The sequence below is a fragment of the Cypionkella sp. TWP1-2-1b2 genome, assembly GCF_049896245.1.
Lineage (GTDB): Bacteria > Pseudomonadota > Alphaproteobacteria > Rhodobacterales > Rhodobacteraceae > Cypionkella.
This window is the reverse complement of the sequence record NZ_JAFCTX010000021.1, coordinates 1-56005: the sequence shown is the minus strand read 5'-3', so window position 1 is coordinate 56005 and position 56005 is coordinate 1. Positions and strand designations below refer to the sequence as shown.

55 protein-coding genes and 2 pseudogenes (1 of these 57 cut by a window edge) are annotated in these 56005 nt (G+C 61.1%); 29 read left to right on the top strand and 28 right to left on the bottom strand.

Annotated features, from left to right (window positions below; all coding sequences use genetic code 11):
- On the bottom strand, positions 1-300 hold the 5' end (the start) of the coding sequence (pncA, locus tag ACP7AP_RS14725) for a bifunctional nicotinamidase/pyrazinamidase (protein ID WP_426035050.1). Its footprint begins 309 nt before the window's first position; 300 of the gene's 609 nt are visible here — the first part of the coding sequence; the start codon lies at positions 298-300; its stop codon lies off the left edge, out of view.
- A gap of 114 nt (positions 301-414) precedes the next feature.
- On the opposite strand from pncA, the gene ACP7AP_RS14720 reads away from it, so the two are divergent.
- Entirely contained in the window at positions 415-1317 is a 903-nt protein-coding gene (locus ACP7AP_RS14720) for a rhodanese-related sulfurtransferase (protein ID WP_426035048.1), read from the top strand.
- 20 nt (positions 1318-1337) lie between these two features.
- Here the strand turns inward: ACP7AP_RS14720 and ACP7AP_RS14715 are convergent, their stop codons facing one another.
- Entirely contained in the window at positions 1338-2114 is a 777-nt protein-coding gene (locus ACP7AP_RS14715) for an IclR family transcriptional regulator (RefSeq protein WP_426035046.1), read from the bottom strand.
- Positions 2115-2198: 84 nt separating this feature from the next.
- Here ACP7AP_RS14715 and ACP7AP_RS14710 point away from each other — a divergent pair, with 84 nt between their 5' ends.
- From ACP7AP_RS14710 to ACP7AP_RS14680, 7 genes and pseudogenes are all read left to right on the top strand, one after another.
- Positions 2199-3116, top strand: a complete 918-nt coding sequence (locus ACP7AP_RS14710) for a 2-dehydro-3-deoxygalactonokinase (protein WP_426035044.1) — start codon at positions 2199-2201, stop codon at positions 3114-3116.
- Positions 3113-3718: a 2-dehydro-3-deoxy-6-phosphogalactonate aldolase gene (locus ACP7AP_RS14705; RefSeq protein WP_426035042.1), complete on the top strand. Its 606-nt coding sequence runs from the start codon at positions 3113-3115 to the stop codon at positions 3716-3718. The genes ACP7AP_RS14710 and ACP7AP_RS14705 overlap by 4 nt, the downstream gene beginning before the upstream one ends.
- A complete protein-coding gene (locus tag ACP7AP_RS14700; protein ID WP_426035040.1) occupies positions 3715-4566 on the top strand; it encodes an SMP-30/gluconolactonase/LRE family protein in 852 nt (283 codons plus the stop codon). The genes ACP7AP_RS14705 and ACP7AP_RS14700 overlap by 4 nt, the downstream gene beginning before the upstream one ends.
- Before the next feature lie 203 nt (positions 4567-4769).
- On the top strand, positions 4770-5015 hold the full coding sequence (locus tag ACP7AP_RS14695; RefSeq protein WP_426035038.1) for a hypothetical protein: 246 nt from the start codon (positions 4770-4772) through the stop codon (positions 5013-5015).
- Between the two features lie 27 nt (positions 5016-5042).
- A pseudogene (locus ACP7AP_RS14690) lies at positions 5043-5087 on the top strand (hypothetical protein); the annotation flags it as partial.
- A 35-nt stretch (positions 5088-5122) separates the two neighbouring features.
- Positions 5123-5620, top strand: coding sequence for a beta-galactosidase trimerization domain-containing protein (locus ACP7AP_RS14685; RefSeq protein ID WP_426035036.1), 498 nt, complete (start codon positions 5123-5125; stop codon positions 5618-5620).
- A gap of 75 nt (positions 5621-5695) precedes the next feature.
- Complete coding sequence (locus tag ACP7AP_RS14680) at positions 5696-5890, top strand: hypothetical protein (RefSeq protein ID WP_426035034.1); 195 nt, start codon at positions 5696-5698, stop codon at positions 5888-5890.
- A gap of 143 nt (positions 5891-6033) precedes the next feature.
- Here the strand turns inward: ACP7AP_RS14680 and ACP7AP_RS14675 are convergent, their stop codons facing one another.
- Complete coding sequence (locus tag ACP7AP_RS14675) at positions 6034-7638, bottom strand: alpha-glucosidase (RefSeq protein WP_426035032.1); 1605 nt, start codon at positions 7636-7638, stop codon at positions 6034-6036.
- A gap of 144 nt (positions 7639-7782) precedes the next feature.
- Here ACP7AP_RS14675 and ACP7AP_RS14670 point away from each other — a divergent pair, with 144 nt between their 5' ends.
- The 3 genes from ACP7AP_RS14670 to ACP7AP_RS14660 all read left to right on the top strand — a co-directional run bounded on the left by ACP7AP_RS14670 (position 7783) and on the right by ACP7AP_RS14660 (position 11344).
- A complete protein-coding gene (locus ACP7AP_RS14670; protein ID WP_426035030.1) occupies positions 7783-9030 on the top strand; it encodes an MFS transporter in 1248 nt (415 codons plus the stop codon).
- Positions 9031-9051: 21 nt separating this feature from the next.
- On the top strand, positions 9052-10221 hold the full coding sequence (locus tag ACP7AP_RS14665; RefSeq protein ID WP_426035028.1) for an MFS transporter: 1170 nt from the start codon (positions 9052-9054) through the stop codon (positions 10219-10221).
- 100 nt (positions 10222-10321) lie between these two features.
- The gene (locus ACP7AP_RS14660; protein ID WP_426035026.1) at positions 10322-11344 is read left to right on the top strand and encodes an aspartate-semialdehyde dehydrogenase; all 1023 of its coding nucleotides are present in this window, start codon (positions 10322-10324) and stop codon (positions 11342-11344) included.
- Between the two features lie 265 nt (positions 11345-11609).
- Here the strand turns inward: ACP7AP_RS14660 and ACP7AP_RS14655 are convergent, their stop codons facing one another.
- Positions 11610-13556, bottom strand: coding sequence for an FAD-dependent oxidoreductase (locus tag ACP7AP_RS14655; RefSeq protein ID WP_426035024.1), 1947 nt, complete (start codon positions 13554-13556; stop codon positions 11610-11612).
- A gap of 118 nt (positions 13557-13674) precedes the next feature.
- Here ACP7AP_RS14655 and ACP7AP_RS14650 point away from each other — a divergent pair, with 118 nt between their 5' ends.
- A complete protein-coding gene (locus tag ACP7AP_RS14650) occupies positions 13675-14247 on the top strand; it encodes a helix-turn-helix domain-containing protein (RefSeq protein ID WP_426035022.1) in 573 nt (190 codons plus the stop codon).
- On the opposite strand, the gene ACP7AP_RS14645 is transcribed toward ACP7AP_RS14650, so the two are convergent.
- The 3 genes from ACP7AP_RS14645 to ACP7AP_RS14635 all read right to left on the bottom strand — a co-directional run bounded on the left by ACP7AP_RS14645 (position 14228) and on the right by ACP7AP_RS14635 (position 17664).
- On the bottom strand, positions 14228-15463 hold the full coding sequence (locus ACP7AP_RS14645; RefSeq protein WP_426035020.1) for an ATP-grasp domain-containing protein: 1236 nt from the start codon (positions 15461-15463) through the stop codon (positions 14228-14230). The genes ACP7AP_RS14650 and ACP7AP_RS14645 overlap by 20 nt on opposite strands.
- A gap of 296 nt (positions 15464-15759) precedes the next feature.
- Positions 15760-16218: a tetratricopeptide repeat protein gene (locus ACP7AP_RS14640; protein ID WP_426035018.1), complete on the bottom strand. Its 459-nt coding sequence runs from the start codon at positions 16216-16218 to the stop codon at positions 15760-15762.
- Between the two features lie 93 nt (positions 16219-16311).
- Positions 16312-17664 (bottom strand): aspartate aminotransferase family protein, encoded by a 1353-nt coding sequence (locus ACP7AP_RS14635; RefSeq protein WP_426035016.1) that lies wholly within the window; start codon positions 17662-17664, stop codon positions 16312-16314.
- 130 nt (positions 17665-17794) lie between these two features.
- Between ACP7AP_RS14635 and ACP7AP_RS14630 the strand changes: the two genes are divergently transcribed.
- Positions 17795-19420: a DUF4139 domain-containing protein gene (locus tag ACP7AP_RS14630; RefSeq protein WP_426035014.1), complete on the top strand. Its 1626-nt coding sequence runs from the start codon at positions 17795-17797 to the stop codon at positions 19418-19420.
- Between the two features lie 241 nt (positions 19421-19661).
- Here ACP7AP_RS14630 and ACP7AP_RS14625 read toward each other — a convergent pair whose 3' ends face one another.
- A complete protein-coding gene (locus ACP7AP_RS14625; protein WP_426035012.1) occupies positions 19662-20417 on the bottom strand; it encodes an isocitrate lyase/PEP mutase family protein in 756 nt (251 codons plus the stop codon).
- A 327-nt stretch (positions 20418-20744) separates the two neighbouring features.
- A complete protein-coding gene (locus tag ACP7AP_RS14620) occupies positions 20745-21956 on the bottom strand; it encodes a winged helix-turn-helix domain-containing protein (RefSeq protein ID WP_426035010.1) in 1212 nt (403 codons plus the stop codon).
- A 177-nt stretch (positions 21957-22133) separates the two neighbouring features.
- On the opposite strand from ACP7AP_RS14620, the gene ACP7AP_RS14615 reads away from it, so the two are divergent.
- Both ACP7AP_RS14615 and gfa read left to right on the top strand, forming a co-directional pair.
- Entirely contained in the window at positions 22134-23369 is a 1236-nt protein-coding gene (locus ACP7AP_RS14615) for a cation:proton antiporter (protein WP_426035008.1), read from the top strand.
- 89 nt (positions 23370-23458) lie between these two features.
- A complete protein-coding gene (gfa, locus tag ACP7AP_RS14610; RefSeq protein ID WP_426035006.1) occupies positions 23459-24031 on the top strand; it encodes an S-(hydroxymethyl)glutathione synthase in 573 nt (190 codons plus the stop codon).
- Positions 24032-24242: 211 nt separating this feature from the next.
- Here the strand turns inward: gfa and ACP7AP_RS14605 are convergent, their stop codons facing one another.
- The 7 genes from ACP7AP_RS14605 to exbB all read right to left on the bottom strand — a co-directional run bounded on the left by ACP7AP_RS14605 (position 24243) and on the right by exbB (position 31899).
- On the bottom strand, positions 24243-27353 hold the full coding sequence (locus ACP7AP_RS14605) for an efflux RND transporter permease subunit (RefSeq protein ID WP_426035004.1): 3111 nt from the start codon (positions 27351-27353) through the stop codon (positions 24243-24245).
- Between the two features lie 3 nt (positions 27354-27356).
- Positions 27357-28592 carry an efflux RND transporter periplasmic adaptor subunit gene (locus tag ACP7AP_RS14600; RefSeq protein WP_426035002.1) on the bottom strand — a complete coding sequence of 412 codons (1236 nt, stop codon included), beginning with the start codon at positions 28590-28592 and terminating at the stop codon, positions 27357-27359.
- 192 nt (positions 28593-28784) lie between these two features.
- Positions 28785-29690 (bottom strand): sigma-70 family RNA polymerase sigma factor, encoded by a 906-nt coding sequence (locus ACP7AP_RS14595; RefSeq protein WP_426035000.1) that lies wholly within the window; start codon positions 29688-29690, stop codon positions 28785-28787.
- On the bottom strand, positions 29680-30144 hold the full coding sequence (locus tag ACP7AP_RS14590; protein WP_426034998.1) for a carboxymuconolactone decarboxylase family protein: 465 nt from the start codon (positions 30142-30144) through the stop codon (positions 29680-29682). Before ACP7AP_RS14590 ends, ACP7AP_RS14595 begins: the two co-directional genes overlap by 11 nt.
- A gap of 361 nt (positions 30145-30505) precedes the next feature.
- Entirely contained in the window at positions 30506-30724 is a 219-nt protein-coding gene (locus tag ACP7AP_RS14585; protein WP_426034996.1) for a hypothetical protein, read from the bottom strand.
- Positions 30721-31164 carry a TonB system transport protein ExbD gene (gene exbD, locus ACP7AP_RS14580; RefSeq protein ID WP_426034994.1) on the bottom strand — a complete coding sequence of 148 codons (444 nt, stop codon included), beginning with the start codon at positions 31162-31164 and terminating at the stop codon, positions 30721-30723. Before exbD ends, ACP7AP_RS14585 begins: the two co-directional genes overlap by 4 nt.
- A gap of 3 nt (positions 31165-31167) precedes the next feature.
- Positions 31168-31899 carry a tonB-system energizer ExbB gene (gene exbB / locus ACP7AP_RS14575; RefSeq protein ID WP_426034992.1) on the bottom strand — a complete coding sequence of 244 codons (732 nt, stop codon included), beginning with the start codon at positions 31897-31899 and terminating at the stop codon, positions 31168-31170.
- 32 nt (positions 31900-31931) lie between these two features.
- On the opposite strand from exbB, the gene ACP7AP_RS14570 reads away from it, so the two are divergent.
- From ACP7AP_RS14570 to ACP7AP_RS14530, 9 genes and pseudogenes are all read left to right on the top strand, one after another.
- Entirely contained in the window at positions 31932-32198 is a 267-nt protein-coding gene (locus tag ACP7AP_RS14570) for a helix-turn-helix domain-containing protein (RefSeq protein ID WP_426035080.1), read from the top strand.
- 131 nt (positions 32199-32329) lie between these two features.
- A complete protein-coding gene (locus tag ACP7AP_RS14565; protein ID WP_426034990.1) occupies positions 32330-34096 on the top strand; it encodes a TonB-dependent receptor domain-containing protein in 1767 nt (588 codons plus the stop codon).
- 119 nt (positions 34097-34215) lie between these two features.
- Positions 34216-34500 (top strand): annotated as a pseudogene (locus tag ACP7AP_RS14560) (TonB-dependent receptor domain-containing protein); the annotation flags it as partial.
- Positions 34501-34587: 87 nt separating this feature from the next.
- Complete coding sequence (locus ACP7AP_RS14555; protein WP_426034988.1) at positions 34588-36291, top strand: ABC transporter ATP-binding protein; 1704 nt, start codon at positions 34588-34590, stop codon at positions 36289-36291.
- On the top strand, positions 36288-37340 hold the full coding sequence (locus ACP7AP_RS14550) for a siderophore-interacting protein (protein WP_426034986.1): 1053 nt from the start codon (positions 36288-36290) through the stop codon (positions 37338-37340). The genes ACP7AP_RS14555 and ACP7AP_RS14550 overlap by 4 nt, the downstream gene beginning before the upstream one ends.
- Positions 37327-38094 carry an ABC transporter ATP-binding protein gene (locus ACP7AP_RS14545; protein WP_426034984.1) on the top strand — a complete coding sequence of 256 codons (768 nt, stop codon included), beginning with the start codon at positions 37327-37329 and terminating at the stop codon, positions 38092-38094. Before ACP7AP_RS14550 ends, ACP7AP_RS14545 begins: the two co-directional genes overlap by 14 nt.
- Before the next feature lie 9 nt (positions 38095-38103).
- Positions 38104-39033, top strand: a complete 930-nt coding sequence (locus tag ACP7AP_RS14540; RefSeq protein WP_426034982.1) for an ABC transporter substrate-binding protein — start codon at positions 38104-38106, stop codon at positions 39031-39033.
- Positions 39030-39404, top strand: coding sequence for an iron chelate uptake ABC transporter family permease subunit (locus ACP7AP_RS14535; RefSeq protein WP_426034980.1), 375 nt, complete (start codon positions 39030-39032; stop codon positions 39402-39404). Before ACP7AP_RS14540 ends, ACP7AP_RS14535 begins: the two co-directional genes overlap by 4 nt.
- A complete protein-coding gene (locus ACP7AP_RS14530; RefSeq protein WP_426034978.1) occupies positions 39392-40975 on the top strand; it encodes an iron ABC transporter permease in 1584 nt (527 codons plus the stop codon). Before ACP7AP_RS14535 ends, ACP7AP_RS14530 begins: the two co-directional genes overlap by 13 nt.
- Before the next feature lie 60 nt (positions 40976-41035).
- Here ACP7AP_RS14530 and cysN read toward each other — a convergent pair whose 3' ends face one another.
- Positions 41036-42961, bottom strand: coding sequence for a sulfate adenylyltransferase subunit CysN (gene cysN / locus ACP7AP_RS14525; RefSeq protein ID WP_426034976.1), 1926 nt, complete (start codon positions 42959-42961; stop codon positions 41036-41038).
- Complete coding sequence (gene cysD, locus ACP7AP_RS14520) at positions 42962-43909, bottom strand: sulfate adenylyltransferase subunit CysD (protein WP_426034974.1); 948 nt, start codon at positions 43907-43909, stop codon at positions 42962-42964.
- 488 nt (positions 43910-44397) lie between these two features.
- Here cysD and ACP7AP_RS14515 point away from each other — a divergent pair, with 488 nt between their 5' ends.
- Entirely contained in the window at positions 44398-44529 is a 132-nt protein-coding gene (locus ACP7AP_RS14515) for a hypothetical protein (RefSeq protein ID WP_426034972.1), read from the top strand.
- Here ACP7AP_RS14515 and ACP7AP_RS14510 read toward each other — a convergent pair.
- The 7 genes from ACP7AP_RS14510 to ACP7AP_RS14480 all read right to left on the bottom strand — a co-directional run bounded on the left by ACP7AP_RS14510 (position 44514) and on the right by ACP7AP_RS14480 (position 49921).
- Complete coding sequence (locus ACP7AP_RS14510; protein ID WP_426034970.1) at positions 44514-44969, bottom strand: hypothetical protein; 456 nt, start codon at positions 44967-44969, stop codon at positions 44514-44516. The two genes, ACP7AP_RS14515 and ACP7AP_RS14510, sit on opposite strands and share 16 nt — an antisense overlap.
- Before the next feature lie 86 nt (positions 44970-45055).
- The gene (locus ACP7AP_RS14505) at positions 45056-45727 is read right to left on the bottom strand and encodes a dienelactone hydrolase family protein (RefSeq protein WP_426034968.1); all 672 of its coding nucleotides are present in this window, start codon (positions 45725-45727) and stop codon (positions 45056-45058) included.
- A gap of 4 nt (positions 45728-45731) precedes the next feature.
- The gene (locus tag ACP7AP_RS14500; protein ID WP_426034966.1) at positions 45732-46775 is read right to left on the bottom strand and encodes a fatty acid desaturase; all 1044 of its coding nucleotides are present in this window, start codon (positions 46773-46775) and stop codon (positions 45732-45734) included.
- Positions 46776-46995: 220 nt separating this feature from the next.
- Positions 46996-48192: a 23S rRNA (adenine(2503)-C(2))-methyltransferase RlmN gene (gene rlmN, locus ACP7AP_RS14495; protein WP_426034964.1), complete on the bottom strand. Its 1197-nt coding sequence runs from the start codon at positions 48190-48192 to the stop codon at positions 46996-46998.
- A gap of 107 nt (positions 48193-48299) precedes the next feature.
- A complete protein-coding gene (locus tag ACP7AP_RS14490; RefSeq protein WP_426034962.1) occupies positions 48300-48782 on the bottom strand; it encodes a 6,7-dimethyl-8-ribityllumazine synthase in 483 nt (160 codons plus the stop codon).
- 134 nt (positions 48783-48916) lie between these two features.
- Complete coding sequence (locus tag ACP7AP_RS14485; protein WP_426034960.1) at positions 48917-49210, bottom strand: hypothetical protein; 294 nt, start codon at positions 49208-49210, stop codon at positions 48917-48919.
- Positions 49211-49399: 189 nt separating this feature from the next.
- Entirely contained in the window at positions 49400-49921 is a 522-nt protein-coding gene (locus ACP7AP_RS14480; RefSeq protein WP_426034958.1) for an invasion associated locus B family protein, read from the bottom strand.
- A gap of 193 nt (positions 49922-50114) precedes the next feature.
- Between ACP7AP_RS14480 and ACP7AP_RS14475 the strand changes: the two genes are divergently transcribed.
- On the top strand, positions 50115-51107 hold the full coding sequence (locus tag ACP7AP_RS14475) for an asparaginase (RefSeq protein ID WP_426034956.1): 993 nt from the start codon (positions 50115-50117) through the stop codon (positions 51105-51107).
- Between the two features lie 476 nt (positions 51108-51583).
- The gene (locus tag ACP7AP_RS14470) at positions 51584-51931 is read left to right on the top strand and encodes a DUF2794 domain-containing protein (protein ID WP_426034954.1); all 348 of its coding nucleotides are present in this window, start codon (positions 51584-51586) and stop codon (positions 51929-51931) included.
- A 116-nt stretch (positions 51932-52047) separates the two neighbouring features.
- On the opposite strand, the gene ACP7AP_RS14465 is transcribed toward ACP7AP_RS14470, so the two are convergent.
- From ACP7AP_RS14465 to ACP7AP_RS14455, 3 genes are all read right to left on the bottom strand, one after another.
- Entirely contained in the window at positions 52048-52866 is an 819-nt protein-coding gene (locus ACP7AP_RS14465) for an NlpC/P60 family protein (protein WP_426034952.1), read from the bottom strand.
- Position 52867: 1 nt separating this feature from the next.
- A complete protein-coding gene (locus ACP7AP_RS14460) occupies positions 52868-54244 on the bottom strand; it encodes a leucyl aminopeptidase family protein (protein ID WP_426034950.1) in 1377 nt (458 codons plus the stop codon).
- Positions 54245-54337: 93 nt separating this feature from the next.
- Complete coding sequence (locus tag ACP7AP_RS14455) at positions 54338-54730, bottom strand: hypothetical protein (RefSeq protein WP_426034948.1); 393 nt, start codon at positions 54728-54730, stop codon at positions 54338-54340.
- A gap of 146 nt (positions 54731-54876) precedes the next feature.
- Here ACP7AP_RS14455 and ACP7AP_RS14450 point away from each other — a divergent pair, with 146 nt between their 5' ends.
- Positions 54877-55524: a carbonic anhydrase gene (locus ACP7AP_RS14450; protein WP_426034946.1), complete on the top strand. Its 648-nt coding sequence runs from the start codon at positions 54877-54879 to the stop codon at positions 55522-55524.
- Positions 55525-55585: 61 nt separating this feature from the next.
- A partial coding sequence (locus tag ACP7AP_RS14445) for a DUF4279 domain-containing protein (protein ID WP_426034944.1) occupies positions 55586-56005 on the top strand: 420 nt, incomplete at its 3' end.

The following is a 56005-nucleotide window of genomic DNA, read 5'->3' as shown; positions in this document are numbered from 1 at the left end:
CTGCAAATCTGCATGAAATTCTGCCCCCGCAGAGCCCTGCACGCAATGCACCGGCCACAAAACTTGCGGGCCATAGGGCATCTGGATCAGCGAAAAAGCCTCCGCCCCCGGATGGTTGGCCGCGAAAGAGGAATGATCCGCCGGATGCCAATCTTGCGTCAGCACCACGCAGTCAAATTCCGCCATCAAAGCGTTCACTTGCGGGATAATAGCATCGCCGCCCGCCACCGCCAAAGCGCCACCGGGGCAGAAATCGTTCTGGATGTCGATCACGATCAGGGCTTCATCGGCGGCGCGCATCGGGATCTCCTGTTCCGGTTGCTCAAGGGGTAAGCGGCGGCTCTCGCCCGGTCAACCCAAAGCCGTCCGGCTAAAGATATTGCCCTGCGCCGTGCTTAGGCGTAAATCGCAGCCATGCTGACCGTTGCCGCGCTCTATCACTTCACCCGCTTCCCCGACCCCGCCGCTTTGCAGGGGCCGATACTGGATGTTTGCGTCGCAGAAGGGGTGAAGGGGTCACTTCTGATCGCGCAGGAAGGCATCAATGGCACCATCGCGGGGCCTGCGTCCGCGATCGCCGCCGTTCTCGCCCATCTGCGCAGCCTGCCGGGCTGTGCGGCGCTGGAACACAAGGAAAGCTACACCACCGAAATGCCGTTTGGCCGCATGAAGGTGAAGCTGAAGCGCGAGATTGTCACCATGGGCCAGCCAGATGTCGATCCGGTGGCGCGGGTGGGGTCTTATGTCTCGCCTCACGATTGGAACGCGCTGATCTCCTCGCCCGATGTGGCGCTGATTGATACCCGCAACGACTACGAGGTTGGCATCGGCAGCTTTCAGGGCGCGGTTGACCCTGACATCCGCACCTTCCGGGATTTCCCGAAATGGTGGGAAGACCACAAAGACGAATACCGTGGCAAGCGCGTTGCGATGTTCTGCACCGGTGGAATTCGCTGCGAGAAATCAACGAACTACCTGCTGGGGCAGGGAGTTGATGAGGTATTCCACCTGAAGGGTGGCATCCTGAAATACCTCGAAGACGTGCCCGCCGAGGCTTCGATGTGGAACGGCGAGTGCTATGTGTTTGATGGCCGCGTTTCGGTTGGGCATGGGCTGATCCCCGGCGATTACGACAGTTGCCACGCCTGCCGTTGCCCGATCAGCGCCGCCGACAAACAGCGCCCGGAATACGAGCGCGGGGCCCGCTGCCACCATTGCGCGGGCGAATATTCCGAAGCCGACCGCAACCGCTTCCGCGAACGTCAGCGCCAGTTCGATTTGGCCGCAGCGCGGGGCGAGAAGCACTTTTCAGACTAGCGCTGCGGGGCAGGAATTGCCTAACCGTGTTCGGGAAACCGCCAATTTTCCGCTTCGGCTGCAATCTCTGCCGCCGTCAGCTTCAACCGTCCGACATGCGCCTCCAACGCCCGCACACTGCTGCGCGTCGTGGTCGAGGTGACTGAAACCGCGCCGATCATCCGACCCGAGCGTGCCAGAATCGGGGCGGCCACGCAGATGATGCCCGCCTCATGCTCCTCCTTGTCATAAGCATAGCCGCGCGCCCGAATCGCCGCCAGTTCAGCCAGCAGCGCGGGGCTGTTCAAGGTTTGCGCGGTGAAACGGTGAAAGCTTTGCCGTGCCAAGGCGGCGGTCAGCGCGGCCTCGGGCATGAACGCCAGCATCGCCTTGCCGACTCCGGTGCAGTAGGCCGGCCCGACCTTGCCCGCCTGCGAAAACATCTCGACAGGCCGCGCCGCATTGCGTTTGTCGACATACAGCACCTGACCCTGATCCATCTGCGCCAGATGCACCGTCTCGCCGGTCACTCCCGCCAATTCATCCAACGCCCGCCGTGCCAACGGGGCCAGCGAGCTTTGTGCCCAAGCCCCATGCGCCAACCTGACCAGCCGCAGGCCCAGGCTATAGCTGCCACGGTCTTCATCATAGGCGAGCATGCCCTGATGCGTCAGGGTTTGCAGCAGGCGATACAGCGTCGCTTTTGGATAGCCGCCGCGCGCCAGCAGATCGCTGAACCGCACCGGGGCAAGCGCGGCCACCGTCTCCAGCACGTCCAGCGCCTTGCCGACCGTGCCATCTTGCTGATTATCGCGCATGATCCCTCGCAGGAATTGACAGGCCGTAGGGTAAATCGCATAATTCCCACTATGCAAGACTTAGTTTCAAATAATGGAACCACAATGACACCCGATTGGATCGCCCCCGACTGGATTGCTGTCGACTGGGGCACCTCAAACCTGCGGGCTTGGGCGATGGGGGCACAGGGCGTACTGGCTTCGGGCGGTTCAGACGAGGGCATGGGCAAACTGGCGCAGGCCGAGTTTGAACCTGCTCTGCTGCGGGTCATCGCGTCTTGGTTGGGCGCAGAGGCGACGCCGGTGATTGCCTGTGGCATGGTCGGCGCGCGGCAAGGCTGGATGGAAGCGCCCTATCGTCGGGTCCCTTGCGCTCCGGTGGCCTCGGGTGAGTTGATGGCGGTGCCGACCGATGATCCGCGCTTGCAGATGATGATCGCGCCCGGTCTGTCGCAGGCCAAGCCCGCCGATGTGATGCGTGGCGAAGAAACCCAAATCGCAGGGGCTTTGGCACTGCTGCCGGGGTTTGACGGCGTGTTCTGCCTGCCCGGCACCCATTCAAAATGGGTGCATGTCTCGGCGGGCGAGGTGGTATCATTCCAGACCTTCATGACCGGAGAAATGTTCGCGCTGCTGTCGCAACAGTCGGTGTTGCGGCATGGCATGGGCGGCGAGGGCAGCGATGAAGATGCCTTTACCCAAGGTCTGACCGACGCGATGCAGCGGCCCGAAAAGATTTCCGCACGCCTGTTCACATTGCGCGCCGAGGGACTGCTGAATGGTCTTTCGCCTGCTTCTGCCCGCTCGCGATTGTCGGGTCTGCTGATCGGATTGGAACTCGCCGCCGCCAAACCCTATTGGCTGGGTCAGCGCATTGCCCTGATCGGGGCCGAAGCGCTGTCCGCCCGCTACGCCTCTGCGCTGACGGCGCAAGGGGCTGCCTCCGAATCCCTAGATGCCACCGCCTGCACCCTCGCAGGCCTCGCCGCCGCGCGCGGTATTTTGCAGAAAGCCAAGCCATGACTCGCCCTCTGATCGCCATTCTGCGCGGAATCACCCCGGCCGAGGCCGTGCCTGTGGCCGAGGCGCTGATCGCCGCAGGCATCACCCGCATTGAGGTGCCGCTGAACTCGCCTAATCCGCTGGACTCGATTGCGGCGATGGTTAAAGCCTTCGAATCTCAAGCAGAAATCGGTGCGGGTACGGTGCTGAGCGTCAAGGATGTGGCCGCCGTCGCCGCTGCCGGAGGTCGTCTGATCGTCTCGCCCAACTGCAATCCAGATGTGATCCGTGCCAGCAAAGCCGCGGGCATGGCCAGTTGGCCGGGGGTGATGACGCCCACCGAATGTTTTGCGGCTTTGGCAGCAGGGGCGGATGGGCTAAAGATTTTTCCGGCCAATCTGATCGGCCCTGAAGGTCTGAAAGCCATCCGCGCCGTATTGCCGAAAACGTGCGAGGTCTACGCCGTGGGTGGGGCCGGAGCCTCGAACTTCGGCGAATGGATCAAAGCGGGGGCAAGCGGTTTTGGCATCGGCACGGCACTTTACACGCCGGGTCTGTCGATTGCCGAAGTTGCCGCAAAAGCCCGCGCGATTGTCAAAGCATACGATGAGGCCAGCGCATGATTTTCGATCCACGCCTCTGTGAACTTGGCGAAGGCCCGCTCTGGCACCCCATTCGTGAACAAATGTTCTGGTTTGATATCAACAACCAAAAACTGCTGTCGCAAGACCGCGACGGTCCGCGTGAATGGCGGTTTCCCGAGATCGTCTCAGCGGCTGGTTGGGTCTCAGAAGATGTTCTGCTGATCGCTGGAGAACGCGATCTGTTCCTGTTTGATCTGGAAACCGAGGAAGTTGAAACCCTCTGCTTACTAGAACAAGACAAGCCGAAAAACCGCCCCAACGATGGTCGCACCGATCCACAGGGCGGCTTCTGGATTGGCACGATGGCGAAGGATGAGGCGGTAGGTGCGGGCGCGATCTACCGCTATTATCGCGGCGAATTGCGCAAGCTTTACAGTGATATAACCGTTCCAAACGCCATCTGCTTCCCGCCCGGCGGCACTTTCGCCCACTTCACCGATACCGTCAGCCATAAGGTGATGAAGGTCGCTCTGGATGCAGATGGCTGGCCAAATGCCGCGCCTGAGGTGTTTCTCGACCTGACAGCCGAGGGCCTCTACCCTGACGGCGCTGTGATTGATGCGGCAGGTGTGATGTGGCTGGCGCAATGGGGCGCATCGCGCGTCGCTGCCTATGATGCTGACGGCACGTTCCTGCGGTTCATTCCCGTCGATGCTCCGCAAGCCACTTGCCCCGCTTTCGCTGGTCCCCAGCTGAGCACCCTGATTGTCACCTCGGCGCGTCAGAATCTCGATGCGGAAGCCCTGCGCATCTCGCCAAATTCTGGCGCGACCTTTGTGATTGAAGGCGTCGCCAAGGGTCAACATGAACATCAGGTCATAATTTAGTGAATTAAAAGTCATAATATGAAATGCATCCTTGGCGTTTGCTAAGACCCCGAGCATTAACTCGAATCCGAATGGGCTGAGGATGCTGCGTGGATGGCGAAGCCGGGCCTGACTTGGGCCGGATCGTCAGATTTGCTTGGGCGCGGACAGAACCCACTCCGGGCCGGTACGATTGGGGCTGACTGGACCGCACCATTGAAGCCTTGGACAATGCGCGCCTGCAAATCGAGATCATCCGCCGCCACTTGGTTGTTCGCATCGTCCGCAGTTACATCGGCCAAATTACTGATTTATATCACTTTGCTGCAGGTACAGACCACGAAATCGCCGCATGGTATTCCTACCCGCTGGGCCTTCTGTCTGACCGCGTGCCTTCCACCAATGAAAACCGTCTGCGCTTCGTGCGCCAAGGCGAGTCCGATTTCCAAGCCTTCCATCATCAGCTTTAACGTGCCACTGGCCGAGGCCACTGGTGGATGATCGAGCAGCAACCCGGCCCAGTGAATTGGGCGGCGTGGAACCCCGATCCGCTGCCCGGCACGGCCCGGATTTGGGCGTGGCAGGCCTTCGCGCATGGACCCAAGCTACCTGCTATTTCCGCTGGCGTCTGGCCCCCTTCGCGCAGGGACAGATGCATGCAGAGCTGTTGCGCCCCGATAGCATCGCCGCCCCGGCGCATGACGAAGCCGCGCAAGTCATCGCCGAACGTATTGAAATGCCAGAGGTTTCTATCGCCTGCGCCGAGGCGGCACTGGTGTTCGAGGACGCTTCGGCTTGGGCATGCAAGGCGCAGCCGCAAAGCCGTGATTGCAGCTATTTCCACCGTGCATTTGAAACCTGCCGCGCTCTGCGCCGTTTAAGCCTGAACCGTGACATCATCCCGGCCGATTGTGCCGATCTTTCCGCTTATAAACTGGTGCTCGCCCCCGGTGTCTTTGCCGCGCAATCTGCCCGGCATGACGGCTACCGTCGCCCGCGTCGAAATCCTGTCGCCAAGCCTGACCGCGGCTTTAACAAACAGCCGTCACTTCCTGCATTGGCGCGCGAAGATTGACACCACGGATGAGGTGATTGAAACGACTGCCGACTGCTGATCCGCGCTGGCGGCATTCACGACCTCGCAGTCTGGATGGACGACACCGGCTCGGCCCACATCCTGACTGCGCTGTGCCATAAGGCCGGGATAGCGACCGATCCACAGCCCGAAGGCATGCGCCGCCGCGATACTGAAACGCATCGTTTCTTGTTCAATTACAACGCGTTCACTGTTGAATGGGGTGGCCGAAATAATCCCGCTGCGGGCGTATCTTGGCAAGAAATTTAACATAAAGAAGGGCGAAACCCACCCGGTCTCGGCCTATAAATTACGAACAATTAGATTAAAAACTGCTTTCACATTGGCGCAAATATCCCACAGGGGTCCGGGGGTGTGAAACCCCCGGCGACGTTCATGCAGCCCGCACCGTTTCAAGTCCGCACGGATACCCGCCCCTCCACCGTCAGAAATGCAAACCCATTCGGCCCCAGTGCCAACTGCACATCATCCAACACCGCATCCTGCGACGGTCCCTCCAGCCCAAGCGCGCCCTCGACAGCAACCGTAACCGCATCCGGCGACAGGTTGAAAACGCACAGCACCGCATCGCCACGGGTAAAGGCCAAAATCGGCTCGGGCAGATGGAAAAACTGCGTGGCCCCCGTCACCAAGGCATCCGACGCTTTCCGATAGGCCAGCATCGCGCGGTAGGTTTCCAGCACCGACCCCGGCACCCCCAACTGCGACGCCACATTCCGTGCCAGTTGCGGTGCTTTCACCGGAAGCCACGGCCTACCCGTCGAAAACCCACCGTTGAGTGACGCATCCCAGACCATCGGTGTGCGGGTATTGTCGCGCCCCACAGGCTCCGGCCAAAAGTTGATGCCCTGCGGATCGGTCAATTCCTCGAACACCAGTTCAGTATCAGTCTGCCCAATCTCCTCGCCTTCCCAGAGGCAAATCGACCCCTGAAAGGATAGCAACAACGCCCCCGCCTGCCGCGCCAAAGCGTCCTGCGATACGCCATGTTTCGCCCAACGCGAAGCCTGCCGCACCACGTCGTGATTGGAAAACGCCCACATCGGCCAGCCATTCGGCGCGCCGGTGAAGAACTCCTCAATCTTGCCGCGAAAGAACGCAGCCGAATAATCGTAGCCCATCATTTCAAACGAATAGCACTGATGCAGCCGCCCTGGTGCTGTGTATTCGCCCATCATCCGAATGGCGTGATGCGCCTCGCCCATCTCGCCCACCGTGGCGCGATCCACATAGTCGTCCATCACCCGGCGTATACGTTCCATCCAAGCCAAATTCTCCGGCTGACCCTTTGAGAACAAATGATATTGCATCTCATACGGGTTGCCATCGGCCTTGGTTTTCACCCGGTAATCGGCGGCATCATTGCGGAACAGCGCATCTTTGAAAAAGTAATTCACCGTATCAAAGCGGAAGCCATCCACCCCGCGATCCAGCCAGAACCGCAGCACAGATTCCATATATTCCACCACCGCCGGATTGCGGTAATTGAAATCTGGCTGCTGCGGCAAAAACGAGTGCATGTAATACTGCTTGCGCCGCGCATCCCAGGTAAACGCGGGCCCGCCGAACACCGACAGCCAGTTGCAGGGCGGCGTGCCATCCGGGCGTGGATCGACCCAGATATACCAGTCCGATTTGTCATTCTCGCGGCTCTTGCGGCTTTGCGCAAAGAACGGATGCTTATCAGAGGAATGGTTCAGCACCTGATCAATGATCACCTTCAGACCCAGATCATGCGCCCGCGCCACCAGCGCATCAAAATCCGCCAGCGTGCCAAACACCGGGTCAACATCGGTATAGTTGGACACATCATAACCCATATCCAGCATCGGCGAGGTGAAAAACGGCGACAGCCACACCGCATCACAGCCGAGACCCGCGATATGATCCAGACGCCGCGTGATGCCGTTCAGATCGCCGATCCCATCGCCATTGTCATCCTGAAATGACCGGGGATAGACCTGATATGTCACCGAGCCACGCCACCATTCCGCCATTCCTGCCTCCGATAAATGCTGTTTCCCAAAGCCTAAACCGCTTTGAAAGCCTTGCACAGACCGGCCGGGTTTGTGTCCGCACAATTCTGCCATTGACCCTGCAAAGCCATCGGCTAACCGTGACGACCAAGCAGGAGCAGCACGATGATCCAGACCTCCCCTAAATCCAGCATCTTCACGCCGATCCTGATTGCAGGCTGCATGGTGTTGATGCTGAACTTCGCCATCCGCGCCAGTTTCGGGGTGTTCCAAATTCCGATCGCCGCCGAATTCAACTGGCCACGGGCCGAGTTTTCCATGGCCATCGCCATCCAAAACCTGGCTTGGGGCGTCGGCCAGCCAATCTTTGGCGCGCTCGCCGAACGCTTCGGCGACCGCCGCGCCATCATTGCGGGGGCAATCCTCTACGCGCTGGGCCTCGTGCTATCAAGCTACGCCGTCACCCCCGGCCAGATGCAACTGCTCGAAATCTTGGTGGGTTTCGGCATCGCAGGCACCGGCTTTGGCGTGATCCTTGCCATCGTGGGCCGCGCTGCCAAACCCGAAAACCGCTCGCTGGCTTTGGGCATCGCCACCGCCGCAGGTTCAGCGGGACAGGTGTTTGGCGCGCCCACAGCGCAAATTCTGCTGCAACACTACCATTGGCAAACCGTCTTCGTGATCTTCGCCGCCGTGATCCTTTGCACTCTGTTCGCGCTGCCCTTCCTGCGCTCGCCCAGCATCGCCACCAAACATGAACTCGACGAGTCCCTTGGCACCGTGCTGAAACGCGCCTTCAAAGACCCATCCTTTACCATGATTTTCGTCGGCTTCTTTTCCTGCGGCTATCAACTGGGCTTTATCACCGCCCATTTCCCTGCCTTCATCACCGAGAAATGCGGCGCGATTGACCCCTCGGGCTTGCTGGCGGATATCGGGATAACCTCAACCTCGATCTTAGGCGCGATTGCGATTTCAGTGATCGGGCTGGCCAACATCGCGGGCAGCATAATGTCGGGTTGGCTCGGCAAACGCTACACCAAGAAATACCTGCTTTCGGGCATCTATGTCGCCCGCACTGTGGCCTCGGCTTTGTTCATCATGCTGCCGATGACCCCCGCGAGCGTCCTGATATTCTCCTTGGTGATGGGCAGCTTGTGGTTGGCAACCGTGCCGCTCACCTCTGGCCTTGTCGCGCATATCTACGGACTGCGGTATATGGGCACGCTCTATGGTGTGGTGTTCTTCTCACATCAAGTCGGCAGCTTTTTGGGTGTCTGGCTGGGTGGCAAACTCTATGATCTGACCGGAGATTACAGCACGGTCTGGTGGATCGGCGTCGGCGTTGGGGCTTTTTCGGCCATCGTGCATCTGCCGATCCGCGAGAAACCTCTGATGGCGCAGCCTGCCTGATCTACGCCTTAAGGAGCTTTCATGCGCCCCGGTATCGCCGCCCTCGTGCTGGCCTATGTGCTCAGCCAGTTCTACCGCGCCTTTCTGGCGGTGCTGTCGCCCGTCTTGGCGGTGGATATCGGGGCCACGGCAGAGAACCTCGCTTCGGCTTCGGGGCTGTGGTTTCTGGCGTTTGCGCTGATGCAGATACCCGTGGGGATGGCGCTGGATCAGGTCGGGCCACGGCTGACCACCGCCGGATCGTTGGCATTGGGCAGCATTGGGGCTGCGGTGTTTGCGATGGCAACCGGGCCGGGGGCGATCAACGTGGCGATGGTGCTGATCGGCATGGGCTGCGCCCCGGTGCTGATGGCGGCCTATTACATCTTCGCCCGCAGCTTTTCGCCCGTGGTGTTTGGCACCTTGGCGGGGGTGGTGATCGGGATTGGGTCACTCGGCAATATCGCGGCCTCGCTGCCTTTGTCGCTGGCGGTCCAGACGATTGGCTGGCGTGGCGCAATGTGGGGCCTAAGCGGGTTGACCTTGCTGACCGCCGCTGCGGTTTGGCTGCTGGTGCGCGACCCCGAACGGGTGATCCACACCAGCAAAGGCTCGCTGCTCGACTTGCTGCGGATGCCTGCATTATGGCCGATCTTGATCATGATGGCGACGTGCTACGCCCCCGCCGCCGGCTTGCGCGGGCTTTGGGCAGGGCCCTATCTGACCGATGTATTCCAAGCCGATGCCGCCCGGATTGGTATGGTGACCTTGATCATGGGGCTGGCGATGGTGGCGGGCAACTTCGCCTACGGCCCGCTGGATCGCCTGCTTGGCAGCCGGAAATGGTTGATCTTTGGCGGCAACGCTTTGGCGGTGGTCTGCCTGCTGGGCCTCTATGCCTTCCCCGCAGCCTCCGGTTTCCTGCCTGTCGCCCTGTTGGCAGGCGTTGGCTTCTTCGGATCATCCTTTCCGATGGTGATGGCGCATGGTCGCGCCTTCCTGCCGCCGCATCTGGTCGGGCGCGGCGTGACCCTGATCAACCTGTTCGGCATCGGCACCACGGGTCTGATGCAAATCGCCACCGGTCATTTGCAAGCCGCCCTGCCGCAAAGCCCGCCCGAGGCCGCTTATGCCGGGCTTTTCCTGTTCTACGCCGGGTTCACCGCCTTTGGCCTGCTGATCTACCTGCGCGCGCAAGATCGCACCGACTGACCGGCTGCGGAATTCCCGCAACAAAGCCTTTCCCCGCACGTCCCCATGCGCTAAGGGGGCACGTCTTTGATGGTCACTGACAGAATTTAGGAGAACCCCGATGGGCTATAAGGTCGTCGTCGCGGGTGCCACGGGTAACGTGGGCCGCGAAATGCTGAACATCCTCGCCGAGCGCGAGTTCCCGATTGACGAGATTGCCGCACTGGCATCGCGCAAATCGCTGGGCACTGAAATCAGCTTTGGCGACAAGACCCTGAAGACCAAGGATCTCGACACGTTCGATTTCACCGGCTGGGACATCGCTTTGTTCGCCGTGGGTTCCGATGCCACCAAAATCTACGCTCCTAAAGCCGCGGCCGCAGGCTGCGTGGTGATCGACAATTCGTCGCTGTACCGCTACGACCCCGCAGTGCCGCTGATCGTGCCAGAAGTGAACGCGGATGCGATTGCGGGCTATAAAAACAAGATGATTATCGCCAACCCGAACTGCTCGACCGCACAAATGGTGGTGGCGCTAAAGCCTTTGCATGACCGCGCCCGCATCAAGCGCGTGGTTGTCAGCACCTATCAATCGGTTTCCGGCGCGGGCAAAGAAGGCATTGACGAGCTTTGGGATCAGACCAAGGGCCTTTACGTCCCCGGACAGGAAGTCCGCCCGTCGAAGTTCACCAAGCAGATCGCCTTCAACGTGATCCCGCATATCGACGTGTTCCTCGACGATGGCTCGACCAAAGAAGAATGGAAGATGGTCGCGGAAACCAAGAAAATCCTCGACAAGAACATCAAGATCACCGCAACCTGTGTGCGGGTTCCGGTGTTTGTCGGCCATTCGGAATCGATCAACATCGAGTTTGAAGACTTCCTCGATGAACACGAAGCCCGCGATATTCTGCGCGAATCCCCCGGTATCATGGTGATTGATAAGCGCGAAGACGGCGGCTACATCACGCCCATCGAATGTGTTGGCGATTACGCCACCTATATTTCGCGCATCCGGCAAGACAGCACGATTGATAACGGCATCAATCTGTGGTGCGTCTCGGACAACCTGCGCAAAGGTGCGGCTTTGAATGCGGTGCAGATCGCGGAATTGCTGGGCAGCCGGTATCTGAAAAAGGGCTGATTTGGCCTGAAATCTGATTGGAAAAGCCCTGCCGATTGGCGGGGCTTTTTTTATGTCCAGCCTGGGGGCATTAACTGATTGCTAAGTCTTAGCGGTTGATCAACATAAAGTAAGACGGCCAGCGGAATCGGCCTCAAACCGCAGCTAAAAAGCGCAACTCCACAACATATTGTGGAAATACCGCTAAAATCGGCCCTAAACCACAAGTCATTCCCAGCGGGGAAGACTATGTATCAGATCAAACACAAACCGATATACGCCTTGCCTATGCCGCGACTCCCGCTTTCAGCCCATCATAAACCGCTTCCTCTGCGGTACGCGGTGCGAGGCAATCGCCGATTTGGGTCACAGCAATGCCCAACTCCTGCAATTCCAAAGCCAGCCCATCCACCGGGATATGGCCAAGGCTGAGCACCAGCGTATCCACTCCAGACACCTCCATCGCCTCGCCGCTGGGGGTGTGTTGCAGATAAACCGTATCCTCGGCTGTGCCAAACAGGCGTGCATAGGGGCGCACGTCAATGCGCAGGCGATGCAGATCGGCGGCCATAGTATCGCGCACGTACAGCGGCAGGCTTTCGCCGGGATGCAAGCCGTTCACCGCCAAGGTCACCTGCGCGCCATCCCGCGCTGCCATCTCGGCAATTCCCGGTGCAATCCAATCACAGCGCCAATCGGCGACGACGACTTTTGCGCCCAGTTTCACCTCGCGCCGCAACACCTGCCACGCGGTGACAATCTGAATATGGCCATCGGTCGGCAGGTCTGGCACATGTGGGCGCGCACCCGTGGCGAGAATAACGGCATCCGGGGCCTCGGCCTGCACCAAAGCCGCCGTCACCATGATCCCCCGCCGCACCTTCACCTGTGCCAGCTCCATCTCACGCGAAAGGTTGGTGATAATCCCGCCAAACTCCGCCCGCTTCGGCAGCAGTTGCGCCAGCAAAGCCTGCCCGCCCAATTGGTTTGCGGCCTCATACACTGTCACATCATGGCCGCGTTTGGCGGCGGTGATCGCAGCTTTCATGCCTGCTGGGCCACCGCCGACCACCATGATTTTCCTGCGTTTTGCAGCGGCTTTCAGGCTGCCATAAGTCAATTCCCGCCCGCTTTCCGGGTACTGAATACAAGAAATCGGCAGGCCGCGATGGAAATGGCCGATGCAAGCCTGATTGCAGGCGATGCAGGCGCGGATATCCTCTACCGCCCCAGCTTCGGCCTTGACGGGCATCTTAGGATCACAAATCAACGCCCGTGTCATGCCGCAAACGTCCGCCTTGCCGCTGGCGATAATCGCCTCGGCTTCCTGCGGTTGATTGATCCGCCCCGCGACAAAAACCGGGATTTTCAACGCCTTGCGGAAGATGCTGGCATCGGCGGCGAAATAGCCCGCCGCAAAGGTCATCGGGGCCGCGATATGCACAGCACCCCCGATGGAGGCAGAGGTTCCGGTGGTGACGTTGACGAAATCCAAGCCGGGTTCGAGGGCTTTACAGGCCGCCAAAGCCTCTTGGATCGTCAGCCCCTCATCATCCCGTTCCCCCGCCGAAATGCGCAGGCCGATGACAAAATCGTCATCCGTCGCGGTGCGGATGGCAGCGAGAACGCGGGTCAGGAAGTGCTGACGTTTGGCATCAGTGCCGCCAAAACCGTCTTCGCGCAGGTTGACGCGGGGGTTCAGAAACTGCGCTGGCAGATAGCCGTGCGAGGCGACAACCTCGACCCCATCAAAGCCCGCTTGGTGCAGGCGTTTGGCAGCCGAGGCATAGCCCGCGATGATTTCCTCAATCATCGCAAGGCTTAACGGGCGCGGCATCACATGAAACCGCTCATTCGGCACGGCAGAGGGGGCATAGGCGACGGCGAGCAAACCATCGGCACTTTCCATAATCTCGCGCCCCGGATGGAACAGTTGGCTTAGGATCGCCGCCCCCTCGGCATGGACGGCTTTCGCGAGTTCGGTATAGCCGGGGATGCAGGCGTCGGTGGTCGCCATCAGCAGATGCGAGGTGTAGCGCGCGGTTTCATGCACGCCCGCGACTTGGGTGATGATCAGCCCCACCCCGCCCTTGGCACGGGCGCGGTGGTAGGCGATCAGCGCCGGATTGACCGTGCCATCGGTCGGCATCGTGGTGTCATGCCCGGTGGACATGATGCGATTTTTCAGGGTAGTGCGGCGCAGGGTCAGCGGGGCGAACAAGTGCGGAAACATGGATTTAGCGGCCTTTGGGTTGCTGGCCTTGGATAGCAGGTAAGTAAAAAAGTGAAAGAAATTTTTACTAACGGCAAAACTTGTTGCGGCTATTGTGCAGCTGCGGCATGGTTTCGCGATGGATGAAGTGAGTGGTCCCACAGGTTTTCTCGGCGAGCGTATCCGTGGATTGCGCAAGCGGCGCGGCCTGACTTTGGCGGAACTGGCCGAGGCGGCTGGATTGTCGCTTGGCTATATCAGCCAGTTGGAGCGGAATTTGGCTTCGCCGTCCATCCCGGCTTTGGTGAATATCGCCAAAGGTTTAGGGGTGACGGTACAGTGGTTTTTTGCGGGCGAAGCGCCGGTGCCGGATGACGAGCGCGGCTATGTGATCCGGCGCGCCAATCGGCTGAGCCTGCGCTATGCGGGCGGCATTGTGGATGAACTTCTGACGCCGAAGCTGAGTTTGCAGGTGGAAATGATCTACAGCCGGATGCCAGCGGGGACGGAAAGCGAGCAGTCTTACACGCATGAGGGCGACGAGGTGGGCTTTGTGCTGCAAGGCCAGTTGGAATTCTGGATCGGCGCGCGGCATTTTCTGCTGCAAGCGGGCGATACTTGCAGCTATTCGTCGGCCGAGCCGCACCGCTATCGCAACCCCGGCCCGGAGGAGGCCGTGGTTTTGTGGGCGATCAGCCCGCCCAGTTTTTAGCGGTATTTTCCAGCGCCGACAGGAACCCCGCGAAAAGTTTGCGCATGGCGGGCTGTTTGTAGGGGAACATCTGCGGGCAGTCCATGTCATGCACGATCATCGCCACATCCACCTCGAACACCAGCAGGCGGCCATCGGGGAGTTCGGCACAATCAATGCCGAAATAATCAAGGCCAATGCGGTCGTAGAGTGTGGCGAAGGCTGTCGCGTGGCGCTGGGCGAAATCTTGGTCGAAACCCGCCATCCAAGCGGCTTCATCAGTGCGGCGGCTTGGGTGGTTGGTCATATCGGCGTTGAGGTAATGCACCATCCAATGCGGTGAGCTGGCCATATGGCTGGGATAGGGCCGCCCCTGGATCAGCACGATGCGCTGTTTGGCGTATAGTCCGTTTGCGCCGCGATAGTCGATGAAGGGGGCGGTGTAGACGTCTGCGGCATCATGGCGGCGCAGCCAGTTGACGAGGTCGGCGCTATTGGAGATCTGCGCCATACCCGCGCCGGCATGGGTGCCGAGGGGACGCAGGATGTATGGGGCGGCGATGGGTGTGGTCATCAGCGTATTGATAAGCGCTGAGCGGGGTAGAGCTTGGGTGGGCGGGGTGTAAACGCCGGGGGCATTTGCCAGCATTTGGGCCACGCCATCACGCGACAGTTTGGCGATTACCGGTATAGAGTGATTGTAGATCGGCGTTGGCCAATCGGCCAGCAAGCCCTGCATGTGGTGCATAATGGCGGCGGTGTCGGGGGATTCGCCGATGGCCATGAAGGCGATGTCATGGGCGGGCAGGTTGCTGAGGCTGAGCATGTCGGTATCGACGAAATGCAGGATCAGCACCGCATCCGAGCCGTGCAGCAGGAAATCCAGCGGCGTATTGGCCATGAAATCGCCTGCCGTCACAAAGGCCAGTATCCGCAGGCCCAAGCCGCTGCCGTGGCTGATCTGGTAGCTTTGCTGCAGCGCAATCGCGTGGCGCTGCATCGTCGCGCCTTCTGCCGCCAAATCACCGCCTTGCAGCATCAGCAGGGTGGCCAGATCCAGCAAAGCGCCCGGATCGACCATGGGGCCCTGCACGCGGGCGACCAGATCGCGTGTGAGGGAGGAGAGGTCAGCCCCGGCATAAGCCTGCCGGACGATGGCGGCATAACCAATGCAGGGCTGCGCCATCATCGGCCAAGCCGCAGGGGGGACAGGGGAAACGAAAGAGGCAAGCTGCATCAACACTCCTTTGCACGCGCCGTTCTGGCGTGGGTAAAGCAGTAAAGCTGATATCTGAAGAAAGCGTTTCCGGGTTTAGAGCGGTTGGGGTTTGATTGGTCGCAGGTCCGATTTCAGCCCAAGTCAAACATCCCCGCTGGGAATGACTTGTGGTATTTGTCGATTTTAGCCAAATTTTCCACAAGATGTTGTGGTCAAAACCGCGCTATACCTTATGTTTTTCTTAATGCAGCAATGCAATGCGCCAGTTCATGCTGCATCTTGTCACGGCTTTGCGCCAGATAAACCCAAAGGCTTTAGCCCTTCATGCCGATGGATTCCGCCAGATCAGTGGCTTCTTCGCAATCGCCACACAGCCCCTGCAGCTTTTTCAAATTCGCCACCGCGGCAACGGTCTGGCCAAGTTCGAGATACATCTCACCTTGATATTCCAATGCGCCGAGATGGCCGGGATTGATCTTCAGCGCCGCCGTGTAGGACACAGCCGCCACCTCCATGTTGCCCAGCTTGCGATTGGCAAAGCCGCGCAGGTTCCAGGCATCGGCGTTTTGCGGTTCTTCGCTGGTGATTTTATCCAACAGCGGCAGCGCGGCGGCATAATCTTCGGCGTCAATCTTGGCTTTGGCTTCGGCATAGGTCGGCGCAGAGTCGGTTTCGCTGCTGTCATCCGAGCTGCCTGCGGCCATTGCCGGGTCCAGCGCCATCGACAGCAGACCGAACAAGCCGATCAAAACATAAGCAAGGATATGAGGCATTTTTGGCTTCTCCCTGTGGCCGCATGCGTGGTGTGCTGGCACGCTAACCGATTCGGTAAATTTGCTGCATCAAGCCTACGTGAGATGGCAAAATTATGCCAAACCTTCAGAAATAAGCACCTGACGGATGGATTTTGCGGTTTTATCGACGATCTCGGTCAGTTCTGCATCGCTGCAGTTATAGGGCGGCGCGAGAATGACGATGTCGCCGCGCGCGCCATCGACGTTTCCGCTGACCGGATAGCAGATCAGGCCGTTGTTCATTGCAGCCGCGCGGATTTTGAGGGCCAGTTTGCGCTCGGCCTCGAACGGGCGTTTGCTGGTGCGGTCGGCCACCAGTTCGGCACAGATGAAATGACCGCGCCCGCGAATGTCGCCGATGGCCTCAACCCCGTGCAGGGCATCGGCGAGCCAGCTTTTCAGGCGGGTCTCATTGGCGGCGACTTTTGCCAATAAGCCTTCGCGCGCGATGATGTTCTGCACTGCAACCCCGGCAGCGCAGGCGGCGGTGTGGCCGGTAAAGGTGTGGCCGGTGCCAAAAGCGCCGTCTTTGTCGCGGATCGCCTGCCAAACTTGCGTGGTGCAGATCGCGGCACCCAGCGGCATGTAGCCAGCGGCCAGACCCTTGGCGACCGACATGATGTCCGGCTCGACCCCGTCACGGTCCAAGGCGCGCCACGGTCCGGTGCGGCCTGCGCCACACATCACCTCATCGGCGATCATCAGCACGCCGTACTTCGTGCAAATCTCACGCACGCGCTGGGCATAGCCGTGAGGGGCGGGCACGCAGCCGCCTGCTGCGCCGACGACGGGTTCAAAGATGAAGGCGGCGATTGTCTCGGGGCCATGGGCGAGGATCGCGGCTTCTAACTCCTGCGCGCAAGCCTCGCCTGCGGACTCAGCCGTGGCCCCGGCGATGGGGCGGTAGGCGTTGGCGGGAGAGAGTTTGATTGAGGCGATGAAGGCCCCCTCGTAGGCGGCGGTGCGTTCGGCAAAGCCCGAGACGCCCAAAGCGCCCAAAGTGTTGCCATGCCACGAGCGTTCGCGGCTGATGAAGCGGCGGCGGGATTTCTGGCCGATGGCGGTTTGATATTGCAGCGCGATTTTCAGGCAGCTTTCGACCGCTTCGGACCCGCCGGTGACATAAACCATTTCGCGCAAAGTGCCGCTGCAATGGCCCCGGATGATCTCGGTCAATTCCTCCAGCGCGTCGGTGCTGAAGTTGTAGCGGTAGCCATGCGCGATCTGGCCCAGTTGGGCTGCGATGGCGGCGTTGACCTCAGGGTGGGCGTGGCCAAGGCAATAGACGGCGGGACCGCCAGAGCCGTCGATATATTGCTTGCCGCTGGCGTCCCACAGATAGCTGCCGCGCCCGTGAGTGACTTTCGGCAGAGCAGTGGTGGCGGTCATGGCATCCGGTTTCAGGGTGGCGGGTTTTGCGGTCATGGCGGGCCTTTTGATTTTGGCCAGCATGGCAGGGCAGGGAATGGCCGACAAGGGGGGCAATCGGTGGGCTGTGGGGGCTTGCCGGATTGGCTGTGCTGGCCCTAACCTGTCGCAACAGCAGGAGGTTTTCATGCGTCATTTTGTTTTTCTGACTTGGGCTTTGGGGAGTGTGGCGGCGGCGCCTGCCTGGGCGGATCAGATCGTTGTGGGCAGCCATATCACGGCGGTCACGGTCTATCCGCAGGGCGCGCAGGTGACGCGCGAGGTGGAGTTTGCAGCGCCTGCGGGGGCGAGTGACGTGTTGATCACCGACCTGCCCGCCGACACGCAGGCCGCGTTGATCCGGTTGCAAGCCGAGGGCGTGGTGTTGGGCGCGTTTTCGCTGCGCACGGATCGGTTGCCGCCACGGGATGCGTCCACCGACCCCGATGTGGTGACAGCGAAAGCGGCGGTCGCGGCGGCGGAAGCCGGGGTGCGCGCGGCCCAAGGTGGCGTGGATGCAATCAGCGCGTCGGTTGAAGCGGCGGACGCGCAAGCCGATTTCCTGCGCCGGGTGAAGCCGGAAGGCGAGGCGGTGACGGTGGAGGGCGTCAAGGCTTTGACGGCGATGATCGGGGCAGAGGTGTTGTCGGCGCGGCAGGCGGCTTTGGCGGCGGCTGTTGGCTTGCCCGCCGCGCAGAAGGCGGTCGCGGATGCGCAGAAGGTTCTGGCCGATGCGCAGGCCAGCCAACAAGCGCTGTCGCAGGGGGCGGTGGACTATACCGGGTTGTCGGTGGCGGTGACGGCGGGTGTGGCGGGGAAGGCGCATCTGGTGGTGACGCATTATGTCTCGGAGGCGAGTTGGCAGCCGGTCTATGACATGATGCTGACCCGGAAAGACCCCAGCCTGATCCTCGCGCGGGGGGTGCTGGTCAGCCAAGCCTCGGGCGAGGATTGGGCGGGGGTCGATCTGACCCTGTCCACCGCCCAGCCTTCGGCGCAGGCAGAGCCGTCAAAGGTTTGGCCAGAGTTGCGGCGGGTGGTGGACCCGGTTGAGATGGCGAAAGCGGCGGCGGATGCGAGTTCGGGTTGGGAGGTTGGAGCGGGTGGGGTTACTGAGCCTGTCATGGAACCCTCGGTGGTGGCCGCGCCGATGATCCAAGGCGATGTGGTGGTTTATCACTACCCCGCCAAGGTCGATGTGGCGGGCGGGGTGGAGAATCTGCGGCTGGCTTTGGATGAGATCAAATTGACCCCGACCATTCAGGCTTGGGCGGTGCCGCGATATGATCAGACCGCCTTTGTGATGGCGAAGTTTGTCAATGACAGCGGTGAGATTTTGCTGCCGGGTCAGGCGTTCCTGCTGCGCGAAGGCGTGCTGGTGGGGGCGACCTCGATGGGGGTGGTGGCACCGGGAAATAAGGCCGAGATTGCCTTCGGGGCGATTGAAGGCTTGCGTCTGACTCGGGAAATGCCGCTGCGGGCCGAGGGGGATCGCGGGATTTTGTCCGGCTCGACGCAAGTGGAGGAGAAGGCGGTGTTGCAGGTGGAGAACTTGACCGATGAAAGCTGGCCGGTGCGGTTGGTGGACCTCGTGCCCTATTCGGAGCAGGAGGAATTGGAGATCAGCTATACCGCCGATCCGGCGCCGAGCGAGGTAGATGTGGACGGCCAGCGCGGGGTGTTGGCTTGGGAGTTTGAACTGGCGGCGGGCGAGAAAAAGGCGGTGCAGTTGGAACATGTGATCAGTTGGCCGGAGGGCAAAGAGTTGCAGTAAGCGGTCCACGCGCAGACCGATTTTTTAGCGAAGGAAAACAAAGGGTTGATGTTCGGCATTAACCCCTTGTTCATGTTTGGCGGGCAGGGAAACGTGTGCAGGTCACATAACCCCGACAGCTTTGCAGCGTGGCGCTGCTTGCGCGCGGGGAGCCTCCGGCAGGAGTATTTGGCAAAGAGCAATCGCTTGGCGGGGGCTTCGGCTGGAGGCGGGGTTGGTGCGCGCTTTGGTTGGGCAGGGATCAGAACAGGTTTGCCGCCCGCGCCTTCAGATCGTCTTGGGCCACGCGGTAGGGGCCGGGGCCGAAGCTGGCGCGGGCGGCCCCTAAGCGGGCGGCGATGGGGAGTGAGGTCAGGCTACCGAGCATCATCACGTTGACGGGGAGGCTGGAGGCTTGGCAGATCTCAGTGATCAGCGCCTCGTCGCCAAGGCCGGGGATGAAGAAGCCGTCGGCCCCGGCCTGCGCATAGGCGGTTTGGCGGGCGAGGGCTTCGGCGACAAGGGCGGCCTGGTTGGTTTGGGTTTTCAGGAACAGATCGGTGCGGGCGTTGATAAACAGGGGGATGCTGGATTGCTCGGCGGCTTGGCGGATGGCTTTGATGCGCTGCACTTGGTCGGCGATCGGGTGGAGGCCTTGGCCGCCAACGATCTGGTCTTCAAAGTTGATACCGATGGCCCCGGCAGCGATGACGCGGGTGACATTGGTCGCAAGTTCGGTGGGGTCGGTGGCATAACCGCCTTCAAAATCGACGCTGACGGGCAGTTCGGTGCTTTCGGTGATGCGGGCGATGATCTGGAGGGCGAAATCAAGCGGGATGGCTTGGCCATCGCCATAGCCTTGTGCTGCGGCAACCGACCAGCTTCCGGTGGCGAGTGCTTGCGCGCCTGCGCTGGCGACGGTTTTGGCGCTGCCTGCATCCCAGATGTTATACAGCACCAGCGGATTGCCGGGGATGTGCAAGGCTTTGAAGCGGCGGGCTTTATCGGCTTGGGACATGGGCTGGCTCCGGCTGGGTGGGGGTGTGGTTGGGGGCAGGATAGTGGGTGGCATGGGGGGCAAGCAAGCTGACGCGGGGTGATCCACGTTGGCCGCTACTTTGGAAATGGTTATTGGGTGGAGCATATGGACTACGGATGGGATTTTGTCCTTGCCCGGAATCAAGGCGCTTTAGCGCCGCCGGGCCGCGCCCTCCCTCCCCCCGGGAGGGCGCGTTGCCACGGTTGCCAGCAGAAAATCGGTGGGAGCGGTTGAGGCATAAAGCGCCTAGAACAAGCCTTTGCGCGCCGTCCCGAGGGAGGGCGCTGCCCTGTGTGGTGCGTAACTTTACGGTTTGCATAAAGTATCTCGGCTCCAACCATCCTGAAATTCGACCCGGTCGCAATCGGTGAAGGCGGCCCAGCGGGAGAGTTCGGATTCGAGTTTTGAAATGCGGCCCGCGCCCAATTTCAACCCGGCTTCGGGCCAGAAGGCTTTGACGCGCAGGGTGCGCTCGTCGCGGAAGGCTTTGCAATCTATCCGGCCGATCAGGCGATCACCTTCCAGCACGGGAAAGACGTAATAGCCGTATTGGCGTTTGGCCTCGGGGACGAATACTTCGATGCGGTAGTGAAAGCCAAACAGGAATTCGGCGCGGTTGCGGTCGCGCAGGGCGGGGTCGAACGGCGAGAGGATACGCAGGCGGCTGGTGGGTTCGGGCGCGCTTTCGGCATGGGTTAGCACATCGGGGCGGGCGTAGCTGCGTTGGCGTTGGCCTGTGGCACCTTCGATCTCGATCTCGATGATCTCGCCGCTTGCGAGGGCGGTTCTGGTCCACGCCTTGACCTCATCGGGTTTGAGGGCGTGCCAGTAGGCGCGCAACTCAGAGGCATTGGCGAAGCCGAGATTGTCGAGGGCTGAGGTGCAGGCCCAGTGGGTTGTGGTTTCCAGATCGGGAGTGGTGCGGTGGGCGTGGGGGATCACCCGTTCGGTCAGGTCGTAGATTTTCTGGAAACCGTTGCGACCTGCGATGGAAAGTTGCCCGGTGCGCCATAGCCATTCGAGGGCGGTTTTTGAGGGGTGCCAATCCCACCAACCGCCTTTGCCGCGCACCTCGTCTTGGCCGACATCAGAGGTGGTGACGGGGCCATCGGATTCGATGCGGCGCAGGATGGTGTCGAACTGCGCCTCATAGCCATCGCGGAACCATGACTTCCAGTTGCTGTGCAGGCGTTCGGTGTCGCGGGCAAAGCGGTGGTGCCAGTGGTTGTGCAGATGCACCGGCAGGATAGAGGCGTCATGCGTCCAGTGTTCAAACAGCGCGCGGTCGGTTTCCAGCAGGGATTTGAGCGCGGCGGGTTTGTAGGATTGGCGGCGCGAGAACAGGATCATGTGATGCGCGCGCGCCACGGTGTTGATGCTGTCGACCTGCACGAAACCGATGCGGTGGATCAGGTCGGCGAGGGCTTGGCCGGTGGCTGGCCCCGTGGGAGCCTCGGCCAAAGCGTGGCGGTGCAGGAACAGACGGCGGGCGGCGGGATTGGTTAGCAGGGGAAACATGCGCTAGGGGTAGCAGGCCAAGCGGAGAGGTCAACAGCGACGTTTTTTGCGCGCTGCGCGGCATGTGGTAACATAGTGACATATTGGCGGGGAAATTGTGACCAAATCGGTCGATTTAACAGGTTGATCGCGGGGCTTGCAGGCCCCAGTTTAGGTCATATCCCCAAGGAGTTTTGGATGACGCATGACACGCCACTGATCGCGATTATTGCCATAGGTCTGTCGATGGCCTTTGTGTTGGGCCTTGTGGCGCATCGGTTCAGGTTGCCGTTGATTGCGGGTTATCTGATGGCGGGGGTGATCATCGGGCCGTTCACGCCGGGGTTTGTCGCCAATCAGGATTTGGCGAATGAATTGGCCGAGATCGGGGTGATCTTGCTGATGTTCGGGGTTGGGCTGCATTTCTCGCTGAAGGATTTGTTGGCGGTGAAGGCGGCGGCGGTGCCGGGGGCTTTGGGGCAGATCGCGGTGGCGACGGCTGCGGGCGTGGGTTTGGCGTGGGCTTTGGGCTGGGGCATTGGGGCCGGGGTGATCTTTGGGCTGTCGCTGTCGGTGGCCTCGACCGTGGTGCTGCTGCGGGCGCTGCAAAGCCGAGGGATTTTGAAGGATGAGACCGGCAAGCTGGCGGTGGGCTGGCTGATCGTTGAAGATCTGGTGATGGTGGTGGTGCTGGTGTTGATCCCGCCGCTCGCCGGAGTGATGGGCGGTGTTACGGTGCCGGTTGAGGGTGAAGCGGCGGCGGTGGCCAGTTGGGGCTTTGGGCCGCTTGGGGCGACACTGCTGCTGACCGGGGCAAAGGTTGCAGGCTTTATCGGGCTGATGCTGATTGTGGGTGCGCGGGTGATCCCGATGGTTTTGCACTACTCGATGCACACCGGGCAGCGCGAGTTGTTCCGGCTGGCGGTGCTGGCGATTGCCTTGGGCGTGGCTTACGGCTCGGCGGTGTTCTTTGGCGTAAGTTTTGCGCTGGGGGCGTTTTTCGCCGGCATGGTGATGGCATCGTCCACCCTTTCGACGCAAGCGATGAAGGACACGCTGCCGCTGCGGGATGCGTTTGCGGTGCTGTTCTTCGTGTCGGTGGGGATGTTGTTCAACCCGTCGGTGATCTGGACGCAGCCTTTGGCGCTGGCGGGCACGGTGGTGATCGTGCTGGGGATCAAGTCGGTGGCGGCTTACGTTTTGATGCGCTGGTTTGGCCATGATCGCTCGGCCGGGTTTGTGCTGGCGGCATCGCTGGCGCAGGTTGGAGAGTTTTCGTTCATCCTGATCGGGATGGGGGTGAGCCTGAAGATCGTGCCGGTTGGCGCACGCGATCTGGTGGTGGCGGCGGCGCTGTTGTCTATTCTGGTCAATCCGCTGCTGTTCCATCTGGCGGATCGCTATGCCGGGAAACCGACATCTGAACCGCTTTAAGCGGCGGGAACGCCGCTTGTCCGACTCTGTCCGCAGGTCTAGGCTTTGCCTTGAGGCCCGGGAGGAGGGTCGGTTCAGGGAGAAATTTCATGGCATCTGTTTCCATTCATCCATCGGTTGATGGCGGTGTGAAGCCTGGCAAAGCGGGTTTCGCGGGCGGCACATTGACTTGTCATTGCAAGAGCGATCCGGTGGTGGTCGAGATCGGCTCGGATTGTCTGCACAATCATGTCTGCGGCTGCACCAAATGCTGGAAGCCTGCGGGGGCGGCGTTTTCGATGGTGTCGGTGGTGACATCCGACAACGTGAAGGTCACCAAGAACGCGGGTAAACTGGCGGTGGTGGATGGCGCGGCGCTGATCCAGCGTCATGCCTGCAAGGGTTGCGGCGTGCATATGCACGGGCCAGTGACGCGGGCCAATCATCCGTTCACCGGGCTGTCGTTCATCCATACCGAGTTGTCGGCGACCGAGGGTTTTGCCGCGCCGACGTTTGCGGCCTTTGTGTCTTCGGTGATTGAGGGCGGCACGGACCCCGCGAAGATGGACGGCATCCGGGCGCGGCTGAATGAATTGGGCTTGCCGCCATCGGATGCGCTGTCGCCGGGGTTGATGGACTATATCGCGACGTTTACCGCGAAGGCGAATGGGGTGCTGAAGTAGGCACAACGGTTGTTCTTGCCAGATTTGGCCGCAGACAAATCTGGCCGCGCCTGCCTGCCCTCGGCAGGCGCGTTCCCGCGCCAGCCCAGTCAGGCGCGGCCAGATTACGAAGCGACGGTTTGCTGCACCACACCCCTTGCTCGACGGCGTTCCGCCTTACGCGCAATGAACCGGAAAACGCTCCACTGGAGCGTTTTCTTTCGGTTCACAGTCAGACTGCCTTCGCCCGCTTCATCGTCAGCCTGCGCACCACGACATAGAATGACGGCACCATGAAGATGCCCAGCACGGTGGCCGACAGCATCCCGCCCAGCACGCCGATGCCGATGGCGTTTTGCGCGCCAGCACCTGCCCCGGTGGCAATCGCCAAGGGCAGCACGCCAAGGATAAACGCCAGCGAGGTCATCAGGATCGGCCTCAGGCGCGTGCGGGCGGCCTCAAGGGCTGCTTGTATGGGGGTGCGGCCATGGGTTTCCAACTCGCGCGCGAATTCGATGATCAGGATGGCGTTCTTCGCGGCAAGGCCGATGGTCGTCAGCAAACCTACCTTGAAATACACGTCATTCGACTGCCCAAACAACCAAGCCGCCAGCAATGCGCCCAAGATGCCCACCGGAACCGCCAGCATCACTGAAAACGGGATCGCCCAGCTTTCATACAAGGCCGCCAGACACAGGAACACCACCAGCGCTGACAGCGCGTAAAGATAGGGCGCCTGGTTGCCGGATTGGCGTTCTTGATAAGACAGATCAGTCCACGCCACGCCGTAGCCGCCGGGCATGGCCGAGGCCAATTCCTCCATCGTATCCATCGCTTCACCCGACGAGGTGCCATCGGCCTGCGCGCCATTGATCTGCACCGCAGGCAGCGCGTCGATCCGCGAAAGGCTGGGGGCGACTGGTGCCCATTCGGTTTTCGAGAACGCCGAGAACGGCACCATCTCGCCTGCGTTGTTGCGGGCGAACCATGCCAGCACATCCTCGGGCTGCATCCGTGCGCTCGCGGCCCCCTGCACGATCACCGGGCGCAAGGCGGTGCCAAGCTGGAAATCATTGACCTCGTCGCCCGCAAACACGGTTGAGAGCATCGCGTTCACCTCGGTCAAAGACACGCCCAAGGCGGCGGCTTTTTCCTGATCAATCACCAGCTTCAGCGCCGCTTCATCCTCGGATGCGCCGTTGCGCAGGTTGGTGACACGACCGCTGGCTTGCGCTTGTTTGATCAGCTCGGCGGCGGCGGCGAACAGGGCGTCGTTGCCCGCACCCGATTGATCGACCAGATACATCGAGAAACCCGCTGAGTTGCCAAGGCCCTGAATGGCGGGCGGCTGGTTGAACTGCACGGTGCCTGCGCGCAGCGATTTGAACTTGGCACTGGCGCGGGCGGCGACGGCAGAGGCCGACAGATCGGCGCTGCTGCGTGCGTCAAAGCTGCGCAGTTTCACAAACACCATGGCCTGATTTTGCCCGGTGCCGCTGAAGCCGAAGCCCATGGCGACGAAGGTGGATTCAACCGCCGCTTTTTCTTCGGTGTTCAGATATTCCTCGACCTGTCGCACCACATCCAGCGTCGCGGCGGTGGTGGAACCCTGCGACAGTGAAATCCGCGTCATCAGAACACCCTGATCTTCTGAGGGCAGGAAAGAGCCGTTGATCCGGCTGTAGATCACGCCAACGCCGCCGCTGACGATAGCCAGCACCAGGATCATGGCGAAGGGCCATTTCAGGATACGGGCCAGCAGGTTGGCATAGCCGCGTGTGGCAGCACCAAAGCCGGTGTTGAACCAGCGCGCCGGGGTGCTGAACCAGCCTGCCTCATTCGGTTTGTGCGGCTTCAGGATGGTGGCGCACATTGCGGGGGTCAGGATCAAAGCGACGGCGGCGGAGAGCAGCATCGCCGAGATGATGGTGACGGAAAACTGTCGGTAGATCACGCCGGTGGAGCCTGACGAGAACGCCATCGGCAGGAACACCGCCGACAGCACCAGCGCGATGCCGATCAAGGCGCCGGTGATCTGGGTCATGCTTTTCTCGGTGGCCTCAACGGGTGGCAGGTGTTCTTCGGCGATCACGCGTTCAACGTTTTCCACCACCGCGATGGCGTCATCGACCAAGAGGCCAATGGCGAGCACCATGGCGAACATCGTCAGGGTGTTGATCGAATAGCCGAGGATGCCCAAGACGGCGAAGGTGCCGAGCAGCACGATGGGCACTGCGATGATCGGGATCAGCGTGGCGCGCCAGTTTTGCAGGAAGACGAGGATCACAAGGAACACCAAACCGATGGCTTCCAGCAGGGTGTGTTCGACCTTTTCGATGGACAATTCCACGAAGGGAGAGGTGTCATAGGCGTATTCCACTTCGACGCCTTCGGGCAGCGCGGCTTGCAGGCTGGTCAGGGTGGCGCGCACGGCGGCAGCGGTATCCACCGCATTGGCCCCGCTGGCGAGGTTCACCCCGAAGCCCGAGGCATTGGCACCGTTAAAGCGGGAGTCGCCGCCGTAGGTTTCTTTGCCGATCTCGACCGTTGCCACATCGCCCAAGCGCACGGTGTTGCCTTCGGCGGTGGTGGTCAGGCGGATTTGCTCAAACTGCTCCACCGTGGTCAGCTGGCTTTGCGCGGTGATGGTGGCGGTGAATTGCTGGCCGCGCGTCACAGGTTGCGCGCCGAGCGAGCCGATGGAGACCGTGGTATTCTGCGCCTGCACGGCGTTGACCACATCGGCGGGGGTCATCATAAATTCAGCCAGTTTCAGCGGATCGAGCCAGATCCGCATCGCATAGCCGGAACCGAACGAGTTGATGCTGCCGACGCCATCGGTGCGCAGCACGGCCCCTTCGACGGTCGAGGACATGATATCGCCCAGTTGCACCGTGCTGTAGCGGCCATCTTTTGAGACAAGTGAGCCCACCAGCAGGATCGACGACGACGAGCGGCTGACGCTGACACCGGAATCCTGCACCGCATCGGGCAGGCGGCGGGTGATTTGGTCGACCTTGGCCTGCACATTGGTTTGCGCATCATCGGGATCGACAGAATCGTCAAAGGTCAGCGTCAGGGTAGAACGGCCTGTGGAGGATGATCCAACGGTGTACAGCAGCCCCTCCAGCCCGGTCAGACCGTCTTCGATGTTCTCGGTGACCGAGGTTTGCACCGCCTCTGCGGTAGCCCCCGGATAGCTGGCCGAGACGCGGATCGTGGTGGGAGCGATGTCGGGGTATTGTGAGACGGGCAGTTGCAGCAGCGAATAGGCCCCGGCCAGCATCACAACAATCGCCAGAACCCAGGCGAAGACCGGGCGGTGGATGAAAAAACGCGCCATGTCTTAGTTATTCCCGGTGGTGGCGGCAGGTTTGCTTGCATCGGCGGCTGTTTCGGGGCTGGCGTCATGCACCACGCCATCGGCATCAATCGAGACAGGCACCGGTTTGATCGCTGCACCGTCGCGCAGGTTGGTCAGGCCATCAACAATCACCAGATCACCGTCCTCGATGCCGCCAGTGATGATCCAGGCGTTGTCTTGGCTGCCGGAACTGGTCAGCGCCACCTTTTTCGCCACGCCATCTTTCGCCACAAACACCGTCAGTGTGCCATCCGAGGTACGGCCCGTGGCGCGCTGTGGCACCAGTTTGGCGCTGGTGGTGCCAAGCGTCAGCTTCACCCGCAGGAATTGGCCGGGCAAAATCAGCCGCTTGGGGTTATCAAACTGCACCCTCAGATCGAAGGTGCCGGTGGTGGCGGAGACCACGTTGCCCAGCACCACCACGGTGCCTTCGCCGTCATAGGTCTGGCCATCCTCCAGCACCAGCGCGACACCAACCTTGGTGCCAAGTTTCAGGCTGCCATCGTCGATCTGTGCGCGGATGCGCAGCATGCCTGCGCTGGAATCGCTGACATCAATATAGATTGGGTCCAGCCGTGTGACGGTCGCCAAAGCATCGGTTTGGTTCGCGGTGACCAATGCGCCGATCGAGACGTTTGATATGCCCGCGATGCCGGTGATCGGGCTGCGCACGATGGTGCGATCCAGATCAATTTGGGCGACATCCAGTGTAGCCTTGGCAGCGGCAAAACCGGCCTCTGCCGAGGCGGCGGCAGCTTGCGCCGTTTGCAGATCGGCTTGGCTGACTGCGTTGCCTTGTAGTGTCTTGTAGCGATCCACCGTGGCGCGGGTGGTTTTGACCTGCACTTCTGCGCCTGCAACGGCGGCTTTGGCCGAGGCGAAGGCCGCGACATAGGTGATATCCTCTATCTTGAACATCGGATCGCCGGGGCTCAGCGTGTCACCTGCGGCGTAGAGGATTTCTTCCACCACGCCGCTGACGCGCGCCCTGATCTCGCCGGTCTCGAAGGCGACAGCGCGGCCCGGCAACGTGCGGATATAGGGCACTTCCACGGTTTGCACGGTGACGGTGCCGACACTGGTCGGCCCCTGTGGCGCGCCACGCGGTGGGGTTTGCGCAGTGACCTCGGTTGTCAGCAAAAGCAGAGCGATCAAAGAGATAAGGCTAAACCGCCGAAAAGCGATGCGCGGGCTTTGGGCGGGCGAGGGATGCGACATAGAGGGTCCGTTTTTTGATTATTCTGAAGGCAACACTGGGCGAGACTGATTGGGGGCGAGGCTTGGGCAAAGCAAAATGAGAGGAGCGCAAGCAGTGACAAGGTTGCGTGCAAGATAATTCTTTTACGCCGCCCGGAAAGGTTTCCGTCGCGACTGCTTCAAAATGAATCGGGCCTTGCGCAAAGCTGCGCCTTAGTGTGGACGTATCGTATCCGTACTGGACCAGTCCGACAGCGCCCAATCTGACTCGGGCAGGCGCGCCAGTTTGTCGGGGTTGCGGATGCGGTAAATTGCGGTGATCTGGCCATTGTCGATCGCAAACGTGGTGGTTTGCAGCACACCGTTGTAGGTGCTGACATAGCCGGGCAAGCCGTCGTTCCACATCAGTCGGATCATCTGCTCGGATGGGCCATACTTGCGGGTCAGGCTGGCAAACAGCCGGAGCAACTTGGCCAGCCCGATGATGACTTTCGGGAAAGTCGAGACTTTGCTGCCGCCATCCGAATGCATTGTCACACCTTGCGCTAAAAGAGTTTGTAGCGCGGCGATATCGCCGTTGCGGGTGGCTTGGAAGAAAGCATGGGTGATTTTTTCGCCTTCCTCTTGGGCAACGCGGTAGCGCGGGCGCTCGGATTGTACATGGCGGCGGGCGCGCGAGGCGAGTTGCCGCACCGCATCTGGGTCGCGGTTGAGGGTGCGGGCGATCTCGGCGATGGGAGTTTCAAACACATCGCACAAAAGGAAAGCGGCACGTTCCAACGGCGACAGCCGTTCCAGCGCCAGCATCAGGGTCAGCGTCAGATTGTCGGCGCGCAGGCTGTCGTCTTCGGGCTCGGTCAGCGGCTCTGGCAGCCAACTGCCGACATAAGCCTCACGGCGGTGGCGGGCGGATTTGATCGTATCAAGGCACAGCCGGGTGACGATGCGGGTGAGGTAAGCGGCGGGGCTGTCGATCTGCGACGGGTCGCGTTTGTGCCAGCGCAGATAGGCATCTTGCACAATGTCTTCCGCCTCGGCGCGCGATCCCAGCATCCGGTAAGCGAGGCGCAGCAGCCGGGGCCGCTGCGTCTCAAAGAGGCTGGTGGCCTCAGGCTGCATCGCTGTGCGCGCCAAGCGCCGGGCTGGCGCGAAAACCGGTTTGGAGGCGATTCCACACATTGATCGCGCCGATAGCGAGGCTCAGGTTCAGGCGTTCTTCCGCAGAAAATGCGGCTTCGATGACGGCGTAATCTTCATCCGGTGCCCCGGTTTGGGCAAGATTGGTCAGGCTTTCCGTCCAAGCCAGCGCCGCCCGTTCGCGGGCGGAATAGAGCGGAACCTCGCGCCACGCGGGCAGCAAATGCAGCCGCATCGGGTCTTCGCCATCCCTCATGGCTTCGGTCGCGTGCAGATGCAGGCAGAAGGCGCAGTGGTTGATCTGCGAAGCACGCATTTTCACCAGATGCAGCAGTTTGGCCTCCAAACCGCTGGCTTTGATCGCAGCTTCCAGCGCGAACATCGCCTTGACGCCGGGGTGGGTCGGTTTGAAATAGTCGGTCATGCGGGGGGTCATGTCAGGCTCCATTTGTGGGTTGTATCAGGTTTTTGAAAGCAAGGCGCGTGCGCGGTAGCTGTCAAAGGTGGTCGGGGCGATGTGGGCATGGGGATCGGTGCAGTGTCATCCAACACGGCGCCGAAATCGGGCGCGCGGCGGCAGCGCTTTGAGGTCTATTGCAGTGTTGAAGCCGATCAGCCCGGTGCCGCCAATAGCCACGATCTTCATGATCTTTCCCTTGTTTTGATCATACAAGGATATGACGCGGCAGGGTGCCCAGTTGTGACATCGGCGTCAGATTAATTTGGAAATGGCAGAAAGCTGCGGCGGGGCTAGTTCTTGAAACTGACGGCCAGCGTGAAGGCGTATTGCGCGTCGGTCAGGCCTTTGGGGGCGGGGGGGAAGCTGCCCGCGCGGCATTGTTGCGGGCATTTGCGCGGCCGGGGCCTTGGTCAAGCCACAGCACCAGCAGCACCAGCGCCGCCATTGTGCCTGCTACGGAAGTAGCTGCCGCCGCCCATTTCGCGGCATAGGCCACAGGGTGATGCCCGCCGCGCGCGGTCAGCCAATCGACAGAGGGGCCGGGCTGGGTGGTCATGGTTCAGCGGGATTGGGGTCTGGTGCTGCGCCTTCAATGCCGACCAAAGCCACACGCAAATAGCCCGCCGCGCGGAGCAGGTTCATCACCGCCATCAGCTTGCCATAGGGCACGGCCTCGTCCGCGCGCAGATAGATGCGCTGGTTGCGGTCGGCTTTGGTCAGACTGTCCAGCTTTGCGCCAAGGCTGTCGCGGTCAATGGGTTCGGAGGCCAGCGACAGGGTCAGGTCTTTTTGCACGGTGAGATAGATCGGCTTTGGCGCGCGGTCGGCGGGCATGGCGTTAGAGCCGGGCAGATCGACCGGGACATCGACGGTCGATAGTGGTGCTGCCACCATGAAGATGATCAACAGCACCAGCATCACGTCAATAAAGGGCGTGACATTGATCTCGTGATTTTCTTCCAGATCATCGCCGCCGCCACGCGTGGACATCGCCATGCTTTAGGCCCCCGGTGCGATGTGGCGGAAATCGAGATCGCGGCTGAGCAGGCGCTCCACCCCCGCCGCCGCATCGCCAAGGCTTTGACGATAGGCGGCAATCTCACGGCTGAAGTGGTTGTAGATCACCACGGCGGGGATGGCCGCGACCAGACCGATGGCGGTGGCCAAAAGTGCTTCGGCAATGCCGGGGGCGACGACAGCGAGGTTGGTGGTCTTGGTTTCGGCGATGCCGATGAAGGCGTTCATGATGCCCCAGACCGTGCCGAACAGCCCGACGAAGGGGGCGGTGGCACCGATGGTGGCCAAAAGTCCGGTGCCTTTGCGGATGCGCGCCCCCGCCTGCACCTCGATCCGGTCCAGCACCGAACGGGTGCGCTCCTTCACTCCATCGGGGCCAGCGGCGGCGATGGCGGGATCAGAGCGGCGGTATTCGATCAGTGCCGCTTGCGCCATGAAGGCGGCGGGGTCGGTTTGGGTGAACAGTTGCGCCGAGGCGGCTTCCAGCGAGGGTGCGTTGTGGATCGTGCGGACCGAACGGCGGGCGCGGCCACGGGCGACGGCCAGTTCGATCAGCTTGAACACCAGCACGGTCCAAGTGACGAAAGACGCGAAGGTCAGCGACACCATCACCAGCTTCACCACCCAATGCGCGGCTTGATACATGCCCCAAGCCGAGTAGTCGGTTTGCGCGTGCGGGATTGCGGTTTGGGCCGTTTCGGGTTGAGTCGGCACTGCATTGGGGGACAGCTTCGCGGTTGCCGAGGGTGTCGGTGGCGGAATTGGCGGCGCAGATCGGTCCGTCGGAAAGCTGGTTCGCGCGGGCGTTCAAGCACAGCACTGGTGAGACGCCGCATGGCTGGCAGCAAGGTCTGCGCATTACGGCGGCCAAGGCGATGCTGGGTAGCTGCGATGCGGCTTTGGTCGAGATTGCGGTGGCGACGGGGTTTGCTGATCAGGCGCATATGACGCGGGCGTTTCGCGGCGTGACGGGGACGACTCCGGCAGCGTGGCGGCGGGGTCATGCGGGATGATTGAAGCGGGTTTGAAGCGGGGTTTGTGCAATTCAAAGCAGGATGCTGCAAGACGATGGCGGTATTTCTACTTATTTAGTCAGGAATTCGCGCGCCCCGCGCTCTGATCCCGATCACCCTAGGAAATGTTGATGACTACGCTTCGCTCACGCTCCCGTCTGGCTTTGCTGCTGGGCCAAACCGCCCTGATCGCCTGCATCTTGCCGCAGCTGGCCATGGCGCAAACTACGACTGATCTGGAGCCGATTGTGGTGACGGGCCAACGCGAAGGCACGGCAACTGGCCCGGTAAATTCCGCCAATCCGGCGACGCTGACCGGGACCAAGAGCGCGACCCCGATCAGCGAAGTGCCGCAGTCGGTTTCGGTGGTGAGTGCCGAGACTTTGGCCGCGACCAATGCCGCCAAACTCGACGGCGCTTTGGCCTATGTGGCGGGAGTGGTGGGCCAGCCTTACGGCTATGACAGCGACACCAACTGGCAATTCATCCGCAGCTTTGCCGCCACCGCGACGGGCGTGTATCAGGACGGCTTGCAGCATTTTTCCTATGGCTTCGGCGGGTTCTTCGTCGATCCGCTGCTGATCGAGCGGATTGAGGTGCTGAAAGGCCCGTCCTCGGTTTTGTATGGCGGCTCAAACCCCGGCGGCTTGCTGAACTATGCCACCAAGCGGCCCACGGGCGAAAACAGCCGTGCGGTTGAACTGGGCGTTGATAACTTCGGCCGGGCTTGGGCATCTTATGACCAGAACGCGCTGACGGCGGGCGGCACCGCTTTGCGCTTCACCGGCAAGCTGGAGAATGTCGCGGGCCATGGCGCGTTCAACAATGGCTTCCACGGCATTGTGGGTTTGGGCACGACTTCGACCCTGCAAGATGGGTCCGATCTGACCTTGTTGTTCAATTACACCAAGATGAACGAAGATCATGTGGGCGGCGCTTGGCTGCCTTACGTCGGTTCGGTGGTAGATGCGCCGTTCGGCAAGATCGACCGCGAGTTCAACACGGGCGAGCCGGGCGAGGATTCGTATATCCGCGATCAGGAGCTGGCGACGGCGATCTGGCAAAAGGATATGGGCGGTTGGACGCTTTCCAACACCACCCGGCTGTCTTGGGCGGATGTGGCGGAAAGTTCGGTCTACGCCTATGGCTATGCGGGGTTTTCACCCACGCCGACCGATGCCGACAACACCCTGTCGCGGATTTTCTTTCAGCACCACACCGAAAGCCTAAGCTTTCTGACCGACACCCATGCCGAAACCAGTTGGCAAACCGGGGGCGCAGAGCATCGGGTGCTGTTCGGGCTGGATCTGAAATATTTTACCATGGATCAGGTGCAGGGTTCGGTTGCTTGGCCCGGCGCTGCGACGGGGCTGTCGGTGACCGATCCGGTTTATGGCGCGGCACAACCTGCGACCACGCCCTGTATTGATCAGACGCTGACCCGGAAACAGGCGGGGCTTTATCTGCAAGACCAGATGCGTTGGGGCGATGGCTGGATTGCCACGGTGAACGGGCGGATGGATTATATTGATACCTCGACGGGCGTGAACCATGCCACGGAGGCGGCAGGTTTGTCGCGCAATGACACCGAGTTCAGCTGGCGCGCCGGGATTGCCAAGGTGATGCCGCATGGGGTGACGCCCTATCTGACCGCTGGCAGCTATTTCAATCCGCAGATCGTCAACGATGTGAACGGCAACTCTATCAGCCCGGAAACGGGGGATCAGGTTGAGTTTGGCGTGAAATGGGCGCCGAATGAGAAGACCCTGCTGACCTTCTCGGCGTTCAAGATCAACCGGAATAACATCTCGCAATCGCAGTGGAATGGGTCGGGCTATAGCTATTTCCAACTGGGCGCGGTGCGTTCGCGCGGGATCGAATTGGAAGGCCGGGGGTGAGATTGCGCCGGGTCTGGTGCTGGCGGGCGCTTTGACCAAGCTGGATGTGTCGGTGACGGATGATGTGGACGCTACGCTGATCGGCAAGACGCCCCTATGCGACGGTTGAGGATCAAGCCGCGTTGAAGCTGGCATGGTCGCCTGCGCAGGTCGAAGGTTTGACCCTGACGGGCGGCGTGCGCTGGTCTGGCGCAAGTTGGGCTGACAATGCCAATACGCTGAAAGTGCCGGAGGTGAGGTTGTTCGATCTGGGCGCGAGCTATAAGTTCGGCGATGACTGGACCGCCAATCTCGCGATTTCGAATGTCACCGATGAAACCTATGTGGCATCCTGCCAGACCGGGTTCTCGTGCTTCTACGGTGAGGGGCGCAATGCCTCGATCAGCCTGCGCAAGACGTTTTGATATGAGGGGGGCGGGTTGATCTTGCCGCCATAGCCCGCGAAGTTGCCCCAGCAACCACGCCCGCCGTTTTCCTGAAAAGAGTGCTTCATGCTTCGTCAATTCGCTGAATACTACCGCCCTTGGATGGGCCTGTTCTGGCTGGATTTCGGCTGTGCCGTGGTGTCGGGCCTGCTGGAGCTGGCATTTCCACTGGCGGTGCGCGGCTATATCGACTGGCTGCTGCCGCAGGGGAATTGGACGCTGACGGTGATCTTCGCGGTGGCTTTGTGCGCGATTTATGTGGTGAACGCGGGGCTGATGGCGATTGTGATTTACTGGGGCCATATGCTGGGCATCAATATCGAAACCGAAATGCGGCGGCGGGCGTTTGACCATTTGCAGCGGCTGTCTTGGGGCTATTTTGACCGCCAGCATTCCGGCCATCTGATCGCCCGTGTCACCCGCGATCTGGAGGATATTGGCGAGGTTGCGCACCACGGCCCGGAAGATCTGATCGTCGCGGTGATGACCTTTGTGGGCGCGTTTATCCTGATGCTGACGGTGCATGCGCCCTTGGCGTGGATGACGGTGGTGATCGTGCCGCTGGCCGCGCTGCTGGTGATGTATTTCGGTGGGCGGATGACCGCGACATGGCGGGCGATTTATGACCGGGTGGCGAATTTCAATGTGCGGATAGAGGAAAACGTCGGCGGCATCCGGGTGGTGCAGGCGTTTGGTAATGAAGACCACGAGCGGGCGTTGTTTGCGAAAGATAACGCCAGTTACCGCCGCACCAAGCTGGACGCCTATAAGGTGATGTCGATTTCCTCGACGCTGAACTATGTCGGTATGCGCGCGGTGCAGGTGATGGTGATGGTCGCGGGCGCGGGCTTTGTGCTGAACGGGACTTTGACGGCGGGGGGGTTTGTGGCGTTCCTGCTGCTGGTCGGCGTGTATTTCCGGCCGTTGGAGAAAATCGCCTCGGTGATTGAGACGTATCCGAAGGGGATCGCGGGGTTCCGGCGGTATCTCGATCTGATGGCAACCAAGCCGGATGTGGTGGACACGCCGGGTGCGGTGGCGGCGCCTGCGCTGCGCGGTGCTGTGCAGTTTGATTATGTCAGCTTCGGCTACGATCCCGCACGCCCGGTGCTGCGCGATGTCAGCTTTACGGTGCAGCCGGGGCAGACGGTGGCGTTTGTGGGCGCTTCGGGCGCGGGCAAGACCACTTTGCTGGCGCTGTTGCCCCGGTTTTACGAGCCGACCTCGGGGCAGATCAGCATTGATGGCATCGCCTTGCGGGACATGACTCTCGCCAGCCTGCGGGCGCAGATCGGCATTGTGTCGCAGGATGTATTCCTGTTCAGCGGCACTCTGCGCGACAATATCGGCTATGGTCGGCTGGGGGCTACGGATGCCGAGATCCTCGCCGCCGCTGCTTCGGCGCAGTTGGAGGCGACGATTGCCGCCTTGCCACAGGGCCTCGACACCGTGGTGGGCGAGCGTGGCGTGATGCTGTCGGGCGGGCAAAAGCAGCGGGTTGCCATTGCTCGGGTTTTCCTGAAAAACCCACCTCTGTTGATCTTGGATGAGGCGACGTCGGCGTTGGACACCCAGACCGAACGTGAAATTCAGGCGGCTTTGGATGGGCTCTCAGAAGGGCGGACGACGTTTATCATCGCGCACCGTTTGGGGACCATCCGCCATGCCGACAAGATCGTGGTGATGGATCAGGGCCAGATTGTGGAGGTCGGAACCCATGGTGATCTAAGCCTGCGGGGCGGTCGCTATGCCGATCTGCACGCCGCATGATCCGCGCTGATGATCTTGCCCTGACGGGCCGCGTGCTGGATGCGCCGGGGGCACTGGCGGCGCATCTGGCCGAGGTCTATGCGGCGTTTGATCCGGCTGCGCTGCCGCAAGGTGGGCTGCGCGTCAACTTCACCAGCGGCAGTCTCAGCTTTGCCCCCGGCGAGCAGGCGATGCTGATCAGTGTCACCGCGATGTCCGCCACCGACCTGTTCGTGCTGCGCGAGGCGGTCGCGGGGCTGGTGGAGGGTTTTGATGCCCCGCTTGGCCCAAGGTTGATCTGGGACCGCGCCTTGCCGAAGCTGCAAACTCCGCCGAATTTTCGGCAGGGCCGGGTGCTGGCGATCTCGCATCCCGGCGCGGGCTATGTGCGCTTGCGGATTGCGGCGGATCATCTGGCACCTTTTGCCATCAGTGGCTTCCATTTGCGCCTGCTGTTGCCGGCCGAGGGCCGCGTGGCGGTCTGGCCTTTGGTGTCGGACGCGGGCCGCACGGTTTGGCCCGCAGGCGACGACAAACTGCACGACCCTGTCTACACCATCCGCGCGATTGATCCGGCGGCGGGCTGGTTGGAGGTCGATATTTTCCTGCATGGCGAGGGTCGCACTTGCCGTTGGGCCGAAGGCGTGCAGCGCGGCGCTTTGGTGGGACTGATTGGGCCGGGTGGCGGCTATCTGCCGATGGCACGGCATTTGGCGCTGGTGGGCGACGAGACAGCTTTGCCTGCCATCGCGCGGATATTGGAAGCTGCTGCGCCCGATACGCTGGGGCAGGTGTTGATCTTGGTGCCGGATGCGAGTGCGGTGCAACCCTTGGCTTGCCCGGCGGGCGTGGAACTGCGCTGGTTGTTCCGCAGCGCGGGTGACAGCTTGGAAGGCGGGTTGGCGACGATGAAACTTCCAGCGGCGGGACGGGCGGGCGGGCGGCATTTGTGGATCGCCGGGGAACGTGCGCAGTGTCAGCGCTTGCGCGGGCAGTTCAACGCTGCAAGCGGTTGGGCCAAGGGTGAAACCACGATCAGCGGCTATTGGGTGCGTGATGTTCAGGCTTGAGGGCATCCGCCGCCTGCATGGCGCGCGCGAAGTGCTGGCGCTGGACAAGCTGATGCTTGGCGGCGAAGGGCTGACGGTGGTGTTGGGGCATAATGGATCAGGCAAATCGACGCTGCTGGGGCTGCTTGCGCGTACCGATACCGCGACCACGGGGCATATTTTCCTCAACGATACACCCCTAGCCGACATCGGTCAGCGCAAATTAGCGCAGCAGATCGCCTATCTGCCGCAGCGGCTGCCCCCTGTTCCCGGCCTGACCTTGGGGGAGTTGGTGCGGCTTGGCCGCTATCCGTGGCGCGGGGCTTTGCGGCGCTGGCAGGTGCAGGATCACACGGCGGTGGAGGCCGCTTTGATCGCTACCGGGGGGATGCAGCACGCAGAGGCTCTGGTCGAAACCATGTCGGGCGGTGAGCGGCAGCGCGGCTATATCGCAATGCTGTTGGCGCAAGACGCGCCGATTTTGTTGCTGGACGAGCCGACCTCGGCTTTGGACCCCGGCCATGCCTACGAGGTGATGCGGTTGTTGCGCGGGCTGGTCGATGCGACGGGTCGGCGGGTGATCGTGGTGCTGCATGATGTCAACCTCGCCGCGCGCTTTGCTGATCGGATGGTGGCGTTGCGGGAGGGGCGGATTGCGTTTGATGGCGCGCCGCAAGCGCTTCTGACGCCTGCAATTCTGTCGATGCTCTACGCGGTGCCGATGCAAGTGGCGCCCGGTCTTGCGGGCCAGTTGCCGCTGGCCGTGGTGGCTTAAGGAAATCCGATGCGCGTTTTGATCACCGCCGTTTGTCTGCTCGCCCAGTTTGTTCTTGTCGGGCCCGCCGTTGCTGATCCGGTGACGGTGATCGACCGTCGTGGTCCGCAGACATTCGCCGCCCCACCGCAGAAGATCGCGGTGCTGGATTGGTCGGTGACCGAGGCACTGCTGGATCTTGGCATCATCCCCGCAGATGTTGCCGAACCTGCCGCCTATGCCGATTGGATGGTTTCCCCCGCCCTGCCTGCGGCGGCCGTCGATCTGGGCCTGCGCGCCGAGCCGAATCTTGAAGCCCTTGCCGCTCTGCACCCGGATGTGATCATCACCGCCGATATTGATCCCGCACTGGTGCCGGTGCTGGAGCAGATCGCCCCGGTGGTCGTCTATCAGGCGTTTGATATCACGCAGGATAACCCGACGGCGGCGAAAGAGATTTTCCTCAGCCTTGGCACTCTCACTTGCACGCGGGGCTTGGCGGAGCAGAAGTTGGCGGCGCAAGAGTTGGAACTGCATGCCATCGCCAAGCGCTTGGCCGATCATTTTGGCGCGCCCTTGCCCAAGGTCACGGCGGTGCGGCTGAACGATGCGACCTCGGCCTCTGTCAACGGTGCCAATTTGATGCCGGGCTATGTGCTGCATCGGCTGGGGTTCAGCACCGAATTGCCGCAGCCGAAAAGTCGCTGGGGCATCACCTTGCTGAAGGCCGAAGACCTTGCGGCTGCCAAGACCGGGATTGTGCTGGCGATCGGCCCGGATATGGCTGGGGCGGCGCTGCGGCAGACGCCGATCTGGGCGTTTCTGCCGTTCGTGCAGGCGGGACGACTGGCGGATGTGCGCCCGGTGTGGAGTTATGGCGGTGCTTTGTCGATCACTCGGCTGGCGCGCGGTTTTGAGGCGGCCTTGCTGACGGTGCCTCCCGAGGCGGTTGCCAAGTGAATCCCACGGCGAAAATTACCCTTACTGTACTGGTGATATTGGCGCATTGCGCAAGCCATCTGGCATTGGGCGCTGACCTGCCCGTGGCGCGTATGGCGCAGCTTTTGACTAAGGCCGCGCCGCAAGATTTCGCCGATGCGCTGTTTGTGCAAGGCGCGTTACCTCGTTTGGCGATGGCGGCGCTGGTCGGCGCGGCGCTGGGGCTGGGGCTGGCGGGTTCTCTGATGCAACAGTTGACGCAGAACGCGCTGGTGTCGCCGATGACGATGGGGGTGTCTTCCGGCGCTTGGCTGGCCTTGATTTTTGGCAGCGATTGTGCTGCCGGGTGGGGGACATTCGGAATGGGTGGCGCTGGCGGGTGCTGGCGGTGACGGGTGCGCGCGGTCTGGTCGGGATGCAAGCGCTCTTGGCGGGGATGGCGGTGAACCTTTTGTTCGGCTCAATGGCAGCCACCGCGATGCTGCTGGCGAACCCCTATACCGAGCATTTGTTCCTGTGGGGCGCGGGCGATCTGACGCAGACCAGTTGGGGACCTGCGCTGTGGATATTGCCGCGTCTGTTGCCCGGCGTGGCGATTGCGGCGCTGTTGGTGCGGCCGCTGAGCCTTTTGCGCTTGGGTGCGCAGGCGGCGGGCGGGCGCGGCATGGTTTTGTGGCCGGTGGCTTTGGCGGCGGCGCTTGCGGCGCTGCATCTGGCGGCGGTTTCTGTCACAGCGGTGGGGATGATCGGTTTCATCGGATTGGTCGCCCCGAACATGGCGCGGCTGATCGGCGCGCGGCGGGCAGGGACTGAGTTGTGGGTCTCGGCGGCTTTGGGTGCTGCCTGCCTGATTGCGGCGGATGTGTTGGCCTTGGCATCGCAGGCCTTGGTGGCCAACATCGTGCCGACCGGAGCGACTGCGGCCTTGACCGGGGCAGTGGCGCTGATCTGGCTGCTGTGGCGCAAGCTGGGGGCGGAAGATCACGCAGTGCATCCTTTACCTGCGGGGGCGGCGCGGGTGGGGATGCGGCAGGCGGTTCTGCTGGGCGTTGGGTTTGCGGGGTTGGTTTTCGCGACGCTTTTCGTTGGGGTGACGCAGAGCGGCTGGGCGCTGTCGTTTGATCCGATGCTGCTGTCGCTGCGCTGGCCGCGGGTTTTGGCCTCGGCAGCGGCTGGGGCGAGCATGGCCTTGGCGGGCTGTATCCTGCAACGGCTGATCCGTAACCCGCTGGCGCGCCGGGATATTCTGGGTATGTCGGCGGGGGCGGTGGCGGCCTTGGTGGGGGTGGCTTTGCTGACGGGTGGTTCGATCCATGCAGCACGTCTGCCTGTGGCACTGGCGGCGTGTGGCGCGGCGTTGGCGTTGGTGTTGTGGTTTGGGCGCAGACATTCTCATGCCCCGGCAGCGTTGGCATTGATCGGCATTGCGCTGGGCGAGGGCCTTGATGCGCTGGTGCGGTTGTCGATGGCGGGTAGCACGGCAGAGACCTTTGCGATCTTGGGCTGGATGAGCGGATCGACCTACCGCATCGACGCCGCGCGGGCATTGGGTTTGATGGGTTGTGCAGTCGTGGGGCTGATCTTGGCCGCGCTGGCTTTGCGCCCGCTGACCCTGCTCGGCGCGGGCGACGGCATTGCGATGGGGCGGGGTTTGGCGCTGGTTCCGGCGCGGCGGGGGTTGATGCTGCTCGCGGCGGGCCTGACGGCAGCGGTGACGGCGTTTATGGGGCCGGTCAGTTTTGTCGGCCTCGTCGGCCCGCATCTGGCGGTGTTGCTGGGGGCGCGGCGGATGCAGGATCAGTTGATCGTGGCCCCGATTGCCGGCGCGCCGCTGATGGTGCTATCGGATTGGTTGGGTCGAATTGTGCTGTACCCCTCGCAACTGCCTGCCGGATCGGTGGCGGCTGTTCTGGGTGGCAGTTATTTCCTGCTGTTATTGGCGCGCAGAAGGGTGCTGGCCTAGGGTTACCTCAAATGCAAAAGGCCGGGAGTGATCCCGGCCTTTGCGTTCAATGCACACTAATCAACGCGCCAGCAATGCCTCGACAATACGGTCAGCCGCTGCTTCTGCCGCCAAATCGGTGGTGTTGACCACGATTTCGGCGGCTTCCGGGGCTTCATAGGGGCTGTCAATGCCGGTGAAGTTCTTCAACTGACCGGCGCGCGCCTTCTTGTACAGCCCCTTCACATCGCGGCTTTCGGCCACCGCCAAGGGGGTATCGACATAGACCTCGATGAACTCGCCGCCCGCCATCAGATCGCGCACCATCCGGCGTTCAGAGCGGAACGGCGAGATGAAGGCGGTCAGCACGATCAGACCCGCATCGGTCATCAGCTTGGCAACCTCACCCACCCGGCGGATGTTTTCCACCCGGTCGGCATCGGTAAAGCCCAGATCGCGGTTCAAACCGTGGCGGACGTTATCGCCATCGAGGAGGAAGGTGTGCTTGCCCAAAGCGTGCAGCTTTTTCTCGACCAGATTGGCGATGGTCGATTTACCGGACCCCGAAAGTCCGGTGAACCAGACCACGGCGGGCTTCTGGGTTTTCAGCGCGGCATGCGCGTCACGGTCTACATCCACCGCCTGCCAATGGATATTCTGGCTGCGGCGCAAAGCGAAATGGATCATCCCGGCGGCGACGGTGGCGTTGGTCATCCGGTCGATCAGGATGAAACCGCCAAGGTCAGGGTTGACAGCGTAAGCCTCAAACGGGATGGCGCGGTCGATCGACAGGTTGCAGACACCAATCGCGTTCAGCCCCAAAGTGCGCGAGGCGAGGTGTTCCAATGTGTTGATATTCACCTCGTATTTCGGCTCTGTCACCGTGGCGGTCACGGTTTGAGTGCCGATTTTCAGCAGATACGGACGCCCCGGCAGCATTTCATGTTCGTCCATCCACACCAAGGTGGCCTCAAACTGATCCGCCACTTCGCAAGGCTCGTCCGCCTTGACGATCACGTCACCACGTGAGCAATCGACTTCATCGGCGAAGGTCAGAGTCACCGATTGGCCGGCAATCGCCTGATCCAGATCGCCGTCATAGGTGACGATGGATTTCACCGTGGTGGTCTTGCCCGAAGGCAGCACGCGGATTGCATCGCCGGGTTTGATGATGCCCGCACCGATCTGGCCCGCAAAGCCGCGGAAATCAAGGTTCGGACGGTTGACCCATTGCACCGGCATGCGGAACGGCACATCCAGCATCCGCGCGTCGTTGACGGGCGCGGTTTCCAGATGTTCCATCAGCGTCTGGCCGGTGTACCATGGCATTTCCGTTGACCGGGTGATCATATTCTCACCCTTCAGGCCGGAAATCGGGATTGGCAGGAAATTGGTCATGCCGATCTGCTTGGCGAAATGGCTGTAATCCTTGACGATTTCGTAGAAGCGTTCTTGGGAGTAGCCGACCAGATCCATCTTGTTGACGGCCAGCACCACGTTCTTGATGCCCAGCAGCTTCACCAGGTAAGAATGGCGACGGGTCTGCGTCAGCACGCCTTGGCGGGCATCAATCAGGATCACGGCAAGATCGGCGGTGGAAGCCCCGGTCACCATGTTGCGGGTGTATTGCTCGTGCCCCGGCGTGTCAGCGACGATGAACTTGCGCTTGTCGGTGGCGAAGAAACGATAGGCCACGTCGATGGTGATGCCTTGCTCACGCTCTGCCGCCAGACCATCGACCAGCAGCGCAAAGTCGATGTCCTGGCCTTGGGTGCCAGAGGCTTTGCTGTCACGCTCCAGCGTCGCAAGCTGGTCTTCAAAGATCATCTTGCTGTCATACAGCAGCCGCCCGATCATGGTGGATTTGCCATCATCGACCGAGCCGCAAGTGATAAACCGCAGCATGGTTTTGTGCTGGTGCTTGATCAGATAAGCGTCAATGTCGTCGGCGATCAACTGGTCGGTGACGTAGATGGGGTCCACTTGGGTATTCATATTGGCGGTCATTTAGAAATACCCCTCTTGTTTCTTCTTCTCCATCGAGGCGGATTGATCATGGTCAATCGCACGGCCTTGGCGTTCTGACGTGGTGGTCAGCAGCATTTCCTGAATGACTTCGGGCAAGGTGCGGGCCTCAGATTCCACAGCGCCTGACAGCGGGTAGCAGCCCAAAGTGCGGAAGCGCACCGATTTCATTTCCGGCACTTCACCGGGGGCCATCGGCATCCGGTCATCATCAACCATGATCAACAGGCCGTTGCGTTCGACCACGGGGCGCATTTCACTGAAATACAGCGGCACGATCTCGATGCCTTCCAGATGGATGTATTGCCAGATATCCAATTCTGTCCAGTTTGAAATCGGGAACGTGCGGATGCTTTCGCCCTTGGATTTGCGGGTGTTATACAGCTTCCACAGTTCTGGCCGCTGGTTTTTCGGGTCCCAGCGGTGGTTGGCCGAGCGGAACGAGAACACCCGCTCTTTCGCGCGGGATTTTTCCTCATCCCGGCGCGCGCCACCAAAGGCCACATCGAAATTATACTTGGTCAGCGCCTGCTTCAACCCTTCGGTCTTCCACATATCGGTGTGCATCGGGCCATGATCAAACGGGTTGATGCCTTTTTCCAACGCCTCGGGGTTCTGGTAGACGATCAACTCCATCCCGGCCTCTTGGGCGGCGCGGGCGCGCATCTCATACATGGCGCGGAATTTCCATGTCGTATCCACATGCAACAACGGGAACGGCGGCGGTGCCGGATAGAAGGCTTTTTTCGCCAGATGCAACATGCAAGCCGAATCTTTGCCGACCGAATACAGCATCACCGGGTTTTCGGCATTGGCCACCACTTCGCGCATGATGTGGATGCTTTCGGCCTCAAGCCGCTGCAAATGCGTCAGCGTGCTGGCGGAAAGGCCGTTCGCGGCGCCAGTTACGGCGGAGGTGCTGGTGGTCATCATCGGCTTCCTTCAAGATGGGCTGCTGCTATCTGGCAATTTTCGCCCGCGCGTACCAGCGGGGGCAGTGCCAAACGGTCAAAATATCCAAGAATGTTGGCCCAGATAGCGCTTGGGCGTGCGCGTACAGGCGCAAAGCGGGGAAGCGGCGGTTGATTTGGTTCCAGCAAAGCGGCGAAAGCTGGAATTGCCTTCTTTTCTGCCGGGTGCCGCGCAGAAAGATCCGCAAACCTGTGCGGGGGGCTCGCTTGCCTATTCATCTGCCGTCACCAAAACGCATCGTCCTCGCCGGGCTGGTCTGAAACGCACGAAAAACCCTGGCCCAAAACGCCAAGCTTCGTCGCCGTGGTATCTATCGACGCGGCACGGGGCGTCAAGATATCTTTATTCGCGACAAAGCCAACCTCGCCTTTGGCTGGATTTTCGCGGGCCACCAGATTGGCGCGGCCACAGCGGCTTACGGTGCGGGGGCGATCCGGGATGATCTGATGACCTATATGCCCGCCTTGCAGGTCGCTGGAATGATGTGCCTGATTGCAGCATTGGCGGTGCTGTCGCTGCAAAAGCCGCGGGCAGTTGGCGTGGGCAAGGTGAAACCGCGGCGTCAACGCATATCGTGAGCGGGCGAACTCGAAGTCTCATAACGTATCCGGTTGAGCAGGGCGTTGTGGGCGTGACCGGGAAACGGCGCATCGAATTTGCGCAGCAGTTGCGTGTAGCTGTAGCCCAGCTCGGAGCCTTTGCACAAGCGCTGGCCGGAGGCGTGATTTTGCAGGATCAAACCGCCGCCCGCCTCGGCCAGCCGGTAGCCCTTTTTGCGCAGCCGATGCATCAGATCATCCCAATCTCGCGCATAGGCGAAGTCATCAGCGAGAAGCGCCCGCAAGGGAGCGACGAGCCGCTCATCCGCCCTTACAGGCGTCTTCGCTTTCTCGCGGCGGCTGAGATCACGGTTGATCGCATCGCGGATCACTTGGCCGATGCTTACATCTTCCGCCTTCGCCACGCTTGAAAGCGCAGCGAAGGTTGTTTCGGACAGTTTTAGAATGATTTCATGCATCTCCATCGCTTCAGCATCGCAGCCGATGGTTAAGCGCGGGTTAACCGATTGCCACACCTTGCGGACGAAGCCGGGGCGTTTAACGATCAGGCCGCCAGATATTTGGCGAAATGCGCCGAAGTCCGCTCTTGTGCCAACTTGGCCGAAGTCGCGTCATAAGACCCACGCGCATCGCAGTTAAAGCCGTGGTCGGCGTCATAGATGAAGATCGGCAATTCAGGCCGCGACGCTGCAAATTCCCGCACCTTGTCCACCGGGATATGGCCATCCTGCGCCCCGAAATGCAGAATTGTCGGGCAGTTTGGCTGCAAATCCGTCAGCCCCAACACGCCGCCACCGTAATAGCCGACCGCCGCCGAAAGCCCCGGCAAATCTGCCGCCGCCGACCACGCCAAAGTGCCACCCCAACAAAAGCCGACGACACCAACCTTGCCCGCCTCAGCCGCAAAAGCCACCGCTGCGGCAATATCCAGCAAGGCTGGCCCGCTGGAAACTTTGCCGATCATCGCATAAGCGCGCGGCATATCCTCGGGTTGGTAGCCAGATTGAAACCCCGGCTCGGCGCGGTCAAACAGCGCAGGCGCTACGGCCAGATAGCCCTCGGCTGCATAGCGATCCGCCACGCTGCGGATATGGGCGTTGACGCCGAAAATCTCTTGCACCACCACAATGCCCGCCTTTGGCACACCCGCAGGCCGTGCCACATAGGCATCACAGACAAAGCCATCGGTCGCCGTCAGCCGAATATCTTCACTCATAGGTTCAAGCCCTTCCGTACAGTCGTTTCGCCTCTCGGAACGACATAAGCTTTTGTAGTTTTTCATCCCACAAATGCAACTTCACGGACTGGAAACTTTCCCAAATCGTCAAACGCTGAGCCTCTGCCAGATCGGCATTGTCGCGCAACACCTCTGGCAGTCGGTAGAACGGAATGCGGCTATACAGGTGATGCACATGATGGATACCGATATTTGCGGTGAACCAGCGCAGCGGTTGCGGCAGCACGTAATGCGACGAGCCTTCCAGCGCGGCCTCATGCAGCTGCCAGTCTTCGGTTTTTGACCAATGGGTTTCCTCAAACTGGTGCTGGACATAGAACAGCCAGACCCCGATCGTCGCCGCAATCACCGAAGTCGGCAGATAGATCAGCAACAGCGGCATCCAACCGCCCAGCCAGATCATCAGCCCCACCCCGATGGCGATCACCGCGTTGGTGCCCATCGCGGAAGTCCAATAGCGCCAGCCTTTGTTCATTAGTCCGAACGGCAGGCGGTTTTGCAGGATGAACAGATAGCTTGGCCCCAACACGAACAGCACCACCGGATTGCGGTACAGCCGGTACAAAAACCGCCCCACCCTGCTGCGAGCGCGGTATTCTTCCACCGTCAAGGTCAGCACATCACCGATGCCGCGCTGATCAAGATTGCCGTGATGCGAGTGGTGGATCGAATGGGTACGCCGCCAGACATCATAGGGCGTCAGCGTCAGCACGCCCAGACAGCGCCCAACCCAATCTTGCGCGGTGCGGCTGGAGAAATACGAGGCATGGCCACAATCATGCTGGATCACGAAGATCCGCACCAGAAACACCCCGTTCAGCACCGCGATCACGAAGGCCAGCCAATAGCTGATCTCAAGCGACACCCAAGCCAAGCCCCAGAGCATCACGAACGGCACCAGCGTCGCCGCCAACTCAAACACCGAACGGAACGTCGAAGGCTCGCGATATTTCGCCAAAACCAGCACCCACTCTTTGGCAGAGCGGTGCGACACCGGGGCCTGTTCGGCCAGATCAGTCTCTGTCATCAAAAGCGCCCCAACGCTCGCCCGGTTCGCCACCGGAAGGCCGCAGCGCCTGAAAAGCGCCTTGTGTTGATTGGGTCCAGCGATGATGCCAGACCGTCGTTGCTGTTTCGTTAACGGTTGTCGCATCATGACGCCAGCGCGGTCTGCTGTGAAGCGTAAACTTGTCGCAAGGTTCCATTGTGTTGACACAATCGGCGGAATTCGGCGAGCTGCGGCGATTTTACTCAGCGGCAGTGGCTTTCGGCGCGTTTTTCAGCGCCGATTTGCGTTGCTTTTCGGTGGCAGATTTCAGCTGCCCACAGGCCGCCATGATATCCTCGCCGCGCGGGGTGCGGATCGGGGTGGAGAAACCCGCGTTGTGCAGAATATCGGCAAAGGCATGAATCCGGTTGCCGGATGATCGCTTATACGGCGCGCCCGGCCATTCGTTGAACGGGATCAGGTTGACCTTGGCCGGGATGCCGCGCAGCAACTCGATCAGGCGGTAGGCGTCTTCCTTGCTGTCGTTGACATGATCCAGCATGACATATTCAAAGGTGATGCGTTCCGAATTGGTCAGGTTCGGATAGTCGCGCAACGCATCAAGCAGCGTTGCGATATTCCATTTCTTGTTGATCGGCACCAGCACATCGCGCACCTCATCGGTGGTGGCGTGGAAACTGACCGCCAGCAGGCAGCCGATTTCATTGGCGGTGCGGGCAATTTCTGGCACCACGCCAGAGGTTGATAGCGTGATGCGGCGGCGGCCCAAGGCGATGCCTTCGCCGTCCATCACCACTTTCATGCCATCGCGGACGTTTTCGAAATTATACAAAGGCTCGCCCATGCCCATCAGCACGATATTGCTGACCAGCCGAGTCTCAACATTGCGATCCCCCGGATTGGGCCATTCGCCAAGGTCATCGCGTGCCAGCATCACTTGGCCTACGATTTCTGCCGCCGTCAGGTTGCGCACCAGCTTTTGCGTGCCAGTGTGGCAAAAGGTGCAGGTCAGCGTGCAGCCAACTTGCGAGGAGATGCACAACGTGCCTCGGTCGGTTTCGGGGATATAGACCACCTCAACCTCATGCCCGCCAGCGATGCGCACCAGATACTTGCGGGTGCCATCAGTCGAGACCTGCTTGGTGACGACCTCGGGCACCTCGACCACGAAATGTTCGGCCAGCAGCGCGCGATAGTCCTTCGCCAGATTGGTCATGCGGTCAAAATCGCGCACGCCCCAGAAGTAGATCCATTGCCAAACCTGCCCCAGCCGCATCTTCACGGCCTTTTCAGGCGTGCCCGCCGCAATCAGTGCCGCGCGCATCTGGTCGCGGGTCATGCCAACCAGATTGGGCTTGCCACCCTTAGGCGTTTTGCGCGGAATGGTCAGCACGTCTTGGGTGATCGGGGCGGCAGAAATCGGGGCGGGCGTCATGGCGAAGTCCTTGGGCTTTGAAGCGACCGATATAGGGGATTCGCGGGCAAAACGAAACCACGCAATGCATGCGCAGTTTCAGCCCAATAGCGGTCGCCGCAAAGAGCTTAGACTTTGACGGCTGCCAGTTGCGCGTCCAGCGCCAAAATCTGTTGCACCGCATGGGCGGCTTCCGCGCCCTTCTTGACGAAATGCGCGGTATAATAGGCGATCAACGTATCGACCGGCTGGAAGTTGTGCGGGGTGAGGGAAACCGAAAAGCACGGAACGCCAGTGTCCAGCCCGACATTCATCAGCCCGGTCACCACCGCGCCTGCCACGAAATCATGCCGGTAAATCCCGCCATCCACCACCAAAGCCGCCGCGACAATCGCATCATAGCGCCCGGTTTGCGCCAGTTTCTTCGCCACCAGCGGCATCTCAAAAGCGCCGGGCACCTCAAACGCGTCAATCTTCGCCCCCGGCAGCAGGGTCTGCGCCTCTGCGACAAAGCCTTTGTGGGCTTGGTCGACGATCTCGGCATGCCACCGGGCTTTGATAAAGGCGATGCGGGCGGGTTTCAGGGCTTGGGTCATTGCGGCAGATTCCATGCAAAAGAGGTGCCCCTGCATATCTTCGGCGCAAGTGCGGGGCAATGGATGCATATTCTGAAACATCGCAGGTAGACAGATGAAATGGCACGGTTTCCATGCCGTTTCCGACCTGTTTACGCTAACCCCGCCGCTTACCGATTGCTGTCGATCCAGCGCGACAACAGCATCCGATCGCGAAAACACTCATCAGGCACCGCGCGGCGCTTGATGCGGGCGATTTTCTCGGCAAAGGCGACCTGCTTTGAGGTCGGACGGCCATCGGACTCCATCGGCCGCATCTTGGCCTGCGCGTCGATCCAGGCGCTGAGACTGCGGCGATCCAGCTGCACCTCCCACGGTAGATTGACGCCATTGCGCTGCGCCAATGATCGCGCGTAAGACAACTGCCGTTCGGTCGCAGCGATGGCAAATGTGGTGTCTTCCATATCATCACCTCGGCTTGGTTCTGGACTTCAGATTCGGCTTGGTTGTGGACTTCAGATATAGAACATATAAAGAACAAAATCAACCGCACTCACGAAAATGCGAACAACAACCCCAAATGCAAACAACCGAGGCGCGCGGCCCCGGTTGCGAAAACGTGAATTGACCTGACGTTCGGTCGGATCAGGCGCTTATTTGCACTGCTTGGCAGCTTCGTCCATCGCCGCAGTAAAGCCGCGCAGGCTGAAACTGTCTTTGGTCTGGGTGCCCTTGGCCGAACGCGCCGTCAACACCGCCGTGGTGCCTTTTTTCAGCGCAGCCAGAATCGCAGCATCATCCTCAGAGGTTCCCGGCCAAGCCCATTCACCATCCGAGAACAGATCAAACGCGGTGCCATCGACATCCAGTTTCACTGTTGACCCCGGCGCAAACGGATAGCCGCCCGAGAACGAGGTCTCACCATTCACACCGGGGCGGAAGGTGACGAACAGCAAAATATCACCGCGCCGCACCGAGACAGGCTTGCCATCTTTGGTATTCACGGTTTCCTTCGGGCTGGACACGCCCCAACATTCGGTGGGGTTCTTGTCGGCGAAAACACTCCAATCCGTCATGGTGGCGACGCGATTGGTGGATTCTTGCGCCATCGCCACAGGGGTAAGTGCCGCAAACCCTGTCATGGAAATCATCGTCACGCCTAGCGCGCGCGTCATCCAGCTTGTCATTTTTTATTCAGCCTCCAAGCCGCTTTGCCTCTGCCCGCCCAACTCCGCTTCAGGTGCGGTTTTTCGGTAGCGCGGGGCACATTCACTCGATATGCCATGCATAACCGAAAAACACAGGTCCATGAAAGCCCTGCCGGGGCGATACGGGCAGAAAATCGCGCATATGTGACGGGGGGATGCCATGGCTGCAGCGGAAATGGTCGAGTTTTGGCGCGGCGGGTTGCTGGAAAGCACCCATCGCGGCCATGCGGTGATCTGCGATGAGAACGGCGAGGTGGTGCAGGCTTGGGGCGATCCGGGCCGGGTGATCTTTCCGCGCTCGTCCTGCAAGATGTTGCAAGCGCTGCCTTTGCTGGAATCAGGTGCTGCCGATGCGGCGGGCTTAAGTGATGCCCATATCGCTTTGTCCTGCGCCAGCCATCAGGGTGCGGCTTTGCATGTCAACATGGCCAGCCGCTGGCTTTCCGATCTGGGTCTGGGCGAGCCTGACCTGCGCTGTGGCGCGCATGAGCCCTATGACCGGGCCGAGCGCGACCGGCTGATTTTGGGCCACGAAGCCCCCTGCCAGTTGCACAACAACTGTTCGGGCAAACATTCAGGATTTCTCACCACCACCCGGCATTTGAAAGCCGGGCCGGAATATGTCGAACTTGACCACCCGGTGCAAAAGGCGATCAAGGCGGCGACCGAGGAGGTCACCGGGGAGGCCAGCGCAGGCTATGGCATCGACGGCTGTTCCGCCCCGAATTTCGCGATGTCCGTCGCGGGCTTGGCCAGAGGCATGGCGAAATTCGCCTCTGCTGATGAGACCGGACCTGCACGGGAGCGGGCGATGCATCGCTTGACGCGGTCTATGGCGGCGTATCCCGAGTTGGTCGCAGGTGAGGGCCGGGCTTGCACCGAATTGATGCGCGCGATGGGCGGGCGTGTGGCGATCAAGACCGGGGCGGAGGCGGTGTTCGTGGCGATCATCCCCGAGAAGAAGCTTGGCATTGCGCTGAAGATCGAGGACGGCAATTCCCGCGCCTCGGAAGCCGCTTTGGTGGCGATCTTGGCGCAGCTTGGCGTGTTGGATGCCGCGCATCCGATGGCGCAAAAGCGGCTGCCCGCGCCGCAGATCAACTGCCGGGGTCTGACGGTGGGTGAGTTGCGGCTGGCCTCGGGGTTTATGTAACCGCGTCTGACAGCTGTTTCGTGGGGCGGCTTTCCAAGCGCGGCAGCCTTCCCCGCTGGGAACCACTTGTGGTTTTGAGCGCATTTGAGGCGAATTTCCACAATATGTTGTGGTGAAGCGTCATGAAACCAGATTTTTTGCGTGGGCGGGCTCGAATTTTACCGTGCTGCTGCACATGGAAAAGACCCCTATCTTGCGACAGAGGCCTTTTGTTGCGACAGCGCCGGTGAAGCAAGCTGGGCGGGGGCAAAGACCTGCTCCACCGGTTTAGGTTCACTGTAGCCCGTTCTTTATGCCGCCCGAACGCGGCGGCAATACGCAAGCCGCGCGGCCATTTACGGGTATTGTGGTGGCAAAATCGGGGCGCGAGTTCCCAACGTTGCGAGGTTTTTTCGCGCTGGGGTTGAGCTAGCATTGATTTGCAGGGGGGTGATTTGCGGGGTTGATTTGAGACGGGCCTCGGGTAAGCTTTCGTCATGACGGTGCAAACGCCGACCCCTTTTCTTACGCCAGAGCCCCTGCCGGATCAGGTTACTTTTGATCGCCACGAGCTTGGCGCGATTTTGCGGCTTTATGGCCAGATGGTCGCGGCGGGCGAATGGCGCGACTACGGCTTGTCGTTTCTGCGCGAGGCGGCGGTGTTCTCGGTGTTCCGCCGCACCGCCGAATTCCCACTGTACCGGATCGAAAAGCGCCCGAAGCTACGGGCCAAGCAGGGCATGTATGCGGTGGTCGGCATGGACGGTTTTATCCTGCGCCGCGGCCATGATCTGGCGGGGGTTTTGCGGGTGTTAGAGCAGAAGCTGATCCGTCCGGTAGAGTGACCAGCGGTCTCGATTTTTCGCGCAAAAATCGTGGGATAAGGTTTGTTCAGGTCCCTTGGATGGCTAACCCCCGGGGCCAGCCCCGGACCCCGGGATATTTGAGCAGAGAGGATGACCTAGAGTCTGCGCCGATGGCTGACCGGAGCGCCCTCGGCTGTCAGCACGCGCGCGATGCAGGCGTTGATATCTTCATAAGCCACTGACATCGTGTGCCCATTGGCGTGGATCAATCGCGTGGAGTCGACCACCAACGCGACATGACCTTTCCAGAACAGCAGATCACCCCGCCGCAGCGCCTCGCCCTCTGGGATGTCATGGCCCAGATTTTGTTGCAGATCGGAATCCCCCGGTGCTGGGATGCCGCAAGCGAGCAGGGCGGTTTGCGCAAGGCCCGAGCAATCTATCCCCGCGCGGCTGTTGCCACCCCAGAGATACGGCACGCCAAGAAAGCCTTCGGCGACGCTGATCGGGTCTTTGTGGTATTGGCCCAGCGGCAGCAGATGCGGCGTCGGGATGAAGCCTTGGCTGGTTTCGGTGAACTTCGCGCCCTGCGTCAGCACCGCAACCTGCGCGCCCATGCTCAGCGCCGCGATTTCGGGCGCTTGCACACGGGGTTCGGGATAGAGATGCGTGCCGGGGGTGGCTATCCAATGCGTGGGCTTGGGGCCTTCGCCCAATGCTGCCTCAGCCAGCCAGCCGCAATAGCCATCTTTGGCCGCAAAGCCGTAAGCATAGCCGTCTTGATGGTCAATGACGGTAAAGGTTTCGCCCAGCAGCACCTGACGGTCCCGCGCCCCACCGGGGCTTCGCAGCAGATCGACCAAGGGCATGGCAATGCGGCGTTTCTCGCCTTCGGTGAAGCGGGGCGCGTCGATTTGACCCTTCATCGTGATATGGGCGACGCGGGCGGTGGCGGGGGTCAGGCGACGGTCCATCTTACAGCCCCAACATGGCGGGAAGTCCGGCGAGAATGGCTCGCGCGCCTTGGCCAACGCCGCCCTTTGGCCGCGCTGGCGCATCGGCAGGCGTGTGGCCGTAGATGTCAAAGTGCATATAGCGCGGGTGATCGGCAAAGCGCTTCAGGAACAGCGCCGCCGTCACCGATCCGGCAAAACCCCAGCCCGGTGCGTTATCCAGATCTGCGATGCCGGGTTCGATGATCGGCTCGTAGGGCGTGTGGAACGGCAACCGCCAGACCGGATCAAAGGTTTCTTGTGCGCCGTGTTCCAAGGCCTGCGCCATCGCCGCATCATCGGTGTAATAGGGCGCGAGATCCGGCCCCAGCGCCGTGCGCGCCGCCCCGGTCAGCGTCGCCATCGAGATCAGCACATCGGTCGGGGTTTCGGTCGCCAAAGCCAAGGCATCACCCAGCACCAGCCGGCCTTCAGCATCGGTATCATTCACCTCTACCGTCAGCCCCTTGCGCGAGGTGAGAATATCCTTCGGCTTCAACGCATTGCCCGCGATGACATTCTCTACCGCCGCCACGATCACCCGCAACCTGACGGCCAGGCCCAGTTGCATGATCATCTGCGCCAGTCCCATCACCGTGGCTGCCCCGCCCATATCCTTCTTCATCAGCGCCATGCCCGCGGTCTTGATGTTCAGCCCGCCGGTGTCAAAACACACGCCCTTGCCCACCAACGTCAGGCTGGGCCCCGCAGAGCCCCAATGCATTTCCAACAACCGAGGCTCTCGCGGCGAGGCCCGCCCGACAGCATGGATCATCGGGAAGTTCTGCTCCAGCAGCGCCGCGCCCTTCACCACCTTGGCCCGTGCGCCAAACCGACCGGCCAAAGCGACAAACGCTGCCTCCAACTCCTCCGGCCCCATATCCTGCGCCGGCGTGTTGATCAGATCGCGGGTCAGATACTCGCCCGCCGCCATCGCCAGCAGACGCGCGCCATCGCAACCCTCGGGCAGTACCAATTCAGCAGGTTCCGCAGCCTTCAGCTTGCGATAGCGATCAAAGCGATACTGCGCCAACAGCCAGCCCAAAGCCGCCTCATCGCGCGCCGCTTGCGTCAGATCGCCCACCAGATGCCACGCGCCTGCGGGCAAAGTCGCGGCCTTTGCCAAAGCAAACCGTTGCCGCGCGCGGGCCTTAGAATTGCCATACCCAATCACCGCCGCAGCCACGCCATCCGCTCCGGGGATCAACCGCAGATCGCTCAAAGATGCCTCAAACCCCGCATCCGTCAGCCACCCGCGCACCGCTGCATCCTGCCCTGCCAGAAACCCAGCCAGCGCCTCGGCCCCCACCACATAGAGCGGGCGCGACACAGCATCAGCATCAGCAAAAGCGGGACCCATCGGCGCATCCTTCCAAATCTGCGCAAACCCTACCGCTTCCATCCGCCGCCGCAAGCCCCCGACTTGGCCCCCGACTTGGCCCCAACCAAAGCCTTAAAACGGCGTCTGATCCAACTGCTCCAGCAGCGCCTTGTCCGAGGCCAAAGACCGCTCGGCAATCCGCAACAGCCGCGCCCAGACGGCGGCAAATGCCGTAGTATCCGCCCGCTCCAGGCAGGCGCGCAAATCCCCCGCCACCACGCCCAAAGACACCATCCCCAAATTCTCGGCCATGCGTTGCAACCGGCGCAGCTGCCGCAACAGATCGCCCATCTCATGCGCGCGCACTTGGGCCGCCAACCCGGCCATCGTCAGCGCCAGCTCGCCCAGTGCCCGCGTGACCACCTGTTCGCCGCCCGAAGTGCCCAAATTCCGATAAATCGTTGCAATCGGCTCGGCATCCTGCCGCACCCGTTCCTTTGGCCGCAAAGCCACCACTTTTTCCATAACACCCTCCGACACACCCATCGCCACTTTGCGCCACCGTGCTGAAGAAATCGTTGCTGCGGCGGAAAGAAATCCCTCGAATTTTCTGCGATTGCAGCATAATGACGGGCAAGAACCAAGCCGAGCCCGAGCCGAGAAGGATCACCATGAACCACATTCGCGCGCTGCCAAACTATCTGGTGCAACGGTTTCAGGGCTGGAAAGCCACGACATATCAAGACAATAAGGCGTGGTATCGCCGTTTGGCCGCCAGTGGCCAGCACCCGCGCGCCATGGTGATTTCCTGCTGCGACAGCCGGGTGCATGTGACCTCTATCTTCGGCGCGGACGAAGGCGAATTCTTCATCCACCGCAATATCGCGGGCCTTGTGCCGCCGCATAACCCCGATGGCGAGTATCACGGCACCTCGGCCACGGTGGAATATGCGGTGATGAGCCTTGGCGTCGCCCATATCGTTGTGCTGGGCCATTCCAACTGCGGCGGGGTCAAGGGTTGCCTTGATATGTGCTGCGGCCATGCCCCTGAATTGTTAGAGAAAACCAGCTTCGTCGGCCGCTGGATGGACATCCTGCGCCCCGGCTATCAACGGATTTCCGGCTTGGCGCCCGAGTTGCAACAACCCGCGCTAGAGCGTGAGGCGGTGCTGGTTTCGTTGGAAAACCTGATGACCTTCCCCTTCATCAAAGCCGCTGTTGAGGATGACCGTTTGACCCTGCATGGGTTGTGGACCGATACGGGCGAGGGTGGGTTGGAGCAATACGACCCCGCAAAGGGTGCGTTTGTGCCGGTTTGAGGCGGGGATGTGCAGAGGTCCCAGCTGGCATCGAATGGATGCGGGGCGATGATCAGAAACGATGGTTGCCCAACGCTTGGTCTGCAGATCAGCCGAAAATTCTTATGCAATAGGAACACCGTTGTCAAATTCGGCTGATACGAATCGCGAGTATGCATATTTCCGTGCGGTGGGTTCGTTTTATCCTACTGAGATGACAGGGATTCTTGGGTTAGAGCCCACAGAATGTTGGAAAGCCGGTGACAGTTTTCAGAGGCGCGGGCATATTTTGCGGCGGCCTTCTTCTTGCTGGAAGCTCGACAGTGGGTGCAATGACACCGAAGAATTGGATGCGCATGTGAATGCTTTATTGGCGCGGTTACGGGGCTCTGTTGCACAAATCGTGAGGGATTCCCTGCGTGACTGCAAGGTGTTAGTCGCAGGGTATGAGCAAACCTGCACCTCCGACCTACCGCACGACGAACTGGCGCTCTTACAACGC

Bases quoted from the DNA above. Each gene is read 5' to 3' on its own strand.
- ACP7AP_RS14720 (WP_426035048.1), top strand. From the start codon at position 415: ATGCTGACCGTTGCCGCGCTCTATCACTTCACCCGCTTCCCCGACCCC.
- ACP7AP_RS14715 (WP_426035046.1), bottom strand. From the start codon at position 2,114: ATGCGCGATAATCAGCAAGATGGCACGGTCGGCAAGGCGCTGGACGTG.
- ACP7AP_RS14710 (WP_426035044.1), top strand. From the start codon at position 2,199: ATGACACCCGATTGGATCGCCCCCGACTGGATTGCTGTCGACTGGGGC.
- ACP7AP_RS14705 (WP_426035042.1), top strand. From the start codon at position 3,113: ATGACTCGCCCTCTGATCGCCATTCTGCGCGGAATCACCCCGGCCGAG.
- ACP7AP_RS14700 (WP_426035040.1), top strand. From the start codon at position 3,715: ATGATTTTCGATCCACGCCTCTGTGAACTTGGCGAAGGCCCGCTCTGG.
- ACP7AP_RS14680 (WP_426035034.1), top strand. From the start codon at position 5,696: ATGGACGACACCGGCTCGGCCCACATCCTGACTGCGCTGTGCCATAAG.
- ACP7AP_RS14675 (WP_426035032.1), bottom strand. From the start codon at position 7,638: ATGGCGGAATGGTGGCGTGGCTCGGTGACATATCAGGTCTATCCCCGG.
- ACP7AP_RS14670 (WP_426035030.1), top strand. From the start codon at position 7,783: ATGATCCAGACCTCCCCTAAATCCAGCATCTTCACGCCGATCCTGATT.
- ACP7AP_RS14665 (WP_426035028.1), top strand. From the start codon at position 9,052: ATGCGCCCCGGTATCGCCGCCCTCGTGCTGGCCTATGTGCTCAGCCAG.
- ACP7AP_RS14660 (WP_426035026.1), top strand. From the start codon at position 10,322: ATGGGCTATAAGGTCGTCGTCGCGGGTGCCACGGGTAACGTGGGCCGC.
- ACP7AP_RS14655 (WP_426035024.1), bottom strand. From the start codon at position 13,556: ATGTTTCCGCACTTGTTCGCCCCGCTGACCCTGCGCCGCACTACCCTG.
- ACP7AP_RS14650 (WP_426035022.1), top strand. From the start codon at position 13,675: ATGGATGAAGTGAGTGGTCCCACAGGTTTTCTCGGCGAGCGTATCCGT.
- ACP7AP_RS14645 (WP_426035020.1), bottom strand. From the start codon at position 15,463: ATGCAGCTTGCCTCTTTCGTTTCCCCTGTCCCCCCTGCGGCTTGGCCG.
- ACP7AP_RS14640 (WP_426035018.1), bottom strand. From the start codon at position 16,218: ATGCCTCATATCCTTGCTTATGTTTTGATCGGCTTGTTCGGTCTGCTG.
- ACP7AP_RS14635 (WP_426035016.1), bottom strand. From the start codon at position 17,664: ATGACCGCAAAACCCGCCACCCTGAAACCGGATGCCATGACCGCCACC.
- ACP7AP_RS14630 (WP_426035014.1), top strand. From the start codon at position 17,795: ATGCGTCATTTTGTTTTTCTGACTTGGGCTTTGGGGAGTGTGGCGGCG.
- ACP7AP_RS14625 (WP_426035012.1), bottom strand. From the start codon at position 20,417: ATGTCCCAAGCCGATAAAGCCCGCCGCTTCAAAGCCTTGCACATCCCC.
- ACP7AP_RS14620 (WP_426035010.1), bottom strand. From the start codon at position 21,956: ATGTTTCCCCTGCTAACCAATCCCGCCGCCCGCCGTCTGTTCCTGCAC.
- ACP7AP_RS14615 (WP_426035008.1), top strand. From the start codon at position 22,134: ATGACGCATGACACGCCACTGATCGCGATTATTGCCATAGGTCTGTCG.
- gfa (WP_426035006.1), top strand. From the start codon at position 23,459: ATGGCATCTGTTTCCATTCATCCATCGGTTGATGGCGGTGTGAAGCCT.
- ACP7AP_RS14605 (WP_426035004.1), bottom strand. From the start codon at position 27,353: ATGGCGCGTTTTTTCATCCACCGCCCGGTCTTCGCCTGGGTTCTGGCG.
- ACP7AP_RS14600 (WP_426035002.1), bottom strand. From the start codon at position 28,592: ATGTCGCATCCCTCGCCCGCCCAAAGCCCGCGCATCGCTTTTCGGCGG.
- ACP7AP_RS14595 (WP_426035000.1), bottom strand. From the start codon at position 29,690: ATGCAGCCTGAGGCCACCAGCCTCTTTGAGACGCAGCGGCCCCGGCTG.
- ACP7AP_RS14590 (WP_426034998.1), bottom strand. From the start codon at position 30,144: ATGACCCCCCGCATGACCGACTATTTCAAACCGACCCACCCCGGCGTC.
- ACP7AP_RS14585 (WP_426034996.1), bottom strand. From the start codon at position 30,724: ATGACCACCCAGCCCGGCCCCTCTGTCGATTGGCTGACCGCGCGCGGC.
- exbD (WP_426034994.1), bottom strand. From the start codon at position 31,164: ATGGCGATGTCCACGCGTGGCGGCGGCGATGATCTGGAAGAAAATCAC.
- ACP7AP_RS14565 (WP_426034990.1), top strand. From the start codon at position 32,330: ATGACTACGCTTCGCTCACGCTCCCGTCTGGCTTTGCTGCTGGGCCAA.
- ACP7AP_RS14555 (WP_426034988.1), top strand. From the start codon at position 34,588: ATGCTTCGTCAATTCGCTGAATACTACCGCCCTTGGATGGGCCTGTTC.
- ACP7AP_RS14550 (WP_426034986.1), top strand. From the start codon at position 36,288: ATGATCCGCGCTGATGATCTTGCCCTGACGGGCCGCGTGCTGGATGCG.
- ACP7AP_RS14545 (WP_426034984.1), top strand. From the start codon at position 37,327: ATGTTCAGGCTTGAGGGCATCCGCCGCCTGCATGGCGCGCGCGAAGTG.
- ACP7AP_RS14540 (WP_426034982.1), top strand. From the start codon at position 38,104: ATGCGCGTTTTGATCACCGCCGTTTGTCTGCTCGCCCAGTTTGTTCTT.
- cysN (WP_426034976.1), bottom strand. From the start codon at position 42,961: ATGACCGCCAATATGAATACCCAAGTGGACCCCATCTACGTCACCGAC.
- cysD (WP_426034974.1), bottom strand. From the start codon at position 43,909: ATGACCACCAGCACCTCCGCCGTAACTGGCGCCGCGAACGGCCTTTCC.
- ACP7AP_RS14515 (WP_426034972.1), top strand. From the start codon at position 44,398: ATGACCTATATGCCCGCCTTGCAGGTCGCTGGAATGATGTGCCTGATT.
- ACP7AP_RS14510 (WP_426034970.1), bottom strand. From the start codon at position 44,969: ATGCATGAAATCATTCTAAAACTGTCCGAAACAACCTTCGCTGCGCTT.
- ACP7AP_RS14505 (WP_426034968.1), bottom strand. From the start codon at position 45,727: ATGAGTGAAGATATTCGGCTGACGGCGACCGATGGCTTTGTCTGTGAT.
- ACP7AP_RS14500 (WP_426034966.1), bottom strand. From the start codon at position 46,775: ATGACAGAGACTGATCTGGCCGAACAGGCCCCGGTGTCGCACCGCTCT.
- rlmN (WP_426034964.1), bottom strand. From the start codon at position 48,192: ATGACGCCCGCCCCGATTTCTGCCGCCCCGATCACCCAAGACGTGCTG.
- ACP7AP_RS14490 (WP_426034962.1), bottom strand. From the start codon at position 48,782: ATGGAATCTGCCGCAATGACCCAAGCCCTGAAACCCGCCCGCATCGCC.
- ACP7AP_RS14485 (WP_426034960.1), bottom strand. From the start codon at position 49,210: ATGGAAGACACCACATTTGCCATCGCTGCGACCGAACGGCAGTTGTCT.
- ACP7AP_RS14480 (WP_426034958.1), bottom strand. From the start codon at position 49,921: ATGACGCGCGCGCTAGGCGTGACGATGATTTCCATGACAGGGTTTGCG.
- ACP7AP_RS14475 (WP_426034956.1), top strand. From the start codon at position 50,115: ATGGCTGCAGCGGAAATGGTCGAGTTTTGGCGCGGCGGGTTGCTGGAA.
- ACP7AP_RS14470 (WP_426034954.1), top strand. From the start codon at position 51,584: ATGACGGTGCAAACGCCGACCCCTTTTCTTACGCCAGAGCCCCTGCCG.
- ACP7AP_RS14465 (WP_426034952.1), bottom strand. From the start codon at position 52,866: ATGGACCGTCGCCTGACCCCCGCCACCGCCCGCGTCGCCCATATCACG.
- ACP7AP_RS14460 (WP_426034950.1), bottom strand. From the start codon at position 54,244: ATGGGTCCCGCTTTTGCTGATGCTGATGCTGTGTCGCGCCCGCTCTAT.
- ACP7AP_RS14455 (WP_426034948.1), bottom strand. From the start codon at position 54,730: ATGGAAAAAGTGGTGGCTTTGCGGCCAAAGGAACGGGTGCGGCAGGAT.
- ACP7AP_RS14450 (WP_426034946.1), top strand. From the start codon at position 54,877: ATGAACCACATTCGCGCGCTGCCAAACTATCTGGTGCAACGGTTTCAG.